Source organism: Bacteroidota bacterium (assembly GCA_016213405.1).
Classification (GTDB): Bacteria; Bacteroidota; Bacteroidia; order Palsa-948; family Palsa-948; genus Palsa-948.
Window position 1 is genome coordinate 1 of record JACRAM010000108.1, and the last position, 40,978, is coordinate 40,978.

General features: G+C 40.9%; 29 protein-coding genes. 15 read left to right on the plus strand and 14 right to left on the minus strand.

What is annotated here, in order from left to right; genetic code table 11:
* Positions 1 to 198 precede the first annotated feature (198 nt).
* The 7 genes from HY841_12980 to HY841_13010 all read right to left on the minus strand — a co-directional run bounded on the left by HY841_12980 (position 199) and on the right by HY841_13010 (position 6,790).
* A complete protein-coding gene (locus HY841_12980; protein ID MBI4931676.1) occupies positions 199 to 906 on the minus strand; it encodes a methyltransferase in 708 nt (235 codons plus the stop codon).
* A 203-nt stretch (positions 907 to 1,109) separates the two neighbouring features.
* On the minus strand, positions 1,110 to 1,628 hold the full coding sequence (gene rpsP, locus HY841_12985) for a 30S ribosomal protein S16 (protein ID MBI4931677.1): 519 nt from the start codon (positions 1,626 to 1,628) through the stop codon (positions 1,110 to 1,112).
* Between the two features lie 430 nt (positions 1,629 to 2,058).
* On the minus strand, positions 2,059 to 3,678 hold the full coding sequence (locus HY841_12990) for a PD40 domain-containing protein (GenBank protein ID MBI4931678.1): 1,620 nt from the start codon (positions 3,676 to 3,678) through the stop codon (positions 2,059 to 2,061).
* Positions 3,679 to 3,822: 144 nt separating this feature from the next.
* On the minus strand, positions 3,823 to 4,572 hold the full coding sequence (locus HY841_12995) for a menaquinone biosynthesis protein (protein MBI4931679.1): 750 nt from the start codon (positions 4,570 to 4,572) through the stop codon (positions 3,823 to 3,825).
* Positions 4,573 to 4,662: 90 nt separating this feature from the next.
* A complete protein-coding gene (locus HY841_13000) occupies positions 4,663 to 5,451 on the minus strand; it encodes an EI24 domain-containing protein (GenBank protein MBI4931680.1) in 789 nt (262 codons plus the stop codon).
* 44 nt (positions 5,452 to 5,495) lie between these two features.
* Positions 5,496 to 6,575, minus strand: coding sequence for a UDP-N-acetylmuramate dehydrogenase (gene murB, locus HY841_13005; protein ID MBI4931681.1), 1,080 nt, complete (start codon positions 6,573 to 6,575; stop codon positions 5,496 to 5,498).
* Positions 6,576 to 6,679: 104 nt separating this feature from the next.
* Positions 6,680 to 6,790 carry an EVE domain-containing protein gene (locus HY841_13010; protein MBI4931682.1) on the minus strand — a complete coding sequence of 37 codons (111 nt, stop codon included), beginning with the start codon at positions 6,788 to 6,790 and terminating at the stop codon, positions 6,680 to 6,682.
* A 26-nt stretch (positions 6,791 to 6,816) separates the two neighbouring features.
* Between HY841_13010 and HY841_13015 the strand changes: the two genes are divergently transcribed.
* On the plus strand, positions 6,817 to 7,614 hold the full coding sequence (locus HY841_13015) for a hypothetical protein (protein MBI4931683.1): 798 nt from the start codon (positions 6,817 to 6,819) through the stop codon (positions 7,612 to 7,614).
* A gap of 390 nt (positions 7,615 to 8,004) precedes the next feature.
* Here HY841_13015 and holA read toward each other — a convergent pair whose 3' ends face one another.
* Positions 8,005 to 9,123 (minus strand): DNA polymerase III subunit delta, encoded by a 1,119-nt coding sequence (gene holA / locus HY841_13020; GenBank protein ID MBI4931684.1) that lies wholly within the window; start codon positions 9,121 to 9,123, stop codon positions 8,005 to 8,007.
* A 208-nt stretch (positions 9,124 to 9,331) separates the two neighbouring features.
* Here holA and HY841_13025 point away from each other — a divergent pair, with 208 nt between their 5' ends.
* The 6 genes from HY841_13025 to HY841_13050 all read left to right on the plus strand — a co-directional run bounded on the left by HY841_13025 (position 9,332) and on the right by HY841_13050 (position 21,534).
* Positions 9,332 to 9,802, plus strand: coding sequence for a type I restriction enzyme HsdR N-terminal domain-containing protein (locus HY841_13025; GenBank protein ID MBI4931685.1), 471 nt, complete (start codon positions 9,332 to 9,334; stop codon positions 9,800 to 9,802).
* Positions 9,803 to 9,948: 146 nt separating this feature from the next.
* A complete protein-coding gene (locus HY841_13030; protein MBI4931686.1) occupies positions 9,949 to 14,004 on the plus strand; it encodes a S8 family serine peptidase in 4,056 nt (1,351 codons plus the stop codon).
* 73 nt (positions 14,005 to 14,077) lie between these two features.
* Positions 14,078 to 16,987: a S8 family peptidase gene (locus HY841_13035; GenBank protein MBI4931687.1), complete on the plus strand. Its 2,910-nt coding sequence runs from the start codon at positions 14,078 to 14,080 to the stop codon at positions 16,985 to 16,987.
* 92 nt (positions 16,988 to 17,079) lie between these two features.
* A complete protein-coding gene (locus HY841_13040; GenBank protein MBI4931688.1) occupies positions 17,080 to 19,350 on the plus strand; it encodes an aconitate hydratase in 2,271 nt (756 codons plus the stop codon).
* A gap of 5 nt (positions 19,351 to 19,355) precedes the next feature.
* Positions 19,356 to 20,453, plus strand: coding sequence for a DUF4421 family protein (locus HY841_13045; protein MBI4931689.1), 1,098 nt, complete (start codon positions 19,356 to 19,358; stop codon positions 20,451 to 20,453).
* Between the two features lie 109 nt (positions 20,454 to 20,562).
* Positions 20,563 to 21,534, plus strand: a complete 972-nt coding sequence (locus HY841_13050) for a hypothetical protein (GenBank protein MBI4931690.1) — start codon at positions 20,563 to 20,565, stop codon at positions 21,532 to 21,534.
* Between the two features lie 2 nt (positions 21,535 to 21,536).
* On the opposite strand, the gene HY841_13055 is transcribed toward HY841_13050, so the two are convergent.
* Positions 21,537 to 22,973 carry an aminotransferase class V-fold PLP-dependent enzyme gene (locus HY841_13055; GenBank protein ID MBI4931691.1) on the minus strand — a complete coding sequence of 479 codons (1,437 nt, stop codon included), beginning with the start codon at positions 22,971 to 22,973 and terminating at the stop codon, positions 21,537 to 21,539.
* Positions 22,974 to 22,979: 6 nt separating this feature from the next.
* Complete coding sequence (locus HY841_13060) at positions 22,980 to 25,169, minus strand: DPP IV N-terminal domain-containing protein (GenBank protein ID MBI4931692.1); 2,190 nt, start codon at positions 25,167 to 25,169, stop codon at positions 22,980 to 22,982.
* Positions 25,170 to 25,231: 62 nt separating this feature from the next.
* Here HY841_13060 and hemE point away from each other — a divergent pair, with 62 nt between their 5' ends.
* Entirely contained in the window at positions 25,232 to 26,254 is a 1,023-nt protein-coding gene (hemE, locus tag HY841_13065; protein MBI4931693.1) for a uroporphyrinogen decarboxylase, read from the plus strand.
* A 3-nt stretch (positions 26,255 to 26,257) separates the two neighbouring features.
* The gene (locus HY841_13070; GenBank protein MBI4931694.1) at positions 26,258 to 27,424 is read left to right on the plus strand and encodes an OmpA family protein; all 1,167 of its coding nucleotides are present in this window, start codon (positions 26,258 to 26,260) and stop codon (positions 27,422 to 27,424) included.
* An 8-nt stretch (positions 27,425 to 27,432) separates the two neighbouring features.
* Here HY841_13070 and HY841_13075 read toward each other — a convergent pair whose 3' ends face one another.
* Complete coding sequence (locus HY841_13075; protein ID MBI4931695.1) at positions 27,433 to 28,911, minus strand: hypothetical protein; 1,479 nt, start codon at positions 28,909 to 28,911, stop codon at positions 27,433 to 27,435.
* Positions 28,912 to 29,096: 185 nt separating this feature from the next.
* Here HY841_13075 and HY841_13080 point away from each other — a divergent pair, with 185 nt between their 5' ends.
* The 4 genes from HY841_13080 to HY841_13095 all read left to right on the plus strand — a co-directional run bounded on the left by HY841_13080 (position 29,097) and on the right by HY841_13095 (position 33,006).
* Positions 29,097 to 30,416 (plus strand): T9SS type A sorting domain-containing protein, encoded by a 1,320-nt coding sequence (locus HY841_13080; GenBank protein MBI4931696.1) that lies wholly within the window; start codon positions 29,097 to 29,099, stop codon positions 30,414 to 30,416.
* A 66-nt stretch (positions 30,417 to 30,482) separates the two neighbouring features.
* Positions 30,483 to 31,751 carry an MFS transporter gene (locus HY841_13085; protein MBI4931697.1) on the plus strand — a complete coding sequence of 423 codons (1,269 nt, stop codon included), beginning with the start codon at positions 30,483 to 30,485 and terminating at the stop codon, positions 31,749 to 31,751.
* Positions 31,748 to 32,470: a (Fe-S)-binding protein gene (locus tag HY841_13090; GenBank protein ID MBI4931698.1), complete on the plus strand. Its 723-nt coding sequence runs from the start codon at positions 31,748 to 31,750 to the stop codon at positions 32,468 to 32,470. The genes HY841_13085 and HY841_13090 overlap by 4 nt, the downstream gene beginning before the upstream one ends.
* Positions 32,471 to 32,508: 38 nt before the next feature.
* Positions 32,509 to 33,006, plus strand: coding sequence for a DinB family protein (locus HY841_13095; protein MBI4931699.1), 498 nt, complete (start codon positions 32,509 to 32,511; stop codon positions 33,004 to 33,006).
* Positions 33,007 to 33,376: 370 nt separating this feature from the next.
* Here HY841_13095 and HY841_13100 read toward each other — a convergent pair whose 3' ends face one another.
* Positions 33,377 to 35,332: a S9 family peptidase gene (locus tag HY841_13100; protein MBI4931700.1), complete on the minus strand. Its 1,956-nt coding sequence runs from the start codon at positions 35,330 to 35,332 to the stop codon at positions 33,377 to 33,379.
* 96 nt (positions 35,333 to 35,428) lie between these two features.
* Here HY841_13100 and HY841_13105 point away from each other — a divergent pair, with 96 nt between their 5' ends.
* A complete protein-coding gene (locus HY841_13105; GenBank protein ID MBI4931701.1) occupies positions 35,429 to 38,656 on the plus strand; it encodes a M1 family metallopeptidase in 3,228 nt (1,075 codons plus the stop codon).
* A gap of 55 nt (positions 38,657 to 38,711) precedes the next feature.
* On the opposite strand, the gene HY841_13110 is transcribed toward HY841_13105, so the two are convergent.
* Both HY841_13110 and HY841_13115 read right to left on the minus strand, forming a co-directional pair.
* Positions 38,712 to 39,194 carry a hypothetical protein gene (locus HY841_13110; protein MBI4931702.1) on the minus strand — a complete coding sequence of 161 codons (483 nt, stop codon included), beginning with the start codon at positions 39,192 to 39,194 and terminating at the stop codon, positions 38,712 to 38,714.
* Positions 39,195 to 39,204: 10 nt separating this feature from the next.
* Positions 39,205 to 39,768, minus strand: coding sequence for a chalcone isomerase family protein (locus HY841_13115; GenBank protein MBI4931703.1), 564 nt, complete (start codon positions 39,766 to 39,768; stop codon positions 39,205 to 39,207).
* A gap of 104 nt (positions 39,769 to 39,872) precedes the next feature.
* Between HY841_13115 and pfkA the strand changes: the two genes are divergently transcribed.
* Positions 39,873 to 40,841 (plus strand): 6-phosphofructokinase, encoded by a 969-nt coding sequence (pfkA, locus tag HY841_13120; GenBank protein MBI4931704.1) that lies wholly within the window; start codon positions 39,873 to 39,875, stop codon positions 40,839 to 40,841.
* Positions 40,842 to 40,978: the final 137 nt, after the last annotated feature.

Consider the following 40,978-nt stretch of genomic DNA (forward strand, 5'->3'; position numbering starts at 1 on the left):
ACAGTATAAAAGTATGGTACAGATAACAGATATTTTCAGATTTACAGAGTTCGGATTGGCTGTTTATCAGAAAATCTGTGTGAATCTGTTATCTGTATCAAGGCAGCTTTAATGTACAATCCTTAATCGGAATAAACTCTAATGAAGCAATAGAACAATAGAACAATGGAACAATGGAATCAGTAATCATTAATCAATTCAAAACTTCAAATAATACTCCTTGGTAAGCTCTTTATACTCTTTTGTATATTCATTATCGCTTTGAATAACTAAAATTTTATCGTCATTCATTTGCTTTTGAGAGAATTCAAATTTCATAAGTATCCTCTTCGGAAACTTTTTTCGCGCAGTTGTTTTCACCCAAACGTAATCTGTTAAAAACAGTTTTCTCTTTTCGGCTTCGTTGGTGAAACTGGTGCCTTCGTGCACAGGAAGAATTACATGAAAGCTTCCTTTGGGAGAAAGCAATCTGACAACCCCATCTGCCAGTTCGGCAAAAGATAATTTATGATTGAACCTTGCCTGCGCTCCATCTTTTTCTTTATGCGCTTTGGGGCAGGGGAAAAAAGGCGGGTTGCTGATAATCAAATCGTATTTCTTTTTGGGGAAAAACTCTTGCAGCGGGGTGCATTGAATAGTCAGTTTATTGCTCCACGTTGAATTAGAAAAATTTTCGGCTGCTTGTTTGCATCCTTCGGCACAAATATCAATGGCATCAATCATGGCGGAAGAGCGCTGGGCGAGCATGAGGGCGAGGATGCCTGTTCCTGTTCCGATATCTAAAATTGTATTTTTTCCCTTGGGATTAACCCATGCGCCAATCAGAACCGAATCGGTGCTGATTTTCATCGGGCACTTATCCTGCCTTACTTTGAACTGCTTAAAGGCAAAAATGGCATTTGACATAAAATCATTTTCGCATGGGAATCTTAATGGGGCAAAACTTTCTTCTCTACAAAGCAAATATAACAGTGCTACGAATGTAAAAGAAAATGGTTACACTAAAGATGATGAATGATGCCGAAAGGTTGCAGAGGCAGATTAACAATTCCTTATTACCCTTTTTTCTGGCGGGGATTGGGCTTTTGGCTTTCCCGATTACTACAATCTTATGTGGCATCTGCTCCTTTAGATGTGGCATCTTCTGCGGGAATTTGGGCTGCAACTAGTGCATCTTCTTTTGCCTTGCGTTTTGCGCTGCGGTTGTCTCTTGCCGATGTTTCAGTTGCCATGCGTTTTTTGTAGGCATCTTTTCTGGATGCTTCAGAAGATGATTTTTTAGTGCTGGTTTTTACATCTTTTTCAGACATCCATTGGGCGAATTTTGCATCTGCCAGTTCTTGTGTGAGAACTCCTTTAGCCACTCCTTTCTGCAGATGGGCTTTATACATTACTCCTTTATTGGAAAGTATGGATCGCATGGTGTCAGATGGCTTTGCTCCTTTCTGAATCCAGGCAACAGCATTGTCAAATTTAAGTTCAACTGTTACGGGATTAGTGCGCGGGTTGTAGGTTCCGATTTTTTCAATGAAACGGGCATCGCGGGCATAACGGCTGTCGGCAACCACAATGTGGTAGAACGCTTGTCCTTTTTTTCCATGGCGTGAAAGGCGGATAATGGCTGGCATCTTTTTTAGTTGATTGGTTAATTAAGTTAATTAAGTTAATTAAGTTAATTAGGTTAATTGAGTTGTTTTGGTTTTAACTTACTTGACTTATTTAACTCATTTAACTTAGTTGACCATTTAACTTTCCCCTTCTTAAAAAGGATTGCGAAAGTAGGTAAAATATCTGAACAGCAAAAAAATTGTTTTATTGTTGTATGGCTATATGGCTGCGGTTTAAAACAATAAAGCAATAAAGCAATGCAACAATACTATTTACCTAATTGTTTCTGTTTAACAATTTAGCAATAGAACAGTAGAACAATAATCTAGGACTTACGCACTCTGTGAAACTCTGTGTTTCTCCGTGAACTCTGTGTTGAAAATTTTAACACAGAGAACACAGAGTTTTAAGAGTTTCACAGAGAAATACAAAATTGCGTAAGTCCTATAATCAATTCTTAATGAGAGTAATGTCTTTGGAAGAAGTTTTTCCTGCGGGAACAGATATTTCTTCAGAGAACTTCTGATATCCATCGGGCTTTATTTCAAGGATGTATTGCTTATCACCGGGGAATTCTATGGAATAAGAACCATCTTCGCCTGATTTTGTCATTGTTACCTGAGCGCCTGTTGCTTTATCTATAATTCTGATTTCAACAAAAAGGGCAGCATGGGCGCTGTCTGAACTCATTACTTTTCCTTTTAAAGTAGAAATAGTAGTAATGGAAAGAATGTTTACTGCAGTCATCACATCATAATTAGAAATATCTATCATTACAATATCCCTTTCGCCCAAGCCGCTATCGCGAACGGATGCTATATAGGCAGTTTTTTTATCCGCAGTCATAACAAATTTTGTTTCCATTGCTACACTGTTTATTGGGCAGCCAACATTTACAGGAGATGTCCATTTTCCATCTGAGCCGAGTGTGGTTTTAAAAATATCATACGAGCCCATGGAAGCAGGTCCGTTGGAACAGAAGAAAAGAGTTTTGCCATCAGGCAGAAGATATAATCCGTTTTCATCAAAAGGAGTATTGACAGGAGCTCCAATATTTACCGGCTCTGCCCACACTTCGCCTGCTTTTTTTGATTCATATATATCACCTCTTCCTAATCCGCCCGGGCGTTCGCTTATAAAATAAAGTGTGTTGCCATCAGGAGAAATACAAGCGGCATCTTCATAGTAGCTTGTGTTTACGGGCTTGAGCAGTATTTCAGGTGTTTTCCATTTGCCGGAAGTTGCTTTTCTGGATAAGAAGATTTCTCCTCCTCTTGCTTCGGCAGGGTCATTGCGGTAAAGAAACATCATGGTTCCGTCTGGTGAAATGCTCGTAACCGCATCGTACCCTGGCGTATTGATGGGTCCGCGAATGGGTTCGGCAGAAAGCCATGTTCTTTTTTCATCGCTCCAATAACTTTCATATACATCATCATAGAATCCATAGTCGCCTTCGGTATCGGTTTTTGATTTATCATCTGCGGGCCTGCGGGAAGTGAATATGATTGTTTTGTCTGCATTGGTCAGCACCGGACCTTTGTCATCATACTGCGAATTAATATCCACCAAAGAGATAAGTTTCACATTCACGGGTTTTGACATCAGTTCCTTTGCCACATTGCATTGGGCGATTTCAACATCTACTTCGCTTTCAGTAATTTTCTTAGAGTTGTCGGCTATAGACTTTCGGTAGATGTTTAATTCATCCAGCGCTTTATCTATCAGGGAGCGCATGTGATAGGTTTTTCCAAGCAGCAGCGGAAGTTCTGCTGTTGCGCTGGGATTAAGTGATTTGGCTTTTTCCAGTTCATCCAGCGCATCTTCATAGGTCTTCATCATGTAATAACATTCACCTATATAAAAGTGAACCGCTCCATCGTTGGGTCGGTTTTTTTCAACTTCCTTATATTTATTCAGCGCAGAACGGTAATCTCCTCCAAAAAAATCCTGGCGCGCCATAAACATTTTGTATTCATCCGTTCCTTTTGTGAAAACGTTTGTATCGTCTTTCTGCGAATACGATGCCTGAAAGACGGTGAATGCAATAAACAAGAGAAGAGTTTTTTTCATTGTCAGATTAATTTGGTTCCCGTGTCCTGATAATTAAGGCGCAAACATAATGATTCCGATTCAAAAGCCAAAATGATTTTTTTTATTGTTTTATTGTGATATTGTTAAATTGTATATAAAGGGTGAAAACAATAAAACAATCCGTCAATACAACAATAGGTCTTTGCCAAGTTTCAGAAACAAATTCATTGCCTGCCTCTTAGATGAATCAAAATAATAACTGATAGAATGATTCAGGTAGGTCTTTATTAGTTTTTTGTCATATTTATTTTGCAACTGCTTAATCACTTTATCTCTGTTATCAAGACCGAACTTAAGGGCGTTGTAAAATGTTTCCGATTGTTTTTTGTCAAGCTTTTTATTTGAAATCCAGCAGGCGAAAACAAAAGGAAGCCCTGTGAAAAGATTCCATTGTTCCGATAAATCATAAACATGTTTGAATCTTTTCTTCATTGAAAAATTCCGGTCGCCAATGATTACGCCAGCAGTTGTTTCTTTTATCTTCGTTTCATATCCTTTTTTTGCTCCGATAAATCGAGGTTTTATCTTCCAGAAATGTTTGGCGAGAATCTGAACGAGCATCACTGAAGTTCTCGATTGATTATCAAGATAAACATTTTTGATTTCCTGCAGCGGAACATCGCTGTAAAGCATCACGGAACTCACCGGACCGTTTGCTCCTATACAGAAATCGGGGAGGATGTAATACTCTTTCAGTTTCGGAAGTATGGCAACAGGCGCAAGACCGATATCTACTTTTCCTTTCAATAATTTTTCAGCGCACACAGAAGGAACATCCAACGAGAGAGAATACTCTTTCAGAAAACCCGAATGTTCAATACCATAAACAAAGGGCTTGGTATTAATATAGGATACAGCAGAAATCCGAAGCATAGATTTGAAGCCCATCCTAAATCCTTCCCAAAGGGAAGGACTTGTAGAAAGTTTTTTTGTGGGTGGTAAAGGTAATATTTCTCCCTTCCCTTAGGGAAGGGTCGGGGATGGGCTTTTGACTTCATTCACTGCCAGCGTTGCCGCCACTACAGAAACAATGGCAGCAAAACCAGAGAACAACACTCCGCAGAAAGGAAGAATCAGAAAAAGACAAAAGATAGTTCCGTTGGCGATGGCGAGCCATTTATAGGAACGAACAAACTGTACACTCTGAGAAATTTTCATTCGTCTGCGCTCGCTGGTATAATCAATAAATGCGAAACCATAAAAGTATGCCGAAATAATAAAAAGGACAATAGCGCCAAGCCAACCGATGACAGGAATGAAACCAATAAAGAAAAATAAAATCATCCAGCCGGTTTGTATAAACATGTTTCTTAAAGAAATGAGAATACCTCTTACAATATCGCGCATCAGCTGGTCGCCATTGAATGGATATTTTTTCCCCGAAACGATTTCCTCTGTTCTTTCGGAGAGATATGCAAACAAGGGTGAAAGTAAAATGAGTGTAATGTAACCGCCCCAGTAAGCGAACACAAAAAAGAACATCACTTTCATCAAAAGCCAGATTACTCCTGAAAGAAAACCGGTAAGAACCTCTGAAAGAAAAAAATCGTTTTCTTTTAATCCGATTAAATCCAAAACCCAGTCCTGAATGTTTCCGGTGACAGAAGAAATGATTTCATAGCCGCCAATAAATAATAACACATTCAGAATGACGGGGAATATAAACGCCCACCACAACCCTTTGGAGAAAATAAATCCGATGGCACTGAAGTAAGTGCGGAATCCTAACTCAAGTTGTTTTCCTATTGTCATTTGCCCTCTCCCTTTGTCCCTCTCCCAAGGGAGAGGGAATTGTTTTATACGATTACTACCTCTCTTTCCAGAACAACTCCAAACTTTTCTATAACTGATTGCAAAACTTTTCCTGACAATTCATAAATCTCTTTCCCGTTTGCTCCTCCGTAATTCACCAGCACCAATGCCTGGTCTTTGTGAACTCCGTAGGAAGGTTTTTCATTTCCAACGGGATGAACGCCATAAGAGCCGAATTGTTTTCCTTTCCAACCGCATTGTTCGATGAGCCAGCCGGCAGCTAACTTAAAGCCCCCTCCCTGCCCTCCCCCATTGGGTGAGGGATATGCAACCACTGAAGGATAATCGTTCTTCAATGAATTATATTTCTCTGCACTCACAGTAGGGTTCTTGAAAAAACTTCCTGCGTTGCCGATGACTGCAGGGTCTGGGAGTTTGCTTCTGCGTATGTTGCACACGGCTTGTGAAATTGCCGAGATGGAAATTTCTTTCACTCCCATCTTTTCTAATTCCTGATTGATGGCTCCGTAACTTGTATTAAGTTTTGGTTTCTTGTTCAATATAAATGTAACGGAAGTAATGATGAATTTATTTTTCGCTTCGCGTTTGAAAATGCTGTCGCGGTAGCCGAACTGACAATCGGAGTTTTTGAAAACTACTTTTTTGTTTTCTTCAAGATTGATTGCTTCGAGCTCTTGAAAGACTTCTTTCTGTTCTACTCCATACGCGCCAATGTTCTGAATGGGAGCAGCGCCTACTGAACCGGGAATGAGTGAAAGGTTTTCCACTCCTGCGTAATTATTTTTAATGCAATGCAAGACAAACTCGTGCCACACTTCTCCCCCGCCCGCTTTCACAAAATAGCTTTCCGAGTCTTCTTTCAGTAATTCAATTCCTTTGAGATTGTTTTTCAGAACGGTGCCGTCAAAGTTTTTTGTGAAGAGAATATTGCTGCCGCCACCAAGAACTAACAACCCCCTAGCCCCCTTTATTAAGGGGGAACTTTTGTCGTCTAAGAAGTTTTGAATATCAGAAGCAGAATTTGCTTCAAGAAAATACTTTGCAGAAACATCAATGCCGAAAGTGTTAAACTTCTTTAAAGAAATGTTTTCTTGAAGATTCATGATTGCAAAGGTAATAGGATGTGCAAAACAGATGTGCAGATGAGTAAATGTGCGGATGTGCGGATGAATTTCATCTTCACATCAGAAATCTGCACATTCGCACATCAGATTCCCATCTTCACAATCAACTCAAACTCTTCCTTGCCGAGCGGCATTACAGAAAGCCGTCCTTGCCGAACCAAATAAATATTTTGCAGTTTTTTTTCTGCTTTCATCTATAGTAAACAAGCTTTCTGCTCCATTGTTATTGGGACAAAGTGCAATATCTAAACTTGGTGCATTTCAATTTGACCCTAACAATGGAGCATTGACAATTTTAAATACAACAAATAAAATTAATAACTCATCTGAGGATAAAAAACAACCAATTGTTGAAGTTGCACCTATAACGACAAATACTTACTCGCAAAATGAAAAACCAAACATTAGTTGCGATGATTTTCTATATAAAACAAATTTGACAAATACTACACAGGAGTATCTGTATCTCTTCAGCACGAAAACATACTCAGACAAATCAAAAATAATCGCGACATTACCTAAAAATGCAACTTTGTATGTAATAGAAAAATCTATAGGAGCTGACATATTTTATTTGGTTTGCTACAATGGAGTTAAAGGTTACATAAGTAAATTCCTGTTACAAACTTTTTCTGAAGATGCACCTAAAACGACACAGAAGAATCCTACTACTGTCGAAAACGGAGAAACTGATGCTATTTTTATTCTCAAAGGCAACATAAATTCCGATAGTAGCAATGGGAAATCAGTTATGGGCGCTGATATGGAGTTGAAAAAAAATGGACAGACTATTGTGAAAATTTCTTCAGGCATAAATGGAAAGTATTATTTACAAATGAGCATAAGCACCGTTGATAAAAATAATGAGTACTTGCTTTATATTACACAAGGAGGAACAATTCCAAAAATATTAAGCATTAATACTTATATCCCGCAGGAAGAATATTATAAATATCCATTCGTGCGTTATGATGTCAGTCTAACTGCGCGAGGGATTCCTTCGGCAGGCTCAGGATAAAATCCGCGGAAATCCTGAAATTAATTACCACCCCTACCCCTCTCCTTCAAAAGGAGGGGAGATTTTGATTTGCATTCTTTACCCCGACATAAATGTCGGGGCTATTAATATTTCACTCCTACGGAGTGAAGAAAAATCAAAAACAAAATATTAATGGCTGTGTTTCCCCGTAGGGGAAAAATATTAATAGCCCCGCGCTTTAGCGCGGGGAAAACGAAATGCCTCACCACACAGGGCTGTTTGCGCGAACGATTGAAGTGGAAATCCTCTGACGCTTCGGTCAGAGATTGTAGCGGATAGCCCGACCTGAGTCTTCGAGGGGCGCGCCCAAGAAATAATTCAAAAGAAACAACCCCCTTTGTCCCCCTTTATTAAGGGGGAAGAAATACATCAATGCATGATTCGAAACACCATTTCCTTGAGGAGTTCGCCTTCGGCAGCGCCTGTGCTCTCGTAGCCCTTTGATTTCATATCGTATTCGCGGAGGAGGGAAATTACGTTCATCACTTTATTGAACGGGTAATGGGCGGATGCGGAAACATAATCTTTAACAAAGAACGGGGGCACCTTGAGCGCAGAAGCAACATTGTTCTGCGATTTATCTGCCAGCGAATGATACACGAGCACTTTTGTGAAATATCCGGCAAGCGATGCCACGGTGACGACCATGGGATTGTCTTTAGGATTGCTCGCACAATAATTTATGATGCGGTTTGCCTTGAGCACGTTTTTTTGTCCGATGGCGGTTTGCAGTTCAAAGTTGTTGTACTCTTTGCTGATGCCGATGTATTTTTGAATATGGTCGGTGGTAATCCTGCCCTCACCCCCTGCCCCTCTCCCCGAGGAGAGGGGAGCAGGAATATTTATAAAAAGTTTTTCGAGTTCGTTAGCGATTTTGCTTAAATCGTTTCCGAGAAACTCTGTGAGCAGTGCGCTGGCGTGCGGTTCGATAGAATAATTTTTTTGTTTTACAAAATCTTCCACCCATTTAGGAACCTGATTTTCATACAGCGACTTTGATTTCAGCACCACCGCTTTTTTCTCTATGGTTTTTCCGATGGCTGTACGCATGTCCACCGTTTTGTATTTATGACAAAAAACTAAAATTGTACTCTTCTGGGGATTATCTAAATAAGCAAGAAGCCCACCCCTAACCCCTCCCGAAGGGAGGGGAACTTTATCACCACTTTCTCCCTTCCCTTGGGGAAGGGATGGGGATAGGCTTTTTTCCTTCGGCACAAGGTCTTTCATATTCTGCGCTTCCTTTATAATCACCACGCGGTAATTACTCATCATGGGATAACTCTTGGCTTCGCTGATGACTTGCAGAATATTTGTCTCGCCTCCGTATAAAACAGTTTGATTGAATTCTTTTTCGGAATCGTCCAGAATATTTTTCTCGATGTAATTGGAAACCTCATCAATGAAAAACGGCTCCTCGCCCATCAGAAAATAAACAGGGTGGTAAACTTTGTTCTTTAGGTCGGATATTATTTTGTCGAAGTCCACTTTGGTACAGATAACGAATGCATGCGAATTTACAGAATTACAATAGTACAAATAACGAATGAACACTAATTTGCGAAATTACGAATAGATACAAATTTGAAATCATATGTAGTTTCGTAAATCTGTAACGATTAGTTATTCGCACCATTATCAGACATTCGTAATGATTTGTAGTTTCGTAAATCCGTAACGATTAGTTATCCGCACCATGGTTAAATTAAATCTCCCCGAATATTCTTTCCGCATTCAGAAAACGGAAAAGGGTTTGCGGATTTTTGATTCACTGAGAAAGAAGTTCGTTGTCCTCACTCCTGAAGAATGGGTGAGGCAGAATTTTATTCGGTATCTGATTGAAGAAAAGAAATATCCTGCTTCGCTGATTGCTGTTGAAATGGGATTGAAGTATAACAAACTTAAAAAGCGCAGCGATATCACCATCCACGACCGGAAAGGAAATGTGTGGATGATCATCGAATGCAAAAAACCGGATGTAAAAATTTCGCAGGATACGTTTGACCAGGTAGCTACTTATAACATGTCACAGAAAACTAAAACGAGATTTTTGGCAGTAACAAATGGGTTGAAGCATTATTGCTGTGAATTACTTGCCCTATCCCTAAAGGGAGATTTTGAATCTGCTGGTTACCGATTTCTGAAAGATTTTCCTGAGTTTAAATGACTCACCCCCTTCCCCTCTCTATCAGATAGAGAGGGGTGGCAAAACCGGGGTGAGAGGTGCAAAAAAAAGTTTCGTTAAAATTTGTTTTTGATATTGAGATTTCTACCTTTACATTCCATTTAATAACTTTACTAAAAAACACCTGTATGAAAAAATTTACATCGTTGTTTTGTGTTTCAATTTTTTCTTTCAGCACTGTGCTGACTTTTGCCGGAAATAAATGTGAAGTTATTATTCCCGGGCAAGACCCATCCAAGAAACAATTTGTTATGGCAAAAGGTTTAGTGGACGGTGAAGATTATCTTTCCAAAACCATCATCTTCCGTGTTAAACCGAATTACCGCCAGAACTGCAAAGTAAATTCTGTGGACAACATTCTGCCTCTTCAGGATTTTCTAAACTCTATCGAAGCGCAGAATCTTGCCAAGATTTATCCGCGCCATGAAAAGCCAGAGCAAGAAAGAAATGCTCTTGGTCAAAAATTAGTTGACCTTTCTCTCATCTATTCTTTCAAGTACACTGCTGATATGAAATTGGAAAAAGTAATCAATCAGATGAAATCACTCGGATATTTTGAATATGTGGAGCCATGGTATGTTCCGAAACTTCATGCAGTGTGTATTCCTAATGACCTGGGCACATCTGCACAATATCATTTACAGGGAAATGTGGCCGGAAGTATTAATGTACGCAACACCGCTTTTTGCACACAAAACGGAAGCACGAGTGTTGTAATCGGAATTACAGATACTGGTACTGAACTCAACCATCCTGATTTGGCAGCAAACATTGCACATAATAATGCTGATGGACCAACCGTAAATGGAGTTGATGATGACGGTGATGGTTACATTGATAATTACCAGGGATGGGATGTTGGGATGAATGACAGAGACCCCACATGGCAAGGCGATGCTCACGGAGTTGCCACTTCAGGTGACGCATGTGCAGTTACTAATAATGGAACAGGTGTTGCCAGTCCGGGATTCAACTGCAAATTTCTGCCAGTAAAAATTGCCGATGCAAGCGGTGCGCTTGTTGCCGCATATACCGGCATCACTTACGCTGCCGACCATGGTGTAAAAATTATCAGCAACTCATGGGGAGGAACAGGTGGTGGTTCTTATGGACAAAATATTATTGATTACGCAGCCATTAATAAAAACTGTCTTGTTCTCGCATCTGCAGGTAATGGCGGTGTGGAAGAATCCCTCTATCCTTCTTCCTATAATAATGTATATCGTGTAGCTTCAACAACCAGCTCTGATGCCAAGTCCGGTTTTTCATCCTATGGTTTGGATGTGGATTTTGGCGCTCCCGGAAGCAGCATTTATTCTACTTACAGCGGAGGCAGTTATTCCACTCTTAGCGGAACCTCCATGGCTTGCCCTGTTTCAGCAGGCGCTGCGGGTCTTGTTCAATCTCAATTCAATTATACTAACGCATTCCAGATTGGGGAAAAGTTAAAACAAACCTGCGATCCGTATGTTGGCGCATCTACCTTGGCGCTCTACAATGCAGGTAAACTTGGAAAGGGCAGGATTGATGTTAACAGCGCTCTTACAGTGACAGCAAAATCACTTGCGATGAATCCTATCACCATCACCGATGGTAACGATGATGTTCTTTTGCCGGGCGAAAATCTTTCCATCAGAGGAAGATTTACTAATTACTTAGACCCTTCAAGCAGTTCTGCAACAGCCACTCTTACTGTTGTTTCTGGACCAGGAACTATTACAAGCGGCAATCCCTTTATCATCGGCGTTTTGCCTACGCTTGATACGACAAATAACAACAGCAGTCCGTTCATAGTTAATATTAGCGGTTCAGCTGCTGTTAATTCAGTAATACAATTCAAAGTAACAATTACAGATGGCACTTTTACCGGCATCCAGTATTTCAGTGTAACGGTGAATGTGGATTACATCAATATCACTATTAATGATGTTCATACCACCATCACCAGCAAAGGCAGACTTGGCTATAATCTTGACGGGCAGGCGCAAGGGCTTGGCTTCGAATACCAGATTCCCTCTCCCAATAGCTTACTATATGAAATGAGTTTAATGGTTGGAACTTCATCTACAAAAGTAGATGACATGTTCCGCGAAACTACCAGCGGGAATACTGATTTTGCTTCTACCAACCGTGTTTACCAGGTTACTCCAGCCACTGTTTCTGATTTTGATGTGGATGGCAAGTTCAACGATGCTCCTTCTGCATCAGGCCCCCTGCCCGTTACTGTGCATCACAGCGCTTATGCCTGGTCTACCTCACCTTACAGGAAATTTGTTATTGTAAAATATGTAATTAAAAATACCGGAGGAAGCACATTAAACAATTTGTATGCAGGAATTGTGGCTGACTGGGATATCACCAATGCAGGCCAGAACAAGAGCGCGTATGATGCAACAAATAAAATGGGATATTGTTATGATGTTTCTTCTGCCAACGGTTTGTATTCAGGAATTAAATGTCTTACAAATCTTGCCAGCGTTAAGAACTACTGCATAGATAATATTGCAGGTGGTAATGGAGGTATTGATCCGGCAACCGATTTTCTTGTAGGAGAAAAATATACCGCACTTTCCACTACGCGAAATGCTGACGGGTTTTCTGCAACGGGCGGAGATGTGATGGACTGTGTGAGCAACGGACCCTTCAGCGTTAATGCAGGCGACAGCATTACCGTTGCGTTTGCTTTGATAGGCGGAGACAATCTTGCCGACATTCAGAACAGCGCTTGTTATGCACAACAAAAGTGGAACAATACCGGTCCCTGTTCCTTACCATTATCTGCAACAACCAGCTACGGAAATGTTTCTTGTTATGGACAATGTAATGGAACAGGAACTGCGAATGTTTCAGGAGGAGCTTTGCCTTATACCTATCTTTGGAATAATGCACAAACAAATCAAACTGCAACCGGATTATGTGCGGGAACTTATACTATTACTGTAACCGATGCTGTAAGCGCAACTACGACCGCAGCAGTTACAATATCTCAGCCTTCAGTATTGAATGTAACTGCAAACTCTCCATCACCTATTTGTTCAGGCAACTGTACAACACTAACGGCAAATGCTACAGGTGGCAATGGAGGAAATAATTATGTTTGGCAGCCGGGAAATATGACGACAACAAGCGTGAGTGTTTGCCCCACTGCACTTACTAATTATACAGCTACAGTTACGGATGCTAATGGATGTACGGCAACCACTACAACAACTGTAAGTATGAATCCTCCGCAAGCAACGCCAGTAATTACTGCAAACGGTTCAACAACAATTTGTCAGGGCAACAATGTTACATTATCATCAAGTGCAGGAAATAGTTATGTATGGTCAACAGGTGCTACTACTCAGGATATTACAGTTTCAGTAGCTGGAAATTATTCTGTCACCGTAACAAACGCTGGCGGTTGTTCGGCAACTTCAACTGTAACAAATATTACAGTTCTTTCAACTACAGCCTCGATAACTCCAAGCGGTTTAACCACATTTTGCATGGGTAATGACGTAACGCTCACAGCAAATTCAGGAAGCAGTTATTTATGGTCAAACAATGCAACCACGCAAAGCATTGTTGTAAATCAATCAGGAAGTTTTACCGTTGCTGTTACTAATCAGTGCGGAGCGGATACTTCTACACTTGTTTCTGTTACAGTAAATTCATTACCAGCAGTTTCTGTTTCTTTAAATCCTGACTCCCTTTGCATTAATGCAAGCGCTTACGCTCTCACTGGTGGAACTCCTGGCGGAGGAACTTATTCAGGAAATGGAGTGAGTGCAGGAAATTTCGATCCAAATATTGCTGGAGGCGGTTTACATAATATTATTTACACTTACACAGATGGAAACAACTGCTCCAATAGTGATACAGCACAGATTTATGTGGATTTGTGTACGGGCATACAATCTATTTCAGAAAATCAATCAATAATTATTTTTCCCAATCCTACAACTGGCGAGTTTACGGTTTATGGTTTACAGTTTATGGTTGAAAGCAAATTACAAATTACAAATGCACTAGGAGAAAAGATGTATTCTGAAAAAATTCTTAATCCTAAACCTGTGGTGAGCGGAGCCGAACCATCCTTAATCCTTAATCTTGATTTACCAAACGGAATATATTTCATTCATCTTGTTTCGGAGAAAACAGGAGAAGCAGTGATGACTAAGAAGTTTGCAGTTGTAAAATAATTTCAGAAACACTAATAAAAAATCCTAATTTAGTTCCTTCTCTTAATAAACCCCACCACTAAAAACAACCATTATGAAAAAATTTACATCGCTGTTTTGTGCTTCCATTATTTCTTTCAGCACAGTGCTGACTTTTGCCGGAAATAAATGCGAAGTAATTATTCCCGGAAGAGATTTATCCAAAATTCCTTTTGTAATGACAAAGGGTTTAGTGGACGGAGAGGATTATCTTTCCAAAACCATTATCTTCAGAGTAAAACCCAACTACCGTCAGAACTGCAAAGTAAATTCTGTGGATAACATCCTTCCCGTTCAGGATTTCCTGAACGCTATCGGAGCGCAGAACCTTGCCAAGATTTATCCGCACCATGAAATGCCAGCGCAGGAAAGAAATGCTCTTGGTCAAAAATTAGTTGACCTTTCGCTCATCTATTCTTTCAAATACACTGCCGATATACAACTTGTGAAAGCAATCAACCAGATGAAATCGCTCGGATACTTTGAATACGTGGAGCCATGGTATGTTCCGAAAATTCATCTCAATCCAAATGACCCTCAATGGAGTTCGCAATACCATCTTGTAGGCACTGGTGTAGTGGGAACAGGAAGTATAAATTGTCCAAACGCCTGGAACATTACAACAGGAAGCACAAGTGTGATAATAGGAATAACAGACACCGGAACAGAATTAAATCATCCTGATTTAGCTGCAAATCTTTATCACAATACTGGCGATGGTCCGGCAGTAAATGGAGTGGATGATGATGGTGACACATACATTGACAATTACGATGGATGGGATGTGGGGATGAATGATAGGGACGTAACATGGCAGGGAGATTCTCATGGCGTTTATACTTCTGGCGATGCCTGTGCAGTCACAAATAATAGTGTGGGAGTAGCGAGCCCTGGTTTCAATTGCAAATTTTTTATGACAAAGATTGCTGATGCAGGTGGTATTCTGATTGCCGCATATAATGGCATCACTTATGCAGCCGATCATGGTGCAAAAATCATCAGCAACTCTTGGGGCGGGGGCGGTGGAGGTTCTTATGGTCAAAACATTATTGACTATGCAGTTATCAATAAGAACTGTGTGGTATTTGCTTCTGCCGGAAACGGTGGCGCTGACCAATTGGTGTATCCTTCTTCCTATAATAATGTATATCGTGTATCATGGACAACCAGTGGCGATGCAAAATCAGGTTCTTCTGATTACGGAAATGATGTGGATTGGGCGGCTCCAGGAAGTAACATCTTGTCCACAAGTAGTGGAGGAGGTTATGGACCCGTAAGTGGAACTTCTATGTCTTGTCCTGTTTCAGCTGGTGCTGCAGGTCTCGTTCAATCTCAATTCAATTATACAAATGCTTTTCAGATTGGTGAAAAACTTAAACAAACCTGCGATCCGCTGCCGGCTTCTTCTCAATATGTTGCAGGCAAACTCGGCAAAGGGCGCATTGATGTTTACAGCGCACTTACCGTTGCCGCAAAATCTCTTATGGCAAACCCTATCACTATTACTGATGGTAATGATGATGTGTTCATGCCCAATGAAAATCTTTCTATCAGTGCGCTGTACACTAATTATCTTGACCCTTCAAGCAGTTCTGCTTCCGCAGCGCTTACGGTTGTTTCTGGTCCCGGAACAGTTACTGTCGGCAGTCCCTATTCCATCGGATCATTGGCAACACTTGGAACCAACTCCCAGTCTGCTCCCTTTACTGTTAACATCCAGTCGGGCGCATTGCCTAACGCGGTTATCCAATTCAAGCTAACAATTACTGACGGCACTTTTACCGGCAGTCAGTATTTTAGTGTAACAGTAAATGAGGACTATATCAATATTACCATAAATGATGTGTTCACGAGCATTACAAGCAAAGGCAGAATCGGATATAATAATGACGGGCAGGCGAATGGTCTCGGATTTGAATATCAATTGCCTTCTCCTGAGAATCTTCTTTACGAAATGAGTTTGATGATTGGAACATCTTCTACAAAAGTTTCTGATATGTTCCGAGGTGGAGCTACTGGAGATACAGATTTTGGTTCTTTAGCCCGTGTATATCAAGTTACTCCCGCAACAGTTTCAGATTTTGATGCAGACGGAAAATTCAATGATGCTCCTGCACCGTCTGCCATTCCCGTTGAAGTGCATCACAGCGCATATGCATGGGTTGCCTCTCCTTACCGGAAGTTTATTATTGTAAAATATGTTATTAAGAATACGAGCGCAAGTACATTGAATAATATGTATGCGGGTCTGCTTGCCGACTGGGATATTCCCAATGCTACTCCGCAAGACAAAGCCGCTTATGATGCCGTTAATAAAATAGGGTATGTGTGGAATCCGAATATTACTGGCCCTTATGCTGCCTTTAAATTACTGACAAGCGCTGGTGCCACCCATTATGTTGTTGACAACATTGCCGGTGGCGGTGGAGGAATTGACCCTACTGCGGGAACTCCCGCATTCGATACGCAGGAAAAATACACAGTACTTTCTACCAATCGTGCTGCCGATGGATTTACTGCCACTGGCGGTGATGTGATGGATTGCATGAGCACTGGTCCGCTTTCAGTGAATGCAGGTGACAGCGTTATAGTTGCTTTTGCAATCATTGCCGGAGATAATCTAGCAGATATTCAAAATACCGCATGCTATGCACAGCAAAAATGGGATAATACCGGTCCTTGTGCCACAGGAGTTTCTGAAGTTACAGCAGATAATTTCTGGATGGAGGCATACCCAAACCCTGCCTCCAGCACAGTAAATATCAATTACAATATTGTTGGCAGTGGCAACGCTTCTCTTAAGCTTGTGAATTCTCTCGGAGAAGTTGTCATGGCATTTGATAACCTCCCGATGGGAAGAAACATGCTCCCTGTAGATGTTTCAAAACTCAGTGCAGGAAATTACTTCTGCCAGTTCAAAACAGGCGAGGCGGTTCTGACAAAACAATTTTCAGTTGTGAAATAATTCTAGAATTAGTCAATAAGAAAACCCTGACACATACTGTCGGGGTTTTTTATTTTATGTAAATTCGTTTTCGCAAAATAAACCTTACACCTATGGCATTCGATATTTCAATGATTCAGAAACTTTATGCAGGGCTTCCTGCTAAAGTAGCAGCAGCACGAAAATCAGTAGGGCGCCCGCTTACTCTCACAGAAAAAATTTTGTATTCGCATCTGGATTTGTCCTCTCCCCTTAGGGAAGAGTTAGAGAGAGGCTCCTCGTATGTTGATTTTAATCCCGACAGAGTAGCCATGCAGGATGCCACCGCACAAATGGCGCTGCTTCAGTTCATGCAGGCAGGAAGAAAAAAAGTTGCTGTTCCGAGTACCGTTCATTGCGACCATTTGATTGTCGCCCAATCCGGAGCCCAAAAAGATTTAGAACGCGCTGTAAAAGTGAATGAAGAAGTGTATGCTTTTCTTTCCTCTGTTTCGAATAAATACGGAATAGGTTTCTGGAAACCTGGCGCAGGTATTATTCACCAAGTGCTTTTAGAAAATTATGCATTCCCGGGTGGAATGATGATTGGAACCGATTCTCATACCGTAAATGCAGGTGGATTGGGAATGATTGCGATTGGAGTTGGCGGAGCGGATGCCTGCGATGTGATGGCCGGACTTCCATGGGAATTAAAAATGCCGAAACTCATTGGTGTAAAGCTCACCGGAAAATTAAGCGGATGGACTTCATCAAAAGATGTTATCCTGAAAGTGGCGGGGATTCTTACTGTGAAAGGCGGCACCGATGCCATTGTTGAATATTTTGGCGAAGGCGCGGATTCGCTTTCCTGCACAGGCAAAGGAACTATTTGCAACATGGGTGCTGAAATTGGCGCAACTACTTCTGTTTTCTGTTACGATGAAAAAATGTCGGCATACTTAAAAGGAACTTCCAGAAAAGATGTGTCGGAACTAGCGGATAAAGTAAAAGAACATCTTCGCGGAGATAAAGAAGTATATCAGCATCCTGAAAAATATTTTGACCAAGTGATTGAAATAAATCTTTCAGAACTCGAACCCCACATTAATGGCCCGTTCACTCCTGATCTGGCATGGCCTCTTTCAAAATTTGCAGAAGCAGTGAAGAAAAATAATTGGCCCGCAAAACTCGATGTCGGATTGATTGGTTCCTGCACCAATTCTTCTTACGAAGATATTTCACGCGCTGCTTCTCTTGCAAAATCGGCAGTTGACAAAGGGTTGAAAGCAAAATCGGAATTTACCATTACGCCCGGTTCTGAACTGGTCCGCTATACGGTGGAACGTGATGGTTATCTCGACATTTTTGAAAAAATGGGAGGAGTTGTCCTTGCCAATGCCTGTGGTCCTTGCATTGGTCAATGGTCCCGCCATTCGGACGACCCGAACAGAAAAAATTCCATCATCACTTCCTTCAACAGAAATTTTGCGAAGCGCAATGACGGAAATCCCAACACACACGCGTTTGTTGCTTCTCCCGAAATCGTTACAGCGCTGGCACTCGCAGGAGATTTGACTTTTAATCCTATTACCGATTTTCTCACAAATGAAAAAGGAGAAAAAGTAAAGCTCTCTGAACCGAGCGGTTTAGAACTTCCTCCGAAAGGTTTTGATGTGAAAGATGCCGGCTATCAGGAACCCGCTAAGGACGGAAGCAATGTGGAGGTGAAAGTAAAACCAAGTTCTGACCGCCTGCAATTGCTCGACCCATTTTCTGCATGGGAGGGTGCCGATATTAAAGGACTGAAACTTTTAATTAAAGCAAAAGGAAAATGTACCACCGATCACATTTCAATGGCAGGACCATGGCTGAAGTATCGCGGGCATCTTGATAATATTTCAAACAACATGCTGATTGGAGCTGTGAATGCTTACAATGAAAAAACAAATTCAGTTAAGAATCAACTCAGCAATCAATACGATGAAGTTCCAAAAATTCAGCGTGCGTATAAAGCAGCACACATCGGCTCAATCATAGTAGGTGATGAAAATTACGGAGAAGGAAGTTCGCGCGAGCACGCTGCGATGGAGCCAAGGCATTTGGGAGTTCGTGCCGTGTTGGTAAAATCTTTTGCGCGCATTCACGAAACAAATCTGAAAAAGCAGGGAATGCTTGCGCTCACATTTGCCAATAAAGATGATTACAACAAAATTCAGGAAGATGACACCATTGATATTCTCGGCTTAACTGAATTCACGCCCGGAAAACAATTACAATTAGTCCTTCATCACAGCAAGGGCGACCACGAAATCATAAAAGTGAATCATTCGTACAACGCGCAGCAAATTGAATGGTTCAAAGCAGGAGGCGCACTGAATATTATCCGCTCGAACGTGAAAGCGTAACAGCAATGAGAAAATTATTACCGGTTCTCATTTGCATAGTGCCAATTGCCTGTTGCCAATTGGTTTTCTCCCAGCAGTCAACTGTCGTCTCTGCTTCTGCTTTCTCTGTTGATACCAGCAGGATAGACACCAACTACCTTAAATTTTATAAAGACAAACTCATACTTGCTCTTTGGCAATCGGAAAGGCGGTTTGATATTACCATCTCTCAGAAAATGTTTCCTGATTCAGGAATGTCAACCATCAATTACATCGCAAACGCCAATCAGGTTTCAGGAATTTCTCTGGACTATGATATTCTTTCTCTTGCATTCGGCTACCGTTCGGTTCCTTCTGTGGATAAAAGAAAAGGCAATACCGATTATCTTGATTTAGGTTTGAATATTAACACCAGCGGATTTCGTTTCGAAAACAGTTACAGGCGTTACACGGGATTTTATGACAACAACACCACGAAATACATTCATCCGTTTACTGATTCCACACCGTATTTTCAGAATCCCAATATGAACATCAGCCAGGTTAAATCAAAACTGATTTATACTATTTCTCATAAACGATTTTCTTTGAGCGGTGCTTACGCGAATGTAAAACGCCAGGTGAAATCAGCCGGTTCGGTGCTGCTGGTATATAATTTTTACGGACTCTCTATGTATTCTGATTCTTCCATTATCCCTCCCCCGCTTCAGAATTTTTACGGTCCCATCTGGGATGGTTTCAACAAAATGAACATATATGCTTACTCTGCCGGAGCGGGCTATACAAGGACATTTGTCTTCTGGAAAAAATTTTATTTCAACTTTTTGTTTGCGCTGGGTTATGAAAGACAGTACCGGCATTATTATATTTATCCTGAAAACGTTCAATACAGTTACTGGAAAACCTGGTTTGCCGGAGACTGGCGAACTTCTGTCGGATGGAATGGAAAACGATTTTTCATCCGCGCCACCAGCACCTATGACCTGAATAATTATGAATCAACTGCCTTGAATTTTAAAATGAAATTCTTTGCCGGCTCTTTTGATCTGGGCTGGAGATTCAAATTCAGAGTTCCAAAGCCCTATCGGAAATTTCAGGAGACAAAGGTGTATAAGATGCTGTAAACAGATTCTTCCCTTTCTTCATAGTACAATATTCTTTTTGTTTGTCCGTTTTATGGAAATTATGTTCCATTGTCATCCTGCATAAAACCTTTCTTAAAACCAACTTCCAATGAAAAAACTTTTCACTATCGCTTTGCTGGGCTTAGCAGCCATAAGCAATGCACAGTACAATTCAAAAAACCTTACCATTCACGAAAGCACCATTACGCAGTTCACTTACAAGAACCTCCGCCTGTTTCCCATTTATGCGAATGAAGCGTTTATGGATGCGCATAAAGACATTGGAAAATATATTTCCTTACAAAAAGCGCTGGAAGGAAAAAAAGTGGCAATCACCGAAACAGTTAATAATACGCACGGTGAACAATCCGGAAGTGCAACCGTAAATACTCTTTTTATAGAAAACACTTCTACTGATTCTATTTTCCTGATGGCGGGAGAAATAGTGAAAGGCGGGCAGCAGGACAGGGTGCTGGCTCAGGATATGATCCTGCCTCCTAAAAGCGGCAAGAAAGATATTTCTGTCTTTTGTGTTGAACACGGGCGATGGAGTTATTCCGATGAATCTGCAAAAGCAAATAATACTTTCTACGGATATTCTAAAGTAACCAGCAATAACATACGCAAAACTGCCATTGTGGAGAAAAGCCAGCAGGGGGTTTGGGATAAAGTGGCGGATGTAACATCAAAAAATTCTGCAGCAACTGAAACAGGCACTTATACAGCACTTGATACTTCTAAAAAATATAACAACGAGTTGAACGGCTATACCGACTTTTTCAAAGCCGCTCTGAAAACACAAAGCAATGTGATAGGCGTTGTTGCCTGCACGGGCGATAAAGTGATAGGATGCGATATGTTTGCAACAGCGGTTATGTTTAACGAACATCTGGATGGTTTGCTGAACGCCTATACTACCGAAGCCATGACCAACGGCTCATCTGCAAAAGCGGAATATAAAACAGTGCAAAGTTATCTTGATAACATATTAAGCGATGAAAGCAAACAGGAAGAAAACGTAAAGAAAAAAGGGACCTTGCTGAAAAGCAAAGACAAAAAACTGCATATGGCTACTTTCTGAAATCACTTTTCGGGTTTTTTTACTTTCTCGTTGAGTATCTGCAAAAGCAAATCCACTTCTCTCAAATGCGTGCGAAATGCCAGACAGGCAAAACGCAATGTGAATTTATTGCCCAGCATGGTTGATGAAATAAAAATTCTTCCGTCAGCCACCACCGCTTCCAACAATTTTTTATTGAACGCATTAATATCTCCCCTCTTCGGAATCCATCTGTAAGTGCAAACAGAAAGTTCCGGCTCCGGTCCAACTTCAAATCCTGACTTTTGAATTTCTCTATGAAAATATTTGGCGAGAAGAAGTTTCTCTTCCAGACATGCACGAAATGGTTTCACACCCATCAGTTTCAACGGAAGCCATAAACGCAATCCGCGAAAATGTTTGGTGAGTTCAGGAGACAGATCAGCCGGAGAAAGTTCATCGGCACCTTCAATCGCGTCTTGTAAATATTGCGCCTGATAATAATGTGACTTCTGTAAATGCTTCACATCACGAACAAGAATAACTCCTAAACCGTATGGAAGAAATAATCCTTTGTGCGGATCAATGACAAGAGAATCTGCCATCTCCATTCCTTTCAGTTTCTTTTTTCCTTCATCCGTAAGAACAAAAAATCCACCGTAAGCCGCGTCAATGTGGTACCAGAGATTATTTTTTCCTGCAATTGTTCCGATTTCTTCCAGCGGATCAATTGCGCCCGTATCGGTTGTTCCCGCGGAAGCGATGACAAGAAAAGGATTTAGTTTATTCTGCCAGTCAAGTGAAATTAATTTTTCAAGTTCTTTTATATCCATTTTGAATCTCTCATCCATAGGTACGTGGCGAATCACACATTCATTCAGTCCCGCTATGCGGATTGCTTTATCCACAGAATGATGAACTTGTTTGGTCAGATAAATTACGCTCTTGGTAATGTTGGACGAAGAAATATTTTTCGCGTCACGCGCAGTAACAATTCCCATCAGATTGGCAAGCGAACCTCCTGAAGTCAGATTGCCTCCTGCGTTTTTCGAAAATCCAACAACTTCTGCCATCCATTTGATGAGCATATTTTCCATTCGCACAGCACCGGGACTTGCGTAAAAAACTCCTGCGTAACGATTAAAAATATCCGCAAGATAATCTCCGAGCGCAGAAAAATAAATTCCTCCTCCGGGAATGTAAGCAAGGTGTCCACCCGAAGCAGGATTCAGTCCCGGATAATCAACATTCTTCTCAATCAGTTTAATTGCCTTATCAATATCAATCGGCTTTTCAGAAATTGGAGATTCGAGCAAATCAATTCCTTTCCCGATAGTTACATTATACGCTTTTATCTTTTCAATATCGTTCAGAAATTTTTCGCTATACGAAACTACTTTCCTGCGAACTTCTTTCCGTTCGCCCGGAGAGGGCTCAAGAAGGCGGGAAATCTTTTCGAGTTCTTTAATTCTTTTTATCATACTCTGCTATAAATTAGTCATGAAATAATCCGTAATCTTTTCATACAAATGAACTCTGTCCTTGCCCAGCACATTATGCAGATGACCGGGATACACAAAATAATCCGGCTGAGTTCCTTTCTCCACGCATTTCTTCAAAAACAAAATGCTGTGCTGCCACACTACCACATCATCCGAAGTTCCGTGAATGAGCAACAATTTTCCTTTCAGGTTTTCTGCGTAGCTGAGCAAACTGCTGTTCTTATATCCATCCTGATTTTCCTGCGGAGTATCCATGTAGCGCTCGGTGTACATCACTTCGTAATAACTCCAGTCAATCACGGGACCACCCGCAACAGCCGTTTTAAAAATTCCCGCGTGGCGTGTCATGAGCGAAGTAGTCATGAATCCTCCATAGCTCCAGCCGTAAACTCCCAGCCGGTTTGCGTCAACATAATTTTTTGATTTTAAAAACTCAACGCCTTTTAACTGGTCATTCATTTCCTCCATTCCGAGATTGCGGAAAGTTGCTTGCTCAAATTTCAGTCCCCTGTTTCCCGAGCCGCGTCCGTCAACCGTGAAAATAATGTAACCGTGTTCCGCCATGTATTGAAACCAAAGGTCGCTTCCGGCAAGCCATGTGTTTGTGATGAGTTGAACGTTCGGACCATTATACAAATATACAATGGCAGGATATTTTTTTGTGGAATCAAAATCAACCGGAAGAATCATCCTGCAATAAAGCGAAGTGGAATTGTCGGCTGCAGTGAGCGTGAACAAACGCATTTGTCCGAGCTTGTAATCTTTCAAAGGATTCACAGCGGTAAGAATATTCTGAATTCTTTTTCCCGCACTTGAAATAACATTTACGCTTTTTGGAATACTTACAGAAGAATATGTGTCAAGAAAATATTTTCCATCAGAACTCAAGATGGCAGAGTGAGTTCCTTCACCTGAAGCAATCGTATCATCAACGCTTCCGTCAATTTTTGTAAAACGGATTTCCCTTCCAAGAACTTTGCGGGAGTTGATTCCTATATAAAAAAGTTTCTCTCCCTTATCATCAAAACCAAGAACGTTAAAACATTCCACAGAATAAGCTCTTCGCACATTGGGCGCGGTGTAATTGGTGAGCTGACGGATTAATTTTCCATTGGTGTTATATAAGTAAACATTGTTGTAACCATCACGCTCGCTTTGCCAGATAAACTGGTCGTCATGTTTCTTGACAAATTGAAGCGGATGCATGGGATGAACATATTTATCATCCTTTTCCTCAAACAAAGTTTTTTCAAAATCTCCGGTAAGTCCATTATAGCAATTGAGCCAGAGATGATTTTGCACTCTATTGAGAATAGCTATGTAAATATGATTTTCATCTGGACTCCATGCGATGTTTGTCAGAAATTGTTCTTTGGGCTCTCCCGTTTTCAGAAAAACTGTTTTGTGAGTTTTCATATCAAACACGCCAACAGTTACTTCATGGCTTTTTCCTCCTGCCATCGGGTACTTGATATTTTCCGCCCGCGCAGGTTGCTTCGTGAAATCAATTATCGGATAATCCGTAACCATAGTTTGGTCCATTCGATAGAACGCCAGATAATTTCCTTTTGGCGACCAGAAAGTTCCTTTATTGATTCCCCATTCATCTCGATGAACTGATTTTCCGTTTACAACATTTCTTTCAGCATCATTCGTTACCTTAACTTGTTTTCCATCAGACCATACATAAAGATTATTGTCAATTGTATAAGCCGCTGCAACATCCGAATCAGATTCTACATTTCTCTCCTCGATATTTTCTGCTTCTTTAGGAATATCTCTAGGAATAAAATTTGCTTTTTTAGAAAGTAAATCGATCACCGCTTTGTATTTATTATCCTTAAAGTTTATAGTACTTCCCTTACAAGATATAGTGGGGAAAACGCTTAGTGTATCAAACTTGGAATCGCGTAACTGTTTATTAATTTCAGAAAGAGAAATTTTTCTTTCCGGCTTTCCTTTCTCAGCATTGCCGATCATCAGCCAGTTTTTATTAGTTCCATAACCAACGAAAAAATAGTTATTGGATTTAGAAACCCAATTGAGCTGTTCCAGCTTTTGAGGTGCAAGTGTATTTCTTTGTTTTAGAACCGCCTCTTCAATCGTCAACATCTTTGTTTTGGAAGAAACAATAAACGGAAGAAGAAAAATAATAAGAATAGAAACTTTTCTCATAGGATTATTTTTAGGAAGCCAAAGATATATTATTTGATTCTTACGAATTAATAACTTTGCTCATGTTAAAAAATGATTTGATTCTTCGCGCTGCAAGAGGAGAAAAAACAGAACGAACTCCTGTTTGGCTCATGCGCCAGGCAGGAAGAGTGTTGCCTGAATACAGAAAGACCAGGGAAAAAGAAAAAGATTTCGTCTCGTTTGTAAAGAATCCAGAATTAGCTGCGGAAGTTACCGTCCAGCCCGTGGATATTTTAGGAGTTGACGCTGCAATAATTTTTTCTGACATCCTTGTAATTCCAGATGCGATGGGACTACCGTATAAAATGATCGAAGCGAAAGGTCCGCTGTTTGAAAAAACTATTCGGACAGAAACTGATGTGAATAAATTAAGAATAGCAAACGGAGAAGATTTACATTATGTGACTGACGCTATTAAACTCGCGAAAAAAGAACTGAACGGAAAAGTTCCGCTGATTGGTTTCTGCGGTGCTCCCTGGACAATTTTTGCCTACATGATTGAAGGAAGCGGTAGCAAAACTTTTTCGCAAGCGAAAAAAATGCTTTACACTAATCCGAAACTTTCACACTCGCTTCTTCAGAAAATTACAGATAGCTCAATCAATTATCTGAAAGCACAAATATCTGCGGGTGCTGACTTGATTCAGATTTTTGATTCATGGGCAGGGATTTTATCCCCGGAATATTACAATGAATTCTCTCTGAAATACATTTCTCAAATCTGCAACTCAGTAAATGGAGTACCAAAAATCATTTTCGCTAAAGACGCTTACTTCGCAAGAATGGAAATGAGCAAACTTAACTGCGAAGTAATCGGGCTTGACTGGACGATGGATATTGCAGAATCAAGAAACCTGATAGGAGAGAACAAAACTCTTCAGGGAAATGCTGATCCATGTCTTCTCTACTCCGATTTCGCTACCATAAAAAGAGAAACTGAAAAAATGCTTCGCGCATTTGGTCCGAATCGTCATATTGCAAATCTCGGTCACGGTCTTTATCCTGATATAGAAAAAGATAAAGTGAAATGCTTTATTGATACAGTAAAAGAATTCAGATTCTAAAATATGAATGTTCTCTATAACTATTTAATTCTTTCTCAGATTTTTCTTTACAGTTATTCTTGCGCTCAAAACCTAATTCCAAATCCCGGATTTGAAGATCACGACAAATGCCTGGGATTGAATACAAGGATTTCCGTATGGTCAATGCCTTCAAATAATTTTTACCATTATCTCTGCGATTGCCCTGTTCCGAAAGCCCAATACAATGGTGAAGAAAAAAATAAAGCGCATGAAGGGAAAGGAATTTCCGGAATTTGCCTCTACGGGCGGGAAGCCGGTGAATACATGATGGTAAAACTCACTCAGGCGCTTGTAGCAAATACGGAATATTATTTTTCGGGATATGTTTTGCTGGCTGACGAGAAAAAAGATAATTACGAAAACTTTAAACAACTGGAAATCGGTTTTTCAGGCAAAGATTTCTCTGTAACTAATCCCAGTTATATTTTCTTTGACCCGCAGTTATTAATACCTGTTTCCTTTGCTTCTAAAGAAAAAGAATGGATTTTTATTTCTGGAAGATTCACTGCCAGCGGAAATGAAACTAATTTGATCATCGGAAATTTTCTTCCTTCCACTCCTATTGCCGATGAACTGACCGAATACATGAGTTTGTCGCAAAGCGACAGGGAATCGTATCTGAGAAAACACAAAAAACTTGCTGACGCGATGAATGAATTTAATTCTGAAGTTATTCAGGAATCAAGGCCCTACTCCATCCGCTGCTACTTTGATGATTTATGTCTCATGCAAGTTTCTGACAGCTTAAAGGGATATTGTAATTATCCTGTCACAAAAAATTCTTCTCCTGAAATTAAACCGGAAGTAAACAAGCCGATTGTACTTGAAAATATTTTCTTTGAAACTGCTAAGTCAACTCTTCTTCCTTCCTCATTTGAGTCTCTTAATAATCTGGGTGACTGGCTGAAAAAAAATCCTTCTGCAGAAATTCAAATCTCCGGACATACTGATAACAAAGGAAATGAAGAAGAGAATAAAAAACTTTCTTTTGACAGGGCAAAATCAGTGAAAGAATACCTCGCTTCTAAAAATGCAGTCAACAAAATTGAAATTAACGGATTCGGAAGCACAAATCCTATTGCTTCCAACGATTCGGAGGAAGGCAGAAGCAAAAACCGAAGAGTAGAATTTGTAATTATAAAACAGTAATTATTTTTTCATTTATCTGTTTTCTTCTCCAGCCATTTTAGTATGTCAAACTCATCAAACGCTTTTTTCTCAAATCTGTCTTTTGAAAGCGGGAGAAGCTCTTTATGCAGCTTTCGGAACGATTCAAGAATTTCCTTTTTCGAATTCAGGTTCGCGTTCCTGCGCAAATAATTAAGTACAATGGTTTCTACCTTATACAAGCGCTGACTCTTGAGAAGAAAGCGATAAGTTGATTTGATAAAATATTCCAGTGAATCCGTATTGCCTAATTCATAATGAAGAATGAGATTGAAAATACGCGCCATCGCCTGTATGTCCTGCCGAATTTCCGGAAAACTTTCATTAATGACCTTATTAGACCACAGCAAGGATTTTCTCAGTTCACCAGCTCCGAAATAAATATACTTTATGCTGTTATGGAGGACAATTTCATATTGCTTATGAATTTTTCCTGAGAATTTTTTCAGTCCTGCTTCCGATTCTTTCGCAGTGTAAATTCCGTTTTTCACATCGCCAGTTTTCAGACAGTAGTTCATTTCTAGAATAGATGCAAAAATGAAAACAGAAAGCTGTATGTCTTCAGATATTTTTTTTCCTAAAGCTCCGACAGATCGAATCTTGTAAATGGTTTCACTCATTTCGTCAAATCGTTTCAGTTCCATCTGGGAAATAGCAAGGTTGTTCAAGGCAGGGAGATAATTTTTTACATGAATCTCCATCCATCGCGGGTTTGATTCAGCTATTTCTACAAAATGTTTCCTGTACTTATAACTTCGCTTGAGATCGCCTTTCATCTCATAGCATACTCCATTGATATAGAAGAAATAAATCTTTGCAGTAAATGAATCTGCTTTGTTCTCATCCGAAAGAATATCGTCAGAAACTATTTTGTCAAACTCCGTCAACTCGGATTCTTTCCTAAGGTGATGGGCAGATGCAACCAGCTTTGCAACTTTATTACTTAAGACACGGAGACGATTAATAGTTTTCATTTTTTTTAGCGCACTTCTTTCTTCTTCAGCTAATGCACCCATTGAATCCATGTCATACAAACGGCTTTCGATTCGAATAATCTCCGGAATAAAAACAAACCGTTCGTATTTGTATGCCAGCTTTTTTGTTTTTGTAAGTACTTTTTTACACTGCGGATAAAGCGATTTCTCATGAAGCACTTCAGCATCGATCAATAATTCCTTAATCGTCATATCAATATTTGTCTGTGAATGGTACTGCCTGAGCGATTTCTGGATGAGCGAGAAGAGATAATTCTTTTCGGAGGGAAGATGCTTGATGAATATTTCTCCTTTGAACTGATTCTTTATTTTTCCCTCATCATAGATTTTCTGTTTCTCAATCGCGTCAAACAAGCGGATGTAATTATTCTGTCCGTCTCGTGTATAAGAAGATGAGGCAATTATCTTAAAATAGCGCTTTTCCTGCATAGTAAGTGCTAAAATCAATTTATGAAGGTCATCAGAAGCTTTCACGAAATTCCAAGTTAATTAAGCAAATATAGATATTTACTATACGTACTTAATGTAATTTATGTATAACGAATTTCCAATAATAAATCAACATTGGTTTGTGTAATCCATCATTTGCACTGACATTTGTTTCATAAATAAACCCGTTTCACCTCCGAAGGAGTTCCTTCGGAATAAAATCAAAACAAATGAAAACAACTTTAACACAATTAAAAGAAGTAAGAGAAGTAACTGTTCTGTTGCTTGTCTTCATGTTGCTCATGATCTCTTTCTGGTCATTCGCTCAGCCCTGCCGTTGCGGGAATGATGGCTACACGACTTCCATTTTTCAAAACACAATTCTCGCCAGTAATGTTCAGTACACACAAAGTGCTGATGTAAATTTTGACGGAACCACTGAACAAGAAAAAATGGACATATGGTCGCCAGTTGGAGATAATTGCAACAAGCGTCCCGTAATTATTTGGGTTCACGGTGGAGGATTCGCTCAGGGAGACAAAACTGCTCCTGATGTGGTAGCAATGTGCGATTCATTTTCAAGAAAGGGATTTATCTGCGCAACCATTGATTACCGCGATGATTACTGGGGACAATTCGGACCTGTGAATGATAATTCACAAAATCCAAATCCTTACGACACCAAAGAATTCACACGCGCTGATTACCGTGCCATGCAGGATGCAAAATGCGCAGTTCGTTATTTCAAAGCAAATGCTTCTACTTATGGAATTGACACGAGCAATATTTTCATGGGGGGAACCAGTGCTGGCGGATGGACTTCGCTGATGGTTGCATTCCTGAACAAAGCTTCCGAAAAATTTTCTGACTGCAATCAGCAATCATTGGTTGCAGGAATGTATCAACGTCCTGATTTGGGAAGCATTGACGGCAATGGCGGATGGAATAATGTTTCCTCGCGCGTGCGCGGAATCATTTCCATCTTCGGTGCAATTCCGGATACTTCTTTAGTGGATGGACCAAATGACCCTGCGGCAATTTTCTTTCATGAATACGGAGATCCGGTTGTGAATTTTTATTACGGGCAACCTTATCAGGGGCAATATCCGAATTATGCTTCTTACTGGGGAGATTATTACGTGAACATGCAAATGGCAAATACTGGCGGAACTCATAAAGCGTTCTGGATTAACGGAAGTCAGCATTCTCTTTATCCTTATCGTGGATTGGTTACCAGTGAAACATCCAAATTTCTTGACTCGCTGATTTGCGCAACACCTGCAACATCTGTAAATGAAGAAGTAAATAATAATTCTTTTTCCATATTTCCAAATCCGTCAACAGGAGTTTTCCAACTCCAAACTCCGAACTCCCAACTCAGAACTTTGAAGATACAGGTGTACAATTCTATCGGGGGACAGATTCTCAGTGAAACGGTGAATCAGAATAAAAGCACCATCAATCTGTCGGATAAATCAGACGGAGTATATTTCATAAAAGTAAATTCAGAAGAAAACGTCATGACAGAGAAAGTGCTTATCTCCAGATAGTTTCCTGTTGACACCTTTTTAAAAGTCCTCAGCTCCTGCTGGGGATTTTTTGTTTTCTTTGAAAGAATGCAAAAAGGCGACAAGAAAATTATCACCGCCTGGAGTTTCTACGACTGGGCAAATTCCGTTTATCCGCTGGTTATTACATCCGCCATCTTTCCGATTTTTTATGAGAACGTTACAAAAAAAGATTTAGGCGGAATTGTTGAAATGTTCGGAAGAAAATTCGACAGTTCTGAAATATATTCCTATGCCATTTCTCTTTCGTTCCTCATCATTTCGTTTGTTTCTCCGGCACTTTCAGGGATTGCCGATTACGCAGGAAAGAAAAAACGGTTCATGCAGTTCTTCTGCTATCTCGGTGCGCTTTCTTGCGCGTCCTTATATTTTTTCGATACCGCTAACATTGCGCTCGGATTATTGTCTGTGGTGTTTGCGAGTATCGGCTTTAACGGAAGTTTGGTTTTTTATAACGCTTTCCTTCCCGAAATTGCCGAACCCAAAGATCAGGATAAAGTAAGCGCAAAAGGATTTGCCATGGGATATATCGGCAGTTCAATTCTTCTTATCCTCAATTTAGTAATGCTGAAAGTTTTTGATGTCAATGTACGCTGGTGTTTTGTTACGGTTGCTGTTTGGTGGATTGCATTCGCGCAGATTCCATTTTTTATTCTTCCCAATAATGTTTTCGGGCATAAGCCGACAGGAAATTTAATCTTTAAAGGATTTAGAGAGTTATTGCAAGTGTTTAAAGAAATCCGATTGCTTCCCCGCCTGAAAAGATTTCTTTCTTCTTTTTTTGTTTACAGCATGGGCGTGCAAACCATCATGCTCATGGCCGTTCTCTTCGCGAAAAATGAAATTATCGGATTGCAGGATTCGGATCTGATTATCAGTATTCTTCTTATTCAGTTTGTAGGGGTAATTGGTGCTTATGCTTTTTCAAAACTTTCTTCTGTTATTGGGAATATAAAAGCAATTGGCGTTGCACTTTTTATCTGGATTGCCATATGTGTGGGAACTTATCTGTTTGTCTACACTCCCTTACATTTTTACATTATTGCTGGGTCAGTGGGACTTGTAATGGGAGGAATTCAATCTTTATCACGCTCCACATATTCTAAACTATTACCCGATGAAACACAAGACCACGCATCTTACTTTTCTTTTTACGATGTAAGCGAAAAAATAGGTATCGTCATTGGGACGTTTTTGTTCGGCTATATTGAAGGATTCACAGGAAGCATGCGCAGTTCAATTCTCGCGCTCATTGCGTATTTCATAGTCGGATTTATTTTACTTTTGACCATTCCAAAGAGCAATAATGTAAAATGATAGTAGACATTTTCATCCCCTGTTTCATTGACCAGCTTCATCCGAATGTCGGGCTGAACATGGTGAAGGTTTTGGAAAAACTCGGTTGCGGCATCAATTATAACCCCGAACAAACCTGTTGCGGGCAACCTGCTTTCAATTCCGGTTACTGGGACGAAGCACGCGAAGTGGGTGAAAAGTTTATAAAGGAATTTCAGAACGACAGATATATTGTTTCTCCTTCGGCTTCGTGTGTTGGATATGTGAAAAATTATTATCCCGAAATGTTCCACAATTCTGTTTTGCATAATGAGTTCAAGCAAGTAAAAAGAAATATTTTTGAGTTCTCAGATTTTCTGGTGAATGTGTTGAAGATTACAAATCTTGGAGCTTCATTAAAAGGAGTTGCAACGTATCACGATTCCTGCGCTGCGCTGCGCGAGTACGGAATCAAGCGCGAGCCGAGAACGCTGTTGGAAAAAGTGCGCGGACTTGAACTTCGCGAAATGAAAGACACAGAAGTATGCTGCGGCTTTGGCGGAACGTTCTCCGCAAAGTTTGAACCCATTGCGGTTGGCATGGTAGAACAGAAAGTAAAAAATGCACTTGACGTAAAAGCAGATTATATTATTTCCACGGATATGTCCTGCTTGCTTCACATGGACAGTTACATCAAAAAGCAAAAGCTTGACATGAAAGTGATGCATATTGCGGATGTACTTGTCTCTGGCTGGGAATGACCGTCATTGCGAGCGGAGCGAAGCAATCTCACAGAAAAATGAAACATATTCTCGAAACATACACTTCCTACAATTTCTGGGCGAACGCAAAACTCACGGATGTTCTCAAAAGCATTGATCCCTCGCTCATTGACAAAGAAGTTGCAAGCAGTTTTAATTCCATAAGAAAGACAACGTATCACACCTGGGGTGCGGAGGAATTATGGTGGAAACGGCTGCATGGGGAATCGCTAAGTAAAGTTCCTGCCATGGACTTTAGCGGAAGTTATGAAAAAGCCGTGAAACATTTTCTTTCTGTTTCAAAAAAAATTACGGAGTTGGTGAAAGAGAAAGATGAAAACTATTTGCAAACTCCCAACACCTACAAAGACACGCGCGGAAATTCCTGGACGAACACGCACTGGCAGATGATCATGCACTGCATGAACCACAGCACTTTTCACAGAGGGCAGTTGATTACGATGATGAGGGCGGTGGGTGTTACAATAATACCCGCTACGGATATGATTGTTTATTTCAGGGAGCAAAAGAAATAATTTTGCCTCACCCCCAACCCCTCTCCTCAAGGAGAGGGGAGGTTTTGGTTGGGACTTTTATTCCCCGACATAAATGTCGGGGCTATTAATATATCACTCCTACGGAGTGAAGAAAAAATTTTAATGGCTGTGTTTCCCCGCAGGGGAAAAATATTAATAGCCCTCCGATTCATCGGAGGGAAAATGAAATGCCACAACCAACACGGCTGTTTGCGTTAGCGATTGAAGTGGAAATCCTTTGCGCCTTGCAAAGATTGAAACGGAAAGCGCGTCCCCGCACATTGAACAGCAGATTCTTCGACTCCGCTCAGAATGACAATGTGCGGGGAAACGCCCAAGACCTCTGCCATCTGCCCTCTTACATCTTACATCATTTAATATGATCCTTGAACCATTCGAGTGTGCGGTTCATGAAATCTATTTGAGCTTCGCGTTCTAAAATTCCGTGTGGCTGGCGCTTGTACACTATCATTTGCGTGTGAACTTTTTTCAGTTTGAGGGCGTTGTACATTTCTTCGCTTTGCGTGATAGGCACGCGCGTGTCGGCTCCGCCATGCACGATGAGCATGGGAGTTTTTGCGTCATTGATGTGCGCAAGCGGTGAGCGATCCCACACGAGTTCCATGTTGTCGTTCCACCATAAATCCCAATGCACGAGAGAATTTTCGTGAATGATCTCAGTGGTTCCGCTGAAAGAAATCCAGTTGGAAATTCCCGCGCCCATCACAGACGCTTTGAAACGCGCGCTGTGTTTTGTGGAAGCCCACGCGGATAAATATCCTCCGTAAGAAAATCCGCCTGTGCCAATTTTATCGTTATCCACCATTCCTTTGGCTACGAGAAAATCAATTCCGGCAAGCACATCGTCCATTTCTTTTCCACCCATATCTTTATGGTCACCTTTTGCAAAATTTACACCCCTGCCCTGACTTCCTCTGTAATTTGGCTCGAGCACAAAATATCCGTTGGCAGCATACCACTGCACGGGATACACCGAGCGTGTGTTCCATCCATTGGCGGAAACTCCCTCGGGTCCACCATGAATCTGCAAGAGCAGAGGATATTTTGTTCCTGCTTTGTAATCTTTCGGATAGGTGAGAATGCCTTCTATCTTCCAGCCATCCGCTCCATTCCACGAAACGACTTCTTGCTTGGTGAGTTTTATTCCTTTCAAATCAGGGTTGCTGTCGGTTAGTTTTTTCAAACCTCCTGAAGTGCTACCGGAATAAACTTCATACGGATTTTGCGGAGTGCTTGCGGAAAAAGCCATGACTCCTGTCTTCACATTCAGACTCATCGCGCGGATGATGGCGCCTTTTCCATAGACAGAAGTCATTTTTCCTTTCAAATCAATTTTTTTGAGCGCGGAATAACATCCTTCCACCGTGAGTGCGAGAAGAGACGTATTGCTTATCCATTTCACTTCCACAACTGAACCTTCATAATTCGGTGTGAAATTTTTTGCTTCACCGCCAGAATCAGGAACGACAAATACGCTTTGCGGAAGCGGGTCAGAAATATCCACCGCACCACAGAACGCAAGATTTTTTCCATCGGGAGAAACTGAAAGATTTCCGAGTTTGCCTTCGGTCTCGCAAACCACTTGCGGAGTTCCGCCTTCAGCATTCACTTTATAAATCTTTTGATACATGTATGTCCAGTCAATGCTGGTTTTATCAGACGCTTCAAAGAAAATTGTTTTCCCATCGGGCGACCAGATAAAACTTGTTACGTTCAGGACTTTATCTGAAATTTCTTTTGGCTTTGCGCTTGCCTCAGCATCGGTGACATAGAGGCGGTCATATTTCAAGTTATCGTCTTTTATTTCCCAGTCTTTTTTCTTTTTCTCATCTGCTTTCTCCTGGTCATTTTGAGCATCCGTATAAATGAGAGCGAGTGATTGTCCATCAGGAGAAAACGCATAATGCGACACGGAATTTTCAGCAGATGTGATTTTCTTTATGTTGACCGTTTCTGCAAATTCAGCTGAATACAATTGATTCGTTTTTGATACAGTATCTTTTGCGATGTAGAAGATTTTTTTCCCGTCTGTGCTCCATGAGATAGATGAAGGATTGTACTTTTTTTCCAAAATTGTTTTAGATGAACCTCCAGCTTTGGGCACAATCATCAAAACTCCTTTTTGCATTCCTGAGGCGTCTTCTCCCGGCACACGAAGAATATACGCAATGTCTTTTCCGCTAGGAGATATGGCAACCTCCGATACGTTGCGGATGTCAGAGATAATTTCGGGTGTAATGGTTTGAGAGAAGGAGTACGAGGTACCAAGTACTAAGTACAATGAGAGTAAAAAGTATTTTTTCATAGATAGAATTTTGAGAGCCAAAAGTAAGAAAAAGCCCCTTTCCTCCTTCCCTGCTGATTTAGAGGAATCTTTATATTCGCTTCTTATTTCTTCCAAATGAAAAAAAGCTTGATGCTCACCTTCTGTCTTCTGTCTTCTGTCTTCTTACTTTCTCAATCTTATCGTTCCGCAAATAATCCTCACTACTGGAAAAACAAAAAACCATTCGAAGGTTACTGGCAACAGGATGTAGATTATAAAATCAAAGCGAAGCTGGATGAAAAGACAAATATTATTTCCGCGACTGAAGACCTCACTTACTACAACAATTCTCCTGACACGCTGGCTTTTGTTTATTTCCATTTATATCAGAATGCATTTCAGCCGGGTTCTTATTTTGATAAAATGACCCGTGAGAATGGCGTGACTCCCGGATACGGAAAATATGAAGCGCAGAAAAAAAATACCGAGATACTTGAAATGACTTCGAACGGAATCGCACTGAAAAAAGAAGAAGACAACACGATTGTAAAAGTTTATCTCACAAAACCTCTTTTCCCGAATGATTCTGTTTCCTTCAGCATTGCATTCAATTCTTACTTTGATTCGGGCACGCAACGAAGGAGAATGAAAATGTTCAATACGTATGGCTACAAGCATTTTGACGGAGTGCATTGGTACCCACGCCTCTGCGTGTATGACCGAAAGTTCGGATGGGAAACCGACCAACATATGGAAAAAGAATTTTATGGCGACTTCGGAACGTATGATGTGGAAATAAATTTCGCTAACAATTATATTGTTGAAGCCACAGGAGAATTACAAAACCGCAGTGAAGTCCTGCCTGATGATTTGAGAAAGCAATTAGACATTTCCAATTTCAAAGACAAGCCGATGTATTCAGCGCCTTCTATTATTATTCCGTATGACAGCACAGGCAGAATGCGCAAGACATGGAAGTATCACGCCATCAATGTTCATGATTTTGCTTTCACTGCTGATCCAACTTACAGAATCGGGGAATCAGAATGCCTGCCTGCCGGACAGGCAGGGAATGGAATAAAATGCATTGCGCTCGCGCAGGAGCCGGTCGCATCGCGCTGGCAGAACGCAGCGGATTACACAGCTAAAATCATCAAAACATATTCTGAGGATTTCGGAATGTATGTGTACCCGAAAATGGTGGTTGCTGATGCGCGCGATGGAATGGAATACCCGATGCTCACGCTGGATGGAGGTTTTGATCCGAACTACAGAGATTTACTTACGCATGAGGTCGGGCACAACTGGTTTTTCGGAATGATCGGTACGAATGAAACCTATCGCGCGTTCATGGATGAGGGCTTCACGCAGTTTCTCACCTGCTGGAGTTATGAAAAAATTGACGGAAAGGAAAGAGTTGAATCTCCTTCTTCGTCAATGTATGTTCAGAAATTTTCAGAGACGGATTATGTGCGCAACTCGGAAGTATATTTCCCGTATATGATGGCTGCAATCAAAGGAGAGGAAACAAACATCAGCAAACACTCGAATGATTTCGGCACAGCGCTTCACCATGGCGGAGGTTATCAGCAAGTATATTTCAAAACCGCGGTGATGTTGTACAATCTCCAGTATGTTTTGGGCGATGAATTATTTCTGAAAGCGATGCAGCATTATGTGAGCCAGTGGAAAATCGCCCATCCTTACCCGGAAGATTTCCGCAACTCCATCATTCAGTACACGCACGTTGACCTCAACTGGTTTTTTGACGAGTGGCTGGAAACAAGCAAGACGATTGACTATGAAATTGAAGTGGTGAAGGCGCAGAAAATTCCTGGCGAATACACGATTAAGTTTTCACGCGAAGGGCAGATGCAGATGCCGATTGATTTTTCGGTGACAGATAAAAAGGATTCCGTTTACAAATTTCACATTCCGAATACATGGTTTGTGAAAAAGACAGACGCTACCGTTCTGCCAAAGTGGTTTGGATGGGATAAAATTCAACCTACTTATGAAACGAGCATAAAAATTCCCGCAGGCATCAAGCAAGTTGTCATTGACCCCACTAACCGCCTCGCGGATATTTACATGCCCGATAACAGCTACCCGAGCCAGGTGAGTTACAACTTCGATTCGCAGGTGAATAATTATCCTGACTGGACACACTATGAACTTTTTGCGCGCCCGGATGTGTGGTACAATTCTTTTGACGGCATGAAAGCGGGAATTCATGTCAACGGAAACTTCATGGATCACTATGATGTGTTTGACGCGAACTTCTGGATCAACTCAGGATTGGCACAGGGAAGCATTGACACATCGGTGAGCAGAAATTCTTTTGACAATATTTCTTACCGCCTGAATTACAAAACTGCGACAGACAACTTTGTGAAAAATTCTTCCGTTAACTTTTCGATAAAACATCTTGACGGACTGAATTCTTATTCCGCAGGATTTGAAAAACATGACAAAGCAAACGAAAATACAGTGTACGGCTCTTTCAAATCCATGATCCGCCAGCGAAAAGAAGACCTCACCTATCTTTTGTATCCTGATGAATGGGACGCGGACATGCTGAACAATACGGTGAATCTGGGATATGAACACAACTACTCTTACAAAAAAGGAACAGGGAAAATAAATCTGGACTTGCATTCGTCCACCCTGATGAGTGATTATGATTACGCGCATATCCGTTTGACTGCGGTGAATAAAAACAAACTCGGAAAATTTAATTTCAACACCCGGACTTTTCTGCAATACGGAACAGGAAACAAAGAGCCGAAAGAATCATCGCTGTATCTGGCGGGCGCGAATGGTGAAGAGATGATGGAAAATAAGTTCACGCGCTCACGCGGATTTTTTCCGGATGACTGGATGGGCTATGGCGCCAACACTAATTATTTTCAGATGGGAGGCGGATTGAACCTGCGCGGATACGCGGGCTACCTTGTTACGGAAGAAGATAAAAACGGAAGAATGCATTTTGTGTATCGGGGCAACTCGGGCGCATCCTTTAATTCAGAACTGGAGTTTGACCGGTTGTTTAAATTCATCCGCATCACCGACCAGAACGGAATTATCAAATGGGCAAAGAATACCTTCAAGCTCAACACCTATTTGTTCGGAGATATTGGCGTGATCAACTATAACACATCGAATGAAAACCTGCTGCTGGCAAACTTTCGTGCCGATGCGGGAGTTGGCGCTGCGCTGACGATTAAAAAATGGGGTGCGCTGCAAACCGTTCAGCCGCTTACCATCCGCTTTGATATGCCGATGTTCCTTAACCGGATTCCCGCAACGGAAACTGATTACATAAAGTTCAGATGGGTGGTGGGTGTGAGCAGGGCGTTTTGAAAAAATAATTTCTCCGCATCCCGTCTTTCAAATCGCTGCTGTCCGCAGAAAGTATTTACGTCATATTCTTCAACTGCAAACTGTATAAAATAATAAAGGCGAGTGTGAATATGCCATTGATGAATACTGCGAGAACAACAAACAGGTTTGAGCCGAGAAATATGAAGGGCATCATTGTCCAGAGCACTTGCGCGGTGGTATAAAAAAGAAGACCTGTTTTTTTCAGGTGCCACATCATCCATGCTCCCATCACGCTCATCACCGCAAGAAGAATAGTGGAAAGAATCATCATGGTCCAGTGGTCTGCCATGCGCTCCAGCATTGCCATCATATCATTCATCATTCCGGAAAGAAAAGGCGGAGCATTGGAATAGTCGTTCATTCCCTGCATTTGTTTCATCGTTTCCATATATGATTCCATAAAATTGGGCATCAGGAGGGAAGGAAGATTGAAAAGAATATTTAATCCTCCGTTAATGAAACTTAATATACACAGGACTGTGAGAAAGGTAGGACGTTGTTTAGTTGCAGGTTCCATTTCAAAAAAATCAATCAGTTTCACCGAGCATTCCTTCTTTCAAATCGCTGTCGGCAGGTTCTTTGCCGAGCCAGATTCCGAACACGGCTTTTTTGAAATCAAGCCCTTCAATTTCCGCTTTCAGTTTCCCCGCTTTGTATATAGAAGTTTTTTCGCCTGAATAAACAATGTCAAACACATCGCTTTTTGCAATAGGATCGCTGAACGCTTTTTTGAATTTGTCAATTTTTTCTTTGTAGTCAGCTTGTTTTCCTCCTGTAGATTTTTTAAAACCTTCTTCTACCGCTTCAATCATCTTATCGCTGGTGATGAGTCCGGATACAATGCACATGCGTATCGCCATGGAAGAGTTCGCTGAGATGATGCTGTTCGCATCTTTATTTTTTTCTGTGAGATACAATCCTGCCACATACATATCCATCCAGTATTTTTCGCGCGTGCCTCCACCGTTCAGCACTAATTTGTCTTTGCCGGCAGTGTAGCTATCGGAAAAAGTGATTCCGTTTATTTTGGTTTGCGCCTGTGAAAAAAAACAGGAAAGTGTGATTAGAATCAAAAAGATTATTTTTTTCATGGTGTTGTGTATTATGTGTGTGTATTGGCAAAAGTATTAAAACAAGGTGATAACAGTCATTGATTTTTTCAATCTTGTTGAAAAAAAAATATCACCTTTATACTATGAAAAAAATTGCCGTATTCACATCAGGGGGCGATGCACCGGGAATGAACGCCTGCATTCGCGCAGTGGTGCGCACTGCCGTATTTCACAAACTTGAAATCACTGGCATCAAGCACGGCTATGACGGAATGATTAATGAAGAATTCATTTCCATGAACGCGAAATCTGTTTCAGGAATTATTCAGCGCGGAGGAACGATTTTGAAAACAGCAAGAAGCGCAGAGTTCATGACGAAGCAAGGAATGAAGAAAGCGATGCAGAATCTTGAAAAAAATAATATTGATGGCGTTGTGGCGATTGGGGGTGATGGAACATTTCGCGGAGCGCTGGAGTTCAGCAGAATTTGTTCAATTCCATTTGTTGGTTGCCCAGGAACAATTGATAATGATTTAATCGGAACGGATTTTACGATTGGATATGACACTGCGATAAACACAGTGGTGGAAGCCGTTGACAAAATCCGCGACACAGCAGAAAGCCACGATAGATTATTTTTTGTGGAAGTGATGGGAAGAGATGCAGGGCTCATCGCGTTGAGAAGCGGCATTGGTTCAGGAGCTGAAGCGATATTAATTTCAGAAGCGAAAACTGCTTTTGAAAAACTCATTCAGCATCTGAAAGAGGGAAGAAAAGACAAAGCGTCAAAGATTGTCATCGTATCCGAACAAAAAGGTACAGGAAGCGTTTTGAAGATTGCAGAAAGAGTAAAAAAAGAAATTCCTTTCTATGACATCCGCGTTTCCGTGCTCGGGCACATTCAGCGCGGAGGAAATCCTACCTGCATGGACCGAGTGAATTCATCGCGCATGGGGTTTTCTGCTGTGGAAGCATTGCTGGGTGGCAAAAAAGGAATGATGATTGGAATCATCAATAACAAAATTGTTTACACGCCTTTTGAAAACGCGGTGAAGCACATCAATGAAGTTCATCCTGATTTGCAAAGGATGATGAGGATTCTGGCGCTGTAATTAAAGTAGGAAGCGAAGGTACAAAGTAACTTCGCCACCTCTCACACCACTGTACATGCTTAGACGCATACAGCGGTTTCATAAAGTTTTAATCGTTTGTAGTTTGCCGATAAACTGTAGTAACCTTCTTTTGCAAA

Excerpts from the sequence above, each read along its gene's own strand:
- HY841_12980 (MBI4931676.1), bottom strand. The coding sequence starts at position 906 with ATGTCAAATGCCATTTTTGCCTTTAAGCAGTTCAAAGTAAGGCAGGAT.
- rpsP (MBI4931677.1), bottom strand. The coding sequence starts at position 1,628 with ATGCCAGCCATTATCCGCCTTTCACGCCATGGAAAAAAAGGACAAGCG.
- HY841_12990 (MBI4931678.1), bottom strand. The coding sequence starts at position 3,678 with ATGAAAAAAACTCTTCTCTTGTTTATTGCATTCACCGTCTTTCAGGCA.
- HY841_12995 (MBI4931679.1), bottom strand. The coding sequence starts at position 4,572 with ATGCTTCGGATTTCTGCTGTATCCTATATTAATACCAAGCCCTTTGTT.
- HY841_13000 (MBI4931680.1), bottom strand. The coding sequence starts at position 5,451 with ATGACAATAGGAAAACAACTTGAGTTAGGATTCCGCACTTACTTCAGT.
- murB (MBI4931681.1), bottom strand. The coding sequence starts at position 6,575 with ATGAATCTTCAAGAAAACATTTCTTTAAAGAAGTTTAACACTTTCGGC.
- HY841_13010 (MBI4931682.1), bottom strand. The coding sequence starts at position 6,790 with ATGAAAGCAGAAAAAAAACTGCAAAATATTTATTTGGTTCGGCAAGGA.
- HY841_13025 (MBI4931685.1), top strand. The coding sequence starts at position 9,332 with ATGGTTAAATTAAATCTCCCCGAATATTCTTTCCGCATTCAGAAAACG.
- HY841_13030 (MBI4931686.1), top strand. The coding sequence starts at position 9,949 with ATGAAAAAATTTACATCGTTGTTTTGTGTTTCAATTTTTTCTTTCAGC.
- HY841_13035 (MBI4931687.1), top strand. The coding sequence starts at position 14,078 with ATGAAAAAATTTACATCGCTGTTTTGTGCTTCCATTATTTCTTTCAGC.
- HY841_13040 (MBI4931688.1), top strand. The coding sequence starts at position 17,080 with ATGGCATTCGATATTTCAATGATTCAGAAACTTTATGCAGGGCTTCCT.
- HY841_13045 (MBI4931689.1), top strand. The coding sequence starts at position 19,356 with ATGAGAAAATTATTACCGGTTCTCATTTGCATAGTGCCAATTGCCTGT.
- HY841_13050 (MBI4931690.1), top strand. The coding sequence starts at position 20,563 with ATGAAAAAACTTTTCACTATCGCTTTGCTGGGCTTAGCAGCCATAAGC.
- HY841_13055 (MBI4931691.1), bottom strand. The coding sequence starts at position 22,973 with ATGATAAAAAGAATTAAAGAACTCGAAAAGATTTCCCGCCTTCTTGAG.
- HY841_13060 (MBI4931692.1), bottom strand. The coding sequence starts at position 25,169 with ATGAGAAAAGTTTCTATTCTTATTATTTTTCTTCTTCCGTTTATTGTT.
- hemE (MBI4931693.1), top strand. The coding sequence starts at position 25,232 with ATGTTAAAAAATGATTTGATTCTTCGCGCTGCAAGAGGAGAAAAAACA.
- HY841_13070 (MBI4931694.1), top strand. The coding sequence starts at position 26,258 with ATGAATGTTCTCTATAACTATTTAATTCTTTCTCAGATTTTTCTTTAC.
- HY841_13080 (MBI4931696.1), top strand. The coding sequence starts at position 29,097 with ATGAAAACAACTTTAACACAATTAAAAGAAGTAAGAGAAGTAACTGTT.
- HY841_13085 (MBI4931697.1), top strand. The coding sequence starts at position 30,483 with ATGCAAAAAGGCGACAAGAAAATTATCACCGCCTGGAGTTTCTACGAC.
- HY841_13090 (MBI4931698.1), top strand. The coding sequence starts at position 31,748 with ATGATAGTAGACATTTTCATCCCCTGTTTCATTGACCAGCTTCATCCG.
- HY841_13095 (MBI4931699.1), top strand. The coding sequence starts at position 32,509 with ATGAAACATATTCTCGAAACATACACTTCCTACAATTTCTGGGCGAAC.
- HY841_13100 (MBI4931700.1), bottom strand. The coding sequence starts at position 35,332 with ATGAAAAAATACTTTTTACTCTCATTGTACTTAGTACTTGGTACCTCG.
- HY841_13105 (MBI4931701.1), top strand. The coding sequence starts at position 35,429 with ATGAAAAAAAGCTTGATGCTCACCTTCTGTCTTCTGTCTTCTGTCTTC.
- HY841_13110 (MBI4931702.1), bottom strand. The coding sequence starts at position 39,194 with ATGGAACCTGCAACTAAACAACGTCCTACCTTTCTCACAGTCCTGTGT.
- HY841_13115 (MBI4931703.1), bottom strand. The coding sequence starts at position 39,768 with ATGAAAAAAATAATCTTTTTGATTCTAATCACACTTTCCTGTTTTTTT.
- pfkA (MBI4931704.1), top strand. The coding sequence starts at position 39,873 with ATGAAAAAAATTGCCGTATTCACATCAGGGGGCGATGCACCGGGAATG.